The 55,473-nt window shown below is 61.4% G+C and carries 57 protein-coding genes and 1 tRNA gene (1 of these 58 only partly in view); 20 read left to right on the top strand and 38 right to left on the bottom strand.

Going from position 1 to position 55,473, the window contains the following annotated elements:
* Together tssM and WCA85_RS09075 are read left to right on the top strand one after the other, a co-directional pair.
* Positions 1–2,697 carry the 3' portion of a type VI secretion system membrane subunit TssM gene (gene tssM / locus WCA85_RS09080; RefSeq protein WP_424063033.1) on the top strand. Its footprint begins 1,305 nt before the window's first position, so 2,697 of the gene's 4,002 nt are visible here — the last part of the coding sequence; its start codon lies beyond the left edge, outside the window; it ends in the stop codon at positions 2,695–2,697.
* A 139-nt stretch (positions 2,698–2,836) separates the two neighbouring features.
* Positions 2,837–3,730, top strand: a complete 894-nt coding sequence (locus WCA85_RS09075; RefSeq protein WP_424063032.1) for an NAD-dependent epimerase/dehydratase family protein — start codon at positions 2,837–2,839, stop codon at positions 3,728–3,730.
* 125 nt (positions 3,731–3,855) lie between these two features.
* Here the strand turns inward: WCA85_RS09075 and WCA85_RS09070 are convergent, their stop codons facing one another.
* Positions 3,856–4,827, bottom strand: coding sequence for a glycerophosphodiester phosphodiesterase family protein (locus WCA85_RS09070; RefSeq protein ID WP_424063031.1), 972 nt, complete (start codon positions 4,825–4,827; stop codon positions 3,856–3,858).
* 292 nt (positions 4,828–5,119) lie between these two features.
* Here WCA85_RS09070 and ettA point away from each other — a divergent pair, with 292 nt between their 5' ends.
* The 3 genes from ettA to WCA85_RS09055 all read left to right on the top strand — a co-directional run bounded on the left by ettA (position 5,120) and on the right by WCA85_RS09055 (position 9,493).
* Positions 5,120–6,784 (top strand): energy-dependent translational throttle protein EttA, encoded by a 1,665-nt coding sequence (gene ettA, locus WCA85_RS09065; protein ID WP_424063029.1) that lies wholly within the window; start codon positions 5,120–5,122, stop codon positions 6,782–6,784.
* A gap of 132 nt (positions 6,785–6,916) precedes the next feature.
* Positions 6,917–8,038, top strand: a complete 1,122-nt coding sequence (locus WCA85_RS09060) for a DUF748 domain-containing protein (RefSeq protein ID WP_424063027.1) — start codon at positions 6,917–6,919, stop codon at positions 8,036–8,038.
* Between the two features lie 153 nt (positions 8,039–8,191).
* Positions 8,192–9,493 (top strand): MFS transporter, encoded by a 1,302-nt coding sequence (locus WCA85_RS09055; RefSeq protein ID WP_424063025.1) that lies wholly within the window; start codon positions 8,192–8,194, stop codon positions 9,491–9,493.
* Between the two features lie 116 nt (positions 9,494–9,609).
* On the opposite strand, the gene WCA85_RS09050 is transcribed toward WCA85_RS09055, so the two are convergent.
* From WCA85_RS09050 to WCA85_RS09035, 4 genes are all read right to left on the bottom strand, one after another.
* Positions 9,610–10,233, bottom strand: coding sequence for an HAD family hydrolase (locus tag WCA85_RS09050; RefSeq protein ID WP_424063023.1), 624 nt, complete (start codon positions 10,231–10,233; stop codon positions 9,610–9,612).
* On the bottom strand, positions 10,230–10,781 hold the full coding sequence (locus WCA85_RS09045) for a cysteine hydrolase family protein (protein WP_424063021.1): 552 nt from the start codon (positions 10,779–10,781) through the stop codon (positions 10,230–10,232). The genes WCA85_RS09050 and WCA85_RS09045 overlap by 4 nt, the downstream gene beginning before the upstream one ends.
* Positions 10,782–10,949: 168 nt before the next feature.
* A complete protein-coding gene (locus WCA85_RS09040) occupies positions 10,950–12,764 on the bottom strand; it encodes an aminopeptidase P family protein (protein ID WP_424063020.1) in 1,815 nt (604 codons plus the stop codon).
* 20 nt (positions 12,765–12,784) lie between these two features.
* Positions 12,785–13,039 carry a hypothetical protein gene (locus WCA85_RS09035; protein WP_424063018.1) on the bottom strand — a complete coding sequence of 85 codons (255 nt, stop codon included), beginning with the start codon at positions 13,037–13,039 and terminating at the stop codon, positions 12,785–12,787.
* 192 nt (positions 13,040–13,231) lie between these two features.
* On the opposite strand from WCA85_RS09035, the gene WCA85_RS09030 reads away from it, so the two are divergent.
* The 7 genes from WCA85_RS09030 to WCA85_RS09000 all read left to right on the top strand — a co-directional run bounded on the left by WCA85_RS09030 (position 13,232) and on the right by WCA85_RS09000 (position 19,332).
* Complete coding sequence (locus WCA85_RS09030; RefSeq protein ID WP_424063016.1) at positions 13,232–13,939, top strand: response regulator transcription factor; 708 nt, start codon at positions 13,232–13,234, stop codon at positions 13,937–13,939.
* Positions 13,940–14,013: 74 nt separating this feature from the next.
* Positions 14,014–15,300, top strand: a complete 1,287-nt coding sequence (gene hemA, locus WCA85_RS09025) for a glutamyl-tRNA reductase (protein WP_424063014.1) — start codon at positions 14,014–14,016, stop codon at positions 15,298–15,300.
* A 120-nt stretch (positions 15,301–15,420) separates the two neighbouring features.
* Entirely contained in the window at positions 15,421–16,503 is a 1,083-nt protein-coding gene (gene prfA / locus WCA85_RS09020; RefSeq protein WP_424063012.1) for a peptide chain release factor 1, read from the top strand.
* 30 nt (positions 16,504–16,533) lie between these two features.
* Entirely contained in the window at positions 16,534–17,379 is an 846-nt protein-coding gene (gene prmC / locus WCA85_RS09015; protein ID WP_424063010.1) for a peptide chain release factor N(5)-glutamine methyltransferase, read from the top strand.
* 85 nt (positions 17,380–17,464) lie between these two features.
* Complete coding sequence (gene grxD / locus WCA85_RS09010) at positions 17,465–17,776, top strand: Grx4 family monothiol glutaredoxin (protein WP_424063009.1); 312 nt, start codon at positions 17,465–17,467, stop codon at positions 17,774–17,776.
* Between the two features lie 33 nt (positions 17,777–17,809).
* Positions 17,810–18,412, top strand: a complete 603-nt coding sequence (locus WCA85_RS09005) for a UbiX family flavin prenyltransferase (protein ID WP_424063007.1) — start codon at positions 17,810–17,812, stop codon at positions 18,410–18,412.
* A gap of 134 nt (positions 18,413–18,546) precedes the next feature.
* The gene (locus WCA85_RS09000; protein WP_424063005.1) at positions 18,547–19,332 is read left to right on the top strand and encodes a DODA-type extradiol aromatic ring-opening family dioxygenase; all 786 of its coding nucleotides are present in this window, start codon (positions 18,547–18,549) and stop codon (positions 19,330–19,332) included.
* Positions 19,333–19,480: 148 nt separating this feature from the next.
* Here WCA85_RS09000 and WCA85_RS08995 read toward each other — a convergent pair whose 3' ends face one another.
* The gene (locus WCA85_RS08995) at positions 19,481–21,076 is read right to left on the bottom strand and encodes an APC family permease (protein WP_424063003.1); all 1,596 of its coding nucleotides are present in this window, start codon (positions 21,074–21,076) and stop codon (positions 19,481–19,483) included.
* Positions 21,077–21,553: 477 nt separating this feature from the next.
* Between WCA85_RS08995 and WCA85_RS08990 the strand changes: the two genes are divergently transcribed.
* A complete protein-coding gene (locus tag WCA85_RS08990) occupies positions 21,554–21,757 on the top strand; it encodes a cold-shock protein (RefSeq protein ID WP_007180251.1) in 204 nt (67 codons plus the stop codon).
* A gap of 99 nt (positions 21,758–21,856) precedes the next feature.
* On the opposite strand, the gene WCA85_RS08985 is transcribed toward WCA85_RS08990, so the two are convergent.
* Entirely contained in the window at positions 21,857–23,107 is a 1,251-nt protein-coding gene (locus WCA85_RS08985) for an Hsp70 family protein (protein ID WP_424063001.1), read from the bottom strand.
* Positions 23,108–23,395: 288 nt separating this feature from the next.
* On the opposite strand from WCA85_RS08985, the gene WCA85_RS08980 reads away from it, so the two are divergent.
* Positions 23,396–24,868: an MFS transporter gene (locus WCA85_RS08980; RefSeq protein WP_424062999.1), complete on the top strand. Its 1,473-nt coding sequence runs from the start codon at positions 23,396–23,398 to the stop codon at positions 24,866–24,868.
* A gap of 158 nt (positions 24,869–25,026) precedes the next feature.
* Here the strand turns inward: WCA85_RS08980 and WCA85_RS08975 are convergent, their stop codons facing one another.
* Together WCA85_RS08975 and WCA85_RS08970 are read right to left on the bottom strand one after the other, a co-directional pair.
* Positions 25,027–25,620 (bottom strand): nitroreductase family protein, encoded by a 594-nt coding sequence (locus WCA85_RS08975; RefSeq protein WP_424062997.1) that lies wholly within the window; start codon positions 25,618–25,620, stop codon positions 25,027–25,029.
* 180 nt (positions 25,621–25,800) lie between these two features.
* Positions 25,801–27,084, bottom strand: a complete 1,284-nt coding sequence (locus WCA85_RS08970) for an MFS transporter (RefSeq protein WP_424062995.1) — start codon at positions 27,082–27,084, stop codon at positions 25,801–25,803.
* 158 nt (positions 27,085–27,242) lie between these two features.
* Between WCA85_RS08970 and WCA85_RS08965 the strand changes: the two genes are divergently transcribed.
* A complete protein-coding gene (locus WCA85_RS08965) occupies positions 27,243–27,884 on the top strand; it encodes a TetR/AcrR family transcriptional regulator (protein ID WP_424062993.1) in 642 nt (213 codons plus the stop codon).
* 42 nt (positions 27,885–27,926) lie between these two features.
* A complete protein-coding gene (locus tag WCA85_RS08960; RefSeq protein ID WP_424062991.1) occupies positions 27,927–28,493 on the top strand; it encodes a DUF1415 domain-containing protein in 567 nt (188 codons plus the stop codon).
* A gap of 42 nt (positions 28,494–28,535) precedes the next feature.
* Here WCA85_RS08960 and WCA85_RS08955 read toward each other — a convergent pair whose 3' ends face one another.
* Positions 28,536–29,366: a class I SAM-dependent methyltransferase gene (locus tag WCA85_RS08955; RefSeq protein WP_424062989.1), complete on the bottom strand. Its 831-nt coding sequence runs from the start codon at positions 29,364–29,366 to the stop codon at positions 28,536–28,538.
* A 381-nt stretch (positions 29,367–29,747) separates the two neighbouring features.
* Here WCA85_RS08955 and WCA85_RS08950 point away from each other — a divergent pair, with 381 nt between their 5' ends.
* Together WCA85_RS08950 and WCA85_RS08945 are read left to right on the top strand one after the other, a co-directional pair.
* Positions 29,748–30,068 carry a DNA-binding protein gene (locus WCA85_RS08950; protein ID WP_424062987.1) on the top strand — a complete coding sequence of 107 codons (321 nt, stop codon included), beginning with the start codon at positions 29,748–29,750 and terminating at the stop codon, positions 30,066–30,068.
* Positions 30,069–30,377: 309 nt separating this feature from the next.
* Complete coding sequence (locus tag WCA85_RS08945; RefSeq protein WP_424062985.1) at positions 30,378–31,640, top strand: TIGR03862 family flavoprotein; 1,263 nt, start codon at positions 30,378–30,380, stop codon at positions 31,638–31,640.
* Between the two features lie 7 nt (positions 31,641–31,647).
* Here the strand turns inward: WCA85_RS08945 and WCA85_RS08940 are convergent, their stop codons facing one another.
* Positions 31,648–32,796, bottom strand: coding sequence for a methyltransferase (locus WCA85_RS08940; protein WP_424062984.1), 1,149 nt, complete (start codon positions 32,794–32,796; stop codon positions 31,648–31,650).
* A 127-nt stretch (positions 32,797–32,923) separates the two neighbouring features.
* Between WCA85_RS08940 and WCA85_RS08935 the strand changes: the two genes are divergently transcribed.
* Positions 32,924–32,999: transfer RNA gene (locus WCA85_RS08935), tRNA-Thr, on the top strand.
* A 243-nt stretch (positions 33,000–33,242) separates the two neighbouring features.
* Here the strand turns inward: WCA85_RS08935 and WCA85_RS08930 are convergent.
* The 6 genes from WCA85_RS08930 to WCA85_RS08905 all read right to left on the bottom strand — a co-directional run bounded on the left by WCA85_RS08930 (position 33,243) and on the right by WCA85_RS08905 (position 38,320).
* The gene (locus WCA85_RS08930) at positions 33,243–33,764 is read right to left on the bottom strand and encodes a ClpXP protease specificity-enhancing factor (RefSeq protein ID WP_424062983.1); all 522 of its coding nucleotides are present in this window, start codon (positions 33,762–33,764) and stop codon (positions 33,243–33,245) included.
* A 105-nt stretch (positions 33,765–33,869) separates the two neighbouring features.
* Positions 33,870–34,481 carry a glutathione S-transferase N-terminal domain-containing protein gene (locus WCA85_RS08925; RefSeq protein WP_006052302.1) on the bottom strand — a complete coding sequence of 204 codons (612 nt, stop codon included), beginning with the start codon at positions 34,479–34,481 and terminating at the stop codon, positions 33,870–33,872.
* Between the two features lie 94 nt (positions 34,482–34,575).
* Positions 34,576–35,343, bottom strand: coding sequence for a cytochrome c1 (locus tag WCA85_RS08920; protein WP_424062978.1), 768 nt, complete (start codon positions 35,341–35,343; stop codon positions 34,576–34,578).
* Between the two features lie 23 nt (positions 35,344–35,366).
* Positions 35,367–36,746, bottom strand: coding sequence for a cytochrome b (locus WCA85_RS08915; protein ID WP_424062976.1), 1,380 nt, complete (start codon positions 36,744–36,746; stop codon positions 35,367–35,369).
* The gene (petA, locus tag WCA85_RS08910) at positions 36,746–37,366 is read right to left on the bottom strand and encodes a ubiquinol-cytochrome c reductase iron-sulfur subunit (RefSeq protein WP_424063104.1); all 621 of its coding nucleotides are present in this window, start codon (positions 37,364–37,366) and stop codon (positions 36,746–36,748) included. Before petA ends, WCA85_RS08915 begins: the two co-directional genes overlap by 1 nt.
* 207 nt (positions 37,367–37,573) lie before the next feature.
* Complete coding sequence (locus WCA85_RS08905) at positions 37,574–38,320, bottom strand: Nif3-like dinuclear metal center hexameric protein (RefSeq protein WP_424062975.1); 747 nt, start codon at positions 38,318–38,320, stop codon at positions 37,574–37,576.
* A gap of 19 nt (positions 38,321–38,339) precedes the next feature.
* Between WCA85_RS08905 and WCA85_RS08900 the strand changes: the two genes are divergently transcribed.
* The gene (locus WCA85_RS08900) at positions 38,340–39,575 is read left to right on the top strand and encodes a Do family serine endopeptidase (RefSeq protein ID WP_424062973.1); all 1,236 of its coding nucleotides are present in this window, start codon (positions 38,340–38,342) and stop codon (positions 39,573–39,575) included.
* A gap of 186 nt (positions 39,576–39,761) precedes the next feature.
* Here the strand turns inward: WCA85_RS08900 and tatC are convergent, their stop codons facing one another.
* From tatC to WCA85_RS08795, 21 genes are all read right to left on the bottom strand, one after another.
* Entirely contained in the window at positions 39,762–40,544 is a 783-nt protein-coding gene (gene tatC / locus WCA85_RS08895) for a twin-arginine translocase subunit TatC (protein ID WP_424062971.1), read from the bottom strand.
* Between the two features lie 34 nt (positions 40,545–40,578).
* Positions 40,579–41,136 carry a Sec-independent protein translocase protein TatB gene (tatB, locus tag WCA85_RS08890; RefSeq protein WP_424062969.1) on the bottom strand — a complete coding sequence of 186 codons (558 nt, stop codon included), beginning with the start codon at positions 41,134–41,136 and terminating at the stop codon, positions 40,579–40,581.
* 38 nt (positions 41,137–41,174) lie between these two features.
* Positions 41,175–41,414, bottom strand: coding sequence for a Sec-independent protein translocase subunit TatA (gene tatA / locus WCA85_RS08885; RefSeq protein WP_117338069.1), 240 nt, complete (start codon positions 41,412–41,414; stop codon positions 41,175–41,177).
* Positions 41,415–41,689: 275 nt separating this feature from the next.
* Complete coding sequence (locus WCA85_RS08880; RefSeq protein WP_424062968.1) at positions 41,690–42,055, bottom strand: histidine triad nucleotide-binding protein; 366 nt, start codon at positions 42,053–42,055, stop codon at positions 41,690–41,692.
* 45 nt (positions 42,056–42,100) lie between these two features.
* Positions 42,101–42,496: a DUF4870 family protein gene (locus WCA85_RS08875; protein ID WP_424062966.1), complete on the bottom strand. Its 396-nt coding sequence runs from the start codon at positions 42,494–42,496 to the stop codon at positions 42,101–42,103.
* A gap of 134 nt (positions 42,497–42,630) precedes the next feature.
* Positions 42,631–42,996 (bottom strand): phosphoribosyl-ATP diphosphatase, encoded by a 366-nt coding sequence (locus tag WCA85_RS08870; protein ID WP_424063103.1) that lies wholly within the window; start codon positions 42,994–42,996, stop codon positions 42,631–42,633.
* Positions 42,997–43,001: 5 nt separating this feature from the next.
* On the bottom strand, positions 43,002–43,412 hold the full coding sequence (gene hisI, locus WCA85_RS08865) for a phosphoribosyl-AMP cyclohydrolase (protein ID WP_424062964.1): 411 nt from the start codon (positions 43,410–43,412) through the stop codon (positions 43,002–43,004).
* Between the two features lies 1 nt (position 43,413).
* Positions 43,414–44,187 carry an imidazole glycerol phosphate synthase subunit HisF gene (gene hisF, locus WCA85_RS08860; protein ID WP_424062963.1) on the bottom strand — a complete coding sequence of 258 codons (774 nt, stop codon included), beginning with the start codon at positions 44,185–44,187 and terminating at the stop codon, positions 43,414–43,416.
* A gap of 193 nt (positions 44,188–44,380) precedes the next feature.
* Positions 44,381–45,133: a 1-(5-phosphoribosyl)-5-[(5-phosphoribosylamino)methylideneamino]imidazole-4-carboxamide isomerase gene (hisA, locus tag WCA85_RS08855; RefSeq protein WP_424062961.1), complete on the bottom strand. Its 753-nt coding sequence runs from the start codon at positions 45,131–45,133 to the stop codon at positions 44,381–44,383.
* A gap of 220 nt (positions 45,134–45,353) precedes the next feature.
* On the bottom strand, positions 45,354–45,995 hold the full coding sequence (gene hisH / locus WCA85_RS08850; RefSeq protein WP_424062959.1) for an imidazole glycerol phosphate synthase subunit HisH: 642 nt from the start codon (positions 45,993–45,995) through the stop codon (positions 45,354–45,356).
* A complete protein-coding gene (locus WCA85_RS08845) occupies positions 45,992–46,612 on the bottom strand; it encodes a YchE family NAAT transporter (protein WP_424063101.1) in 621 nt (206 codons plus the stop codon). The genes hisH and WCA85_RS08845 overlap by 4 nt, the downstream gene beginning before the upstream one ends.
* A gap of 56 nt (positions 46,613–46,668) precedes the next feature.
* A complete protein-coding gene (hisB, locus tag WCA85_RS08840; protein ID WP_424062957.1) occupies positions 46,669–47,256 on the bottom strand; it encodes an imidazoleglycerol-phosphate dehydratase HisB in 588 nt (195 codons plus the stop codon).
* 93 nt (positions 47,257–47,349) lie between these two features.
* On the bottom strand, positions 47,350–48,420 hold the full coding sequence (gene hisC / locus WCA85_RS08835; protein ID WP_424062956.1) for a histidinol-phosphate transaminase: 1,071 nt from the start codon (positions 48,418–48,420) through the stop codon (positions 47,350–47,352).
* 119 nt (positions 48,421–48,539) lie between these two features.
* On the bottom strand, positions 48,540–49,862 hold the full coding sequence (gene hisD, locus WCA85_RS08830) for a histidinol dehydrogenase (protein ID WP_424062954.1): 1,323 nt from the start codon (positions 49,860–49,862) through the stop codon (positions 48,540–48,542).
* Positions 49,863–50,071: 209 nt separating this feature from the next.
* Complete coding sequence (gene hisG, locus WCA85_RS08825) at positions 50,072–50,770, bottom strand: ATP phosphoribosyltransferase (RefSeq protein ID WP_424062952.1); 699 nt, start codon at positions 50,768–50,770, stop codon at positions 50,072–50,074.
* Entirely contained in the window at positions 50,767–52,029 is a 1,263-nt protein-coding gene (murA, locus tag WCA85_RS08820; RefSeq protein ID WP_424062950.1) for a UDP-N-acetylglucosamine 1-carboxyvinyltransferase, read from the bottom strand. Before murA ends, hisG begins: the two co-directional genes overlap by 4 nt.
* A gap of 111 nt (positions 52,030–52,140) precedes the next feature.
* Positions 52,141–52,380: a BolA family protein gene (locus WCA85_RS08815; protein ID WP_424062948.1), complete on the bottom strand. Its 240-nt coding sequence runs from the start codon at positions 52,378–52,380 to the stop codon at positions 52,141–52,143.
* Between the two features lie 14 nt (positions 52,381–52,394).
* Positions 52,395–53,159, bottom strand: a complete 765-nt coding sequence (locus WCA85_RS08810; RefSeq protein WP_424062946.1) for an ABC transporter permease — start codon at positions 53,157–53,159, stop codon at positions 52,395–52,397.
* Positions 53,156–54,088: an ABC transporter ATP-binding protein gene (locus WCA85_RS08805; RefSeq protein WP_424062945.1), complete on the bottom strand. Its 933-nt coding sequence runs from the start codon at positions 54,086–54,088 to the stop codon at positions 53,156–53,158. The genes WCA85_RS08810 and WCA85_RS08805 overlap by 4 nt, the downstream gene beginning before the upstream one ends.
* A 158-nt stretch (positions 54,089–54,246) precedes the next feature.
* Positions 54,247–54,561, bottom strand: coding sequence for an STAS domain-containing protein (locus WCA85_RS08800; protein ID WP_424062943.1), 315 nt, complete (start codon positions 54,559–54,561; stop codon positions 54,247–54,249).
* Positions 54,558–55,187, bottom strand: a complete 630-nt coding sequence (locus WCA85_RS08795) for an MlaC/ttg2D family ABC transporter substrate-binding protein (protein WP_424062941.1) — start codon at positions 55,185–55,187, stop codon at positions 54,558–54,560. Before WCA85_RS08795 ends, WCA85_RS08800 begins: the two co-directional genes overlap by 4 nt.
* Positions 55,188–55,473 lie beyond the last annotated feature (286 nt).

The following is a 55,473-nucleotide window of genomic DNA, read 5'->3' as shown; positions in this document are numbered from 1 at the left end:
CTGGCGGCATTGCCCGATGCGTTCGCCGCGCTCGTCGCACCGCTTGCCGAACTGCTCGCGCAATTGTTCCTCGATTCGCGCTACGACGACACGCAGCAACACACGTCACTGCGCGGCGTGTATTTCACCAGCGCCACGCAAGGCGGCATCCCGCTCGTAGCCGAGCCGCTTACCGTCGTGGAGCGGCTTGCTTCAGGACTCAAACGCCCGCTCATGGCCAACGTCGTGCCTGCGTCCAGCATGCAAAGTTATTTCTTGCGCGACGTTTTCACGAAGGTGATCTTGCCGGAAGCGCATCTGGTGCGCCCCAACCTGCGTTGGGAATATCGCTCCCGAATGCTGCGGCTGGTCGGGCACACGCTCGCAGTCCTCCTCTTCCTGTGGCTCGCGTTTTCGCTTCGTGTGAGCTTCGGCAACAACAGCGACTACCTGCAGGCCATCGTACGCAAGACCCAACTGCTTTCCGCAAAAGTCGCGCAGCTTTATCGCGAGCCCAAACCCGAAGCCATTCCCGATACGCTCACCGAAGCTCGCTATCTGCCCACCTGGACGGGACTCGATCTCGCCAATCCGGCTGCGAGTTTTCTCTATGGACTGTACGCTGCCCCGGGCGTGATCGATGTCAGCCGCGAAACCTACCATGCGCTCGAAGTCAATCTGCTGCTGCCGCAAATCGTGCGCCGAATGGAAGCGGTGATCACACAATCCGTCGCCGACGGGGACGCGAAGACGACCTATGCCTCCCTGCGCGTCTACCTGATGCTCTACGACCGTTCGAAATTCAACGCGGACGAGATCAAGACATGGGTGTTCGAGGATGGGTCCCGGACCAACAACGAGTCGGTCTTTGGCGAGCGCGCCTCGATGCCGGGTCATGTGGAGCAACTCTTCTCCGGCGAGCGCGTCGTGCAGTCGCCGCTCATTCGCAACGATGGGTTGATCGAGCGTGCGCGCGCCTTACTCGATAGCCGCGACGGCACGCAACGTCTATACGAACGCGCGAAAGCCGCGATGCAGCAAGACGCGCCCGCTGACTTTACGCTGCTGCGCGCGGTCGGCCCGCAAGCCGGAACGGTATTCACGCGCGCCAGCGGCGAACCGCTTTCGCGCGGCGTACCGGGGCTTTTTACGTTCGACGGCTATCGGAACCTGTTCGACAAACGTTTGACCGAATTCGTGCAAGCCGCCCGTGAAGACGATGCGTGGGTCATGGGTCGCGCGTATCTCGCAAGCTGGACCGAAGCAGAGCCTAAAAAAAAAGCGCTTGAATTTGCGCTCGCTGCAACGGGCGCGGACGATGCTTTAACGAATGCGATCCGCCGGCTGTATTTGACGGAATACGCACAGCGGTGGGATATTTTTCTCGCGGACATTCGGCCCGTCACGGGCTCGAGTCTTGCGTTCAATCTGCAGATTCTGCGTCAGTTCGCAGCGCCCGACTCACCACTTGCACGTCTTGCGCGCGCTGCCACGCGCGAGACCACGCTCACGCAAACGGTCACGGATCCGGACAGCACGCTGGTCGAGAAGGCAAGCAATCAGCTTGCCGAGAAAGCCACGCTCCTTGGCGTCCGTGCACAGGAACGCGTCGAACGGGAACTCGTGGATAGCCGCTTTGCCCCGTTGCGCGAAATGGTGACGGGTAACGCACAAACGCAGCCCGCAAATCTCGCAGCGGGCGGGGAGACAGGCAAGACTGGGCTTGACGGTGTAATGGCGCTACTCAATGAGACCTACACGGCACTCACGATTGCAGAGAACGCGCTTGCCGACAATGGCCTGCCACCCACGAGTGATGCCTCTGCCAAGCTGAAGATGGCCGCCAGCACCATGCCCGCGCCGTTTCAGGAAGTGCTGCTGGGGCTGACCGCGAACGGTTCGCAGGAGGTGAGTCGTGGCATCGGTCAGCTGCTCTCGCGTCAGATGCAGGCTGTCGTTGGCGATACGTGCCGCCTGGCGATCGAAGGCAACTATCCCTTCGCACCCGAAAGCAGTCGGGACATCGGCATAGACGACTTCACACGCGTGTTTGCGCAAGGCGGCGTAATTGACGACTTCTTCACGAAAAGTCTGGCTCCCTTCGTCGATACCTCGTCGCAACCGTGGCGCTACAAAACCTTGCCCGGCGCGACCGAACCCGTGCAGGGACCGGATCTTGAACCGTTCCAACATGCGCAGGCCATTCGCGACGTCTTCTTCCGGGATCAGGGCAAGCAACTCGCGTGGAAGGGCGAGTTGCGCGTGCCGGACCTTGATGGAACCATCCTGAGCCTTGCAATCGATATTGACGGTCAGAGCGCGTTGTATCAGCACGGACCGGTCACGCCGCTAAAGTTCACCTGGCCAGGTCCACGTGGGGGAGCGCATGTCGAGATCACGGCGAGTCCTCGTATTCGCGCGGAAACTTCGACCATCGTCAGTGATGGGCCGTGGGCGCTGCTGCGTTTGCTGGGCCAAGGACAGGTCGTGCAGACTGCAACCTCAGGACGTACCCGGGTGGTATTCGATTTCGATGGCCGCGAAGCCGCGCTGGACATCACGAGTGCGGGCAGCGTCGCGAATCCGCTCACTAGCGACGTGCTCACAACGTTTCGCTGCCCGAGCGCCATGCCGATGTTCGATCTCACAGATAGCGGACTGTCGCCGGAGTTGCCCCCAGCATCGAGCGCACCGCACTTGCCGGGTCTGACGTATTGAGCGTGGCGTCGGGACTGAAAGGCGACACTGGGGCAGCGGACCGCCAGCGGCCTCGCAAGACGATGTGTAGAATGATTTGCACGACATAAAGGGATGCCACGTTGGGCGATGCACCTGAACGCGACAAGGAGCAAGGCAGATGACGAAGCGAGTGATAGTCACCGGCGGTAGCGGACTGGCCGGCAAGTGGGTGGTCGAAGATCTGGTTGCGCACGGATACGAAGTTCTGAACCTCGACCGCGTGCCGATGGCCAAGCAAACCGCCCGCACCCTGATTACGGACCTGACGGACGCGGGACAGGTATTCAACGCGCTGGCATCCTGCACGACCGGCAGGGAGTTCGACGACGATATCGAGCCGAAGCCGATCGACGCAATCGTGCACTTTGCCGCCATACCGCGCATTCTCATCACCACCGACAACGAGGTGTTTCGGATTAACGTAATGGGAACGTATAACGTACTGGACGCGGCGTCGAAGTACGGCATCAAGAAGGTGATCCTCGCCTCGAGCGAGACGACCTACGGCGTGGTGTTCGCGCACCGGCATCGCGATCCGGCCTATTTCCCGCTCGATGAAACGTATCCGGTCGATCCGATGGACAGCTACGCGACCTCAAAGGTGATCAACGAGGTCACTGGCAAGGCGTTTCACGCGCGCACCGGGGCGGACATTTACTGCTTCCGGATCGGTAATGTGCTGGAACCGTCCGACTACGCAAAATTCCCGGGCTGGCTGAAAGATCCGGCGCTGCGCAAACGCATTGCGTGGAGCTATATCGACGGCCGCGATCTGGCGACGGCGTGCCGTCTCGGCATCGAAAAAGATGGCTTGGGCTTCGAGGTGATGAACGTCGCCGCCGACGATGTCTCCTCTGATCTGCCGACCGCGGAGCTGCTCAAGCGCTTCTATCCGGATGTGCCGGTGAAGAAGCGGCTCGGCGAGTTCGAAACGCTCTTGAGCAATGAAAAGCTGAAGCGTTTGCTCGGGTGGCAGCAACAGTACCGTTGGCGGGAGCAGGTCGCCAAATAAACTGGTTGCGCGTTGGCGGGATTGGCCACAGTGGGAGTATGACGCCGGGTCGTGTGCCCTCCCGCTTTGGCTGCGGGGTGAGCACGACGACGCCAGTCATACGCTCCTGAGCGTCCCGCGCACGATCATTTCTCCACACCACACCGCAACGGCAGACTCAAAGCCGCGCGAACCGGCACCATCTTCGCCGGTGAATCCGCCAGCACTGCGTCCACTCCAAGGCAAGCCGCTGTGCGATAGTCGTCTGCGTTGTTCACGGCAATCGCAACGATGCGCACGCCCGGATTGCGCCGGAAGCAGGCAATCGTCGCGGGTGTCCACGGTGTTGAGTGCACCTCCGAGCGACCTTCGCCTAACGTGAATTTCTCGACCACGGTCATATCGCGATGCAACTCGAACGCCGCTAATGCGTTGCTTGCCGGCGCATCAATACAACCCTCACCAAGCAACACTCGCACGAGCCGGTTTCGTGTCGCATCACGTGATTCGAAGATTTTCGCTTGAGGATACGCGGCAAAGGTGCGCTGATAGTCGGCCTCGGTTGAATAAATCATCACGCGCGACCAGGCGTTTTCTTCGCTCAATACCTGCGCGACGGCCTGCGTTTGCGGCGCGGCGGGTAACGCCTTCATATCGAGAATCACCGGGATCGAAGCCGGAATTTCGCGCATGGCTTCGCGCAGTGTAGGAACGCCCACCGGTTGATGACGATACGGATAATCGTCAACGCCTTGCGCGCCGACTTGAACGAAGGTCCAGCCGGCATTGACGCGCGCCAACTGCGATGCCGAATACGCCGATACCGGTCCGATGACATTGGTCAAAGCTGACAGATCCGCCGGGCGATACAGAACCGGCACGCCATCCTTGCTCAATTGCACGGTTAGCCAGATCGCATCGGCATGATGCGTGAGCGCGAGCCGGATCGCTTCCAAGGTGTTTTCAGGCGCGTCCCCCGTGCCTCCGCGATGCGCGATGATGCGCGGCAATGCCGTAACCGTTGCTGCATGGGGAACCTCAGAGTGAGTCGCACAACCACCCAGCAACGCAAACAAGACCGTCGTCACAATCGAACCCAACCACATCGAACCACGCATCTGGACTCCTGACCTTACGCCCGCAAGCGGAGCATCCATGTTACGGTTCGCCGGTCTCAAAACAAGCCTGCCCGCGCAATGACTCCTGCGGCATGCCATCCGCCCTCGCGCCCGACTGACTGCGCCGCCGCGGCCCGAAGTACAATGACACCTCTTCCCGCCCCGCGCGCTGCCACGCCGGCATTATCGGCATCACGCCCGCACCGGCCGGGAACCGGCAACACCAGATTCCCATCCACCCACGACCGCCCGCCCCCACGCGGCCGGCGGCGTCAACGTCTATTGCAAGCAAATGGCCCAATACGTCTTCACCATGAACCGGGTCGGCAAAATCGTGCCGCCCAAGCGTCAAATCCTGAAAGACATCTCCCTGTCATTCTTCCCCGGCGCCAAGATTGGTCTGCTCGGTCTGAATGGCTCGGGCAAGTCCACGCTGATCCGCATCATGGCGGGCGTCGACAAGGACATCGAGGGCGAAGCCACGCCGATGCCGAACCTCAACATCGGCTATCTGCCGCAGGAACCTCAACTTGATCCGCAAAAGACGGTGCGCGAAGCGGTCGAAGAGGGCCTGGGCGAAGTGTTCGGCGCGCAAAAGAAGCTCGACGAAATCTACGCGGCCTACGCGGAACCGGACGCCGACTTCGACAAGCTCGCCGCCGACCAGGCCAGGTACGAAGCCATTCTCGCCACCGCCGACGGCAGCGCCGAACAGCAGATCGAAATCGCCGCCGACGCGCTGCGTCTGCCGGCATGGGATGCGAAGATCGAGCATCTGTCGGGCGGTGAAAAGCGCCGCGTCGCGCTGTGCAAGCTGCTGCTCGAAAAACCGGACATGCTGTTGCTCGACGAGCCGACCAACCACCTGGACGCCGAATCGGTCGACTGGCTGGAGCAGTTCCTCACGCGTTTCCCGGGCACCGTCGTCGCGGTTACTCACGATCGCTACTTCCTCGACAACGCCGCCGAATGGATTCTCGAACTCGACCGTGGCCACGGCATTCCATGGAAGGGCAACTACAGTAGTTGGCTCGACCAGAAGGAAGAGCGCCTGAAGCAGGAAGAATCGTCGGAATCGGCGCGTCAGAAGGCGATCAAGAAGGAACTGGAATGGGTGCGCCAGAATCCGAAGGGCCGTCAGGCGAAATCGAAGGCGCGTATTGCCCGCTTCGAGGAACTGAACAGCCAGGACTACCAGAAGCGCAACGAAACGTCGGAAATCTTCATTCCGGTCGGCGACCGTCTGGGCAATGAAGTGATCGAGTTCAAGAACGTCAGCAAGGCCTATGGCGATCGCCTGTTGCTCGACAACGTCAGCTTCAAGATTCCGGCCGGCGCCATTGTCGGCATCATCGGGCCAAACGGCGCGGGCAAGTCGACGCTGTTCCGCATGCTGACCGGCCGCGAACAGCCGGATTCGGGCGAAATCGTTCAAGGCCCGACGGTCAAGCTCGCTTACGTGGACCAGAGCCGCGACGCGCTCGACGGTTCGAAGACCGTGTTCGAAGAAATCTCCGGCGGCGCGGACGTGCTGACGGTGGGCAAGTACGAGACGCCGTCGCGCGCCTACATTGGCCGCTTCAACTTCAAGGGTGGCGATCAGCAGAAGAACGTCGCCAATCTGTCGGGTGGTGAGCGCGGCCGTCTGCACCTCGCCAAGACGCTGATCGCGGGCGGCAACGTGCTGCTGCTTGACGAACCGTCGAACGACCTTGACGTCGAAACGCTGCGCGCGCTCGAAGACGCCCTGCTGGAATTCGCCGGCTCGGTGATGGTGATCTCGCACGATCGCTGGTTCCTCGATCGCATCGCGACGCACATCCTCGCATTCGAGGGCGACTCGCAAGTGACGTTCTTCGACGGCAACTACCAGGAATACGAAGCGGACAAGCGCAACCGCCTCGGTGAAGAGGCGGCACGTCCGAAGCGTCTGCGCTACAAGCCGATCGCACGCTAATTCGCAGTAGGCACACTCACGCACGCTCAGGAACGTTTAGTGCGTAGCGAGGGTGGGCGGGTATCGCCTTACCCGCCCACATGACCGATAGCCGGCACGCTGCGCGGCCCGCGCAGTTACGAGGAGGCATGCATGTCGATGTCGATTCCCAGACGCGCGGCGATTGTCGTCGGTATCGTCGTGCTGGTGGTGCTGGTCGCCGCCGTGGGCGGCCTCTATCTCGTGCAATACGAGGTCAAACAGCGAGTTACCGCCGCCTTGGGGCCACTTGGCAGCGCCGAGAGCATTGACGTCGGCCTCACCTCCGTGCGCCTCACCCACGTTCTCCTCAAACCGCCGCCCGGCTGGCCGGCGCCCGACGTGCTGCGCGCCGACCAGATCACCATCGTTCCCGACATTCATGACCTGATCGCGAGACGCATGCATGTGCGCTCGGTCATCGTGAGCGGCTTTGACCTTTCAGTGGTGCGGACCGCGGGTGGATCCATCGACATCCTGCCGAATCTGAAAGAATCGCTGAACCGTTCGGACACCGGCTCAAACGCCGGCGGGCCGTCGATTCCGCAAGAGAAGATCGTCGACCATGTCGGCTTAGAGAAAGGCACGTTCGAGTTCTACGATTTCACGGTGAGCAAACCGCCTTACAAGGTGGCGGTCACTCAGGCCAGCGCGAGCGTCGATAACCTGCACTTGCCGGCCCTCACCGATCCGACGACGGTCGCGGTCAACGGTTCGATTGCCGGTCCAGCGCACACGGGCACGGCATCCTTCGACGGCTGGATCAAGATTGCCAGCAAGGACTCGCAGACCACCAGCACGCTGAAAGGCGTCGACGTGGTGATGCTCGACCCGTATCTGCTGAAGAAGGCGGGGACCAAAGCACAGATTGCCGGCGGCACGGTCGACATGACGGTGCAGTCGACGGTCAATAACTACCAGTTGCATGCGCCGGGAACGCTGACCCTGCATCATCTGCAACTGGCCGACACCGGCAGCCCGCTCGATACCTTCCTGTCCATTCCGACCAAGGCAGCCATCGCGGCGCTGAAATCACGGAGCGGCGACATTACGGTTCACTTCGTCCTTGAAGGCAACCTGCGCGACCCGAAGTTTTCCGTGAACGACAACCTGCTGATGAAGCTCGGCACCGGCTTCGCGCAGGCAACGGGAGTGAGCGTGGAAGGCGTGGCCAAGGGCGCCGGCGAGACCGTGAAGGGTCTCGGTAACGCGCTGAAGAATCTGCTGGGGCAGTAGCTCTGGTAGTTCCTGGGCGGTTCCCAGGCAATTCACAAGCAACCATCAGGCATACACAATGACGACTCGCGAAGTAGCCTTGAATCCAGGCTGATCCGACAGCCACTCGCAGCATCCATCCACAGACTCAAACGAGCAACGGAGGAGACAAACATGCAGGCAAAAACACCGCGCCTTAAGCGCATCCAGTGGGTCGCAGTGATGTTCCTGATGCTGGCCGGCATCGTCAACTATCTGGACCGCAGCACGCTGTCCATTGCGAATCACTCGGTGAGCGGCGAACTCGGGCTCTCGGCATCGCAGATGGGTCTGCTGTTATCGGCGTTCTCGTTTTCCTACGCGTTCTCGCAATTGCCGATGGGCGCCCTGCTCGACCGCTTCGGCGCGCGTCTGATGCTCGGCGTCGGCATGCTGGTGTGGTCGGTCGCACAACTGTTCGGCGGCTTCGTGCAGACCTTGCAGCAGTTCCTGGTCGCGCGGATCTTCCTCGGGATCGGTGAAGCGCCGCAGTTTCCGGCCGGAGCGAAGGTTGTCAGCGAATGGTATTCGCTGCGCGAACGCGGCCGGCCTACCGGCATTTTCACGACCTCGTCGACCATCGGGCCAGCCCTCGCTCCGCCGATTCTCACCGGCCTGTTGCTCGCGTTTGGGTGGCGCTGGATGTTCATCGTGATGGGCGTCATGGGGATTGCCGTGGCAGTCGCCTGGTACCTCGTCTATCGCAACCGCAGTGAAATCACCCTTGAATCCGAAGAAACCATCCATCTGACCGAGGAAGAGCCGCATGCGCGCGCCGAGCGTCGCATGACCGCTGCCGAGTGGCGCGGCCTGTTCGCCTCGCGGACCACGTGGGGCATGATCTTCGGCTTCATGGGCGTGATCTATATGGTCTGGCTGTATCTGACCTGGCTGCCCGCGTATCTGGAGCACGAACGGCATCTGTCCATTGCGAGGACCGGGTGGATCGTGTCGATCCCGTACCTGTTCGGCACGCTTGGCATGCTGTCGAGCGGCTTTGTCGCCGACGGCCTGATGGCGCAAGGCATTTCGCCAATCCGCAGCCGCAAGTGGCCAATCTGCACCGGTCTGATATTCGCCGCGGTATTCACGGTGCCGGCCGCGTATACGCCGAATACCACGCTGGCAATCGTGTATCTGTCTCTAGCGATGTATTTCATCAATATGGCGAGCGGCGGCGCGTGGGCACTGGTCAGCGTGGCCGCGCCGCGACACCTGGTAGCCTCGCTCGGGAGCATCCAGAACTTCGGTGGTTACTTTGGCGGCTCGTTCGCGCCATTCATCACCGGCGTGGTGGTGGACCAGACTCATTCGTTCGTGGATGCGTTTCTGATCAGCGCGGGTGTGTCGTTCGCGGCGGCGCTCGTGTACATGTTCGTGGTGCGCGCGCCGATCGCCGAGCGCGAGGAGACGAGCGCTGCGGCTACGTTGGCTTGATTGACCGGGCTGCCGGGACTGCCTGCCGGCTCGGCCGACCGGCGGGTTGGTGCTAGCTCCGCGTTGATCGGAACGTAGACCGGGAGTGGTATAACACGCGGCTCACGCCACCCCGCTCAGACCGGCAGACCCAGTTCGCGCAGCCTCGCTTCGGTCTGGGCCGCCGACGTGTGATGCACGCCATGCCAGCCGAGCGCGCTAGCGGCCTGGGCGTTCTTGAGATTGTCGTCGATAAAGACGAGTTCATCCGCTTCGATGCCAGGCAATTGAGCGTCAATCCGCTGGCGCATTTCGGCGAAAATCGCCGGGTCCGGTTTGATGAGCTGCACCCGTCCGGACACGACGATGTCCCTGAAACGGCGTAGCACCGGAAAGTTGTCCCACGCATACGGGAAGGTCTCGGCCGACCAGTTGGTCAAGCCAAAGAGAGGGACGCCGGCTGCGTCGAGCTTGTCGAGCGTCGCCACGCCGTCCTCGAGCACGCCGCCGATCATCTCGTGCCAGCGCTCATAGAACGCGCGAATCAGCGGCTCGTGGTCGGGAAACTTTGCGATCAGTTCGTCCGTGCCCTCGGCGATCGTCTGACCGCCATCCTGCCGCACGACCCAATCCATCGAACAGACATGCGTAAGAAACCAGCGCCGCTCGGTTTCGTCGGGGATTAGCTGGCGAAAGAGGTATTCGGGACTCCAGTCGATCAGCACGCCGCCGAAATCGAATACGACCGCCTTGATGGTCATGCGAACTCCGTCGCGAGAACTTCGGCGAGCGGCCGAACCGCAAGCCGATTGCCTTGCAGCGAGGAGCTGGCCCACACCCGGTTGTGATGCTCGACAATCTGCGCCGGCGTGAGATCCGGGCCCTGCTGCGTGGTATGCAGGTCGGAGACGACGGTCGTCTCGTAGCCCAGCAACGCGGCGCTGCGAACGCCAGTGTTGATGCAGTACTCGGTGGCATAGCCGCATACCACCAGTCGATCGACGCCGAGCTGTTCGAGTTGCTCCTTCAGCCCGGTGCCGTGAAACGAATCGCCGACGGACTTGCGCACCATCCGGTCGTCGTCTGTACGCACCAGCGAATCAGGCAACTGCCAGCCCTCGCTGCCGAACTCGACCTCTTCGTCATCCGCCTTTTCGTGCTGCACGATGAACACCGGCGTGCCTGCAGCGCGCGCCGCCTCGGTCAACCGGTTGATACCGTCGATGACGGCATCGCCGCGATAGGCGGCGTTGGGGCCGGAAAAGAACGCATGCTGAACGTCGATCACAATTACCGCCACGCCTGCCATGTGTCGCCCTCCCTTAAGCACGATTCCCTTATGCAGGATTGAATCACGACGACGCACGCAGCGTCGCGCCTTGAAAATCGCTAATCGTCCTTCCGGCTACGGGGTCCCGCTGCTGAACCCTCTGACGCAACGACGGCGATTCTTCAGCGCGCGCCTGTTGCCGCAGCCTCAAATCGCCTGCGTCCGGGTTTCCAGCCAGGCCTTTGCATCACCCGACACGTGCGGCGCAATGCGCTTACGCACCATCTCGTGATATCCGTTCAGCCACGCACGCTCGTCCTCGTTGAGCATCGAAAGTTCGAAACAGCGCGTGTCGATCGGGCACAGCGTCAGCGTCTCGAACTTGAGGAAGTCGCCAAACTCGGTCTTTTCGGCCGCGCGGTTCAGCACGAGGTTTTCGATCCGCACACCCCATTTGCCCGGCCGGTAAATGCCAGGCTCGACCGAGGTAATCATGCCCTCTTCCATGGCCGTCCACGGTTCAGCAGGTGCGTAGTGCGAGATGACCTGCGGTCCTTCGTGCACGTTCAGGAAATAACCGACGCCGTGGCCGGTGCCGTGGCCATAGTCCGCTCCGGCTTCCCAGATCGGCGCGCGGGCGATCGCGTCCAGCATCGGCGAGCGGATGCCGCGGGGAAACTGAGCGCGCGAGAGCGCCATCATGCCCTTGAGTACCACTGTGCAATCACGCCGCTGCGCGTCGCTCAAGGTTCCAACCGGCAACACGCGAGTGATGTCGGTCGTCCCGCTCAGGTACTGGGCGCCCGAATCGACCAGCAGCAAGCCATTGCCTTCGATCGTGGAGTGCGACGCTGGGGTAGCCCGATAGTGCGGCATCGCACCGTTCGCATTGAAGCCGGCGATCGTCGCGAAACTCAGCGAAACGAAATCCGGACGCCGCTTGCGCGCGGCAGTCAGGCGCTCGTCAATCGTCAATTCGGTAATCGTCTCGCGGCCCAGAGCGCCTTCGAACCACGCGAAAAACTCGGCCAATGCCGCGCCGTCCTGCTCCATCGTGGCGCGCACGTGTTCCGCATCCGCTTCCGTCTTGCGCGATTTCAGGAACGTTGACGGATTCACGGCCTCGACGATCCTCACCGTCGACGGTACCGATTGCAGCAAGCCAAACGTGATCCGCCGCGGGTCGATCAGCAGGGTCGCGCCGCCTGGCAATGCTGCGAGCGCAGGCGCAGCCTTCGCGTACGGTTCCACGTGGATGCCATCACGCGCGAGCGCCTCGGCCAGTTCGCGTGAGACCTTGCCCTCGGCAACGAACAGCGACACCCGCTCGAGCCCGATCAGCGCATGAGCGACGAACACCGGGTTATAGCTGACATCCGCACCACGCAGATTCAGCAACCACGCGAGATCGTCGAGCGTGGAGACGAAGTGCCACTGCGCGTCTTTGTCCTGCATGGCACGGCGAATCTGGGCGAGCTTCTCCGCCCGCGCGACCGTCGCATGCGGCGCCGCGTGCTCGAATACCGTGTCTGTGGGCAGCGTCGGCCGCTGAGGCCAGACGGTGTCGAACAGATCCACGTCAGTGCGCAGCTTCACGCCATGCGAGCTCAACGTTTGGGTCAAGGCGCGCGCTGCCGCGACGCCCAGTACCGCGCCGTCGACGCCAACCGTCCCGCCTACCGCCACGTTCTGCGCGAGCCATTCGAAGTGCGGCAGCGACTGCTGGCCCGCCATCATTTTCATCAGTTGCACGCCGGTGCCGGCGAGTTGCGCCTCGGCTTGTTCCCAATAGCGGCTGTCCGTCCATAGACCCGCGAAGTTATCGGTCACGACCAGGGTGCCGGCCGAGCCGGTAAAGCCTGACAGCCATTGCCGTCCCTGCCAGCGTCCGGGCAGGTACTCGGAGAGATGGGGATCGGCGGACGGTACCAGGTAGGCCGCAAGGCCCTCACGCGTCATCGCGCTACGCAGGTGAGCGATACGCTCAGGTATGGAAGAAGTTTCGGGAAGTCGGGCATTCATCAGATTCACCTGCAAATTGTTCAGCGACGGGACAGCAAGCCGACCGTCACGGCAACAGCAATCAGCGCAACAGCCATACACACGGGCCATTCGAGCGTATCACCATCATGGAATAAGCCGACCACATTGCCAGCCATACGGGCTAAGGCGGCGCCCAGCACGCCGACCAGCAGTGCCACCCAGAAGCGCGCGCGGCTCGCGCGCCGCAGCGGGTGCAGCCACCAGCCCGCCAGTCCGACCACCGCGCCCAGCAAAACGACCCCAGGCCAACCCATCAGGGCCGGCCCTCGCCAATTTTCAGACTCGTCTCATGGGTGCGAAGCTTTCGGAAAGCTAGCATTTTTATCTCGTTAACTATATAGGTCAGCACGGCGCTTTCCGCGTAGCGGTTGAGTTTAGGGGCCGGGGTCACATTTAGGCAAGCTGTAAGCTTTGCCGCCCTCGCCCGTCCGGCTGAAAGCGTGTCCATGCGAATTGCTCTGATCGAGCCAGACCTGCGCCACGCAGAACTCGTCGGCAAGCTTATTTTTGCCGGCGGCCATGCCTGCCGGCATTTCACCGCGAGTGCGCCATTCCTCGCAAGCGCCGCGGAAGAGTTCTTCGATCTTCTGCTGACCGACCGCTGGGCCGGCGACCGCGCGGCGGAAGACGTCATCCAACACGCACGCAGCATCCTGCCGAGCCTTCCTGTGATCATGCTCATGTCGGCGCCGCGCGAAAGCGAAGTGGTCGCCGCGCTACACGCCGGCGCCGACGATTGTCTGACGAAACCGGTACGTGGCCCGGAGATGCTGGCGCGGGTCGACGCCTTGTTGCGTCGCGCCGGCATCCGCCGGCCGCCCAATCGTCGGCGGGACACCTTTGGCGGCTACATATTCGACGCCGCGCAGTTCACCGTGACTTTCAACGGTCAGACTGTTGCGTTGACGCCAAAAGAATTCCGTTTTGCACTGCTGCTGTTCAACAATGTCTCGCGTCCAGTTTCGCGCGCTCTAATCCTCGAAACAATCTGGACGCGGCGGCGCGACGTCAGGTCGCGCACGCTCGACACGCACGCCTCGCGCGTGCGCACCAAATTGCAGTTACGCCCCGAGCATGGCTATTGCCTGACGCCGCTTTACGGCTACGGCTACCAGCTCGACGCAATCCCCCCCGACGCTGTTGCGGGAGCCTGATTCGCCGGATACGGCGTCCCGAATGAACAAATCGGGAAAACGCTATAATATTTGGCGAAACCATAGCCCCGCATATGCAGCTTCTAACGATCGGAATTAATCACCACACCGCGCCCGTCGCCTTGCGCGAACGCGTGGCGTTTCCGCTCGAACAGATCAAACCTGCGCTGGCGACCTTCAAGGACATCTGGCTCGGCCCGGCCGCGCTTAGCGCGCCTGAAGCGGCCATCCTTTCCACCTGCAACCGCACCGAGCTGTACTGCGCGACTGACGACCATGCGGTCCGCGAAGCGGCCATCCAGTGGTTCTCCCAGTACCACAAGCTGCCGGTCGACCAACTCGCGCCGCACGTCTACGCGCTGCCGCAGTCGGAGGCGGTGCGCCACGCTTTCCGTGTCGCATCGGGGCTGGATTCGATGGTGCTCGGCGAGACGCAAATCGTCGGACAAATGAAGGATGCGGTGCGCACGGCCTCCGAGGCCGGCGCGCTGGGCACTTATCTGAACCAGTTGTTTCAGCGCACCTTTGCGGTCGCGAAGGAAGTTCGCAGCACCACGGAGATCGGGGCGCAATCTGTTTCGATGGCAGCCGCGGCCGTGCGGCTCGCGCAGCGCATCTTCGACAAGGTGGCGAATCAGCGCGTGCTGTTCATCGGCGCGGGCGAAATGATCGAACTGTGCGCCACGCACTTCGCCGCCCAGCAGCCGCGCGAACTGGTCGTCGCGAATCGCACCGCCGAACGGGGCACGCGGCTTGCCGAACGCTTCAATGGCCGCGCCATTCCGCTGTCCGACTTGCCGGCGCGGATGCACGAATTCGACATCATCGTCTCGTGTACCGCGTCCACGTTGCCGATCATTGGCCTCGGCGCCGTCGAGCGGGCAGTGAAAGCGCGCCGGCACCGGCCTATTTTCATGGTCGACCTTGCCGTGCCGCGCGATATCGAACCCGAAGTCGGCAAGCTCGAAGACGTCTTTCTGTACACCGTCGACGATCTCGGCGCCATCGTGCGTGAAGGCAACGCCTCGCGCCAGGCAGCGGTCGCGCAGGCCGAAGCCATCATCGAAACGCGCGTGCAGAATTTCATGCAGTGGCTCGACGCACGCAGCATCGTGCCGGTTATCCGTCACATGCACACTCAGGCCGACACGCTGCGCCGTGCCGAAGTCGAACGCGCGCAAAAGATGTTGGCGCGTGGCGAAGATCCCGCTGCGGTCATTGAGGCGCTCTCGCAAGCGCTGACCAACAAGCTGATTCATGGCCCGACGCACGCACTGAATCGCGCCAGCAGCGAGAACCGCGATAAGCTCATCGAACTGATGGGCGGTTTCTACAAACATTCCGATTCTTCGGAACGTTAGCGGCGCTGCCGCCGCGCCGCCTGGCCAGCTTGTTGGGTCAGGTTTGCGCCTTTCAGCAAGGGCACGCGCCCGCCTCCTTCAGTTACACCGTCCTTTCCGGAGTCCGCTCCGCACCGTCCGATGAAAACGAGCATGCAAAGCAAGCTCGACCAGCTCACAACCCGGCTGGCCGAACTAAATGACCTGTTGAGCCGCGAGGACATCACCGCGAATCTCGACCAATATCGCAAGCTCACGCGTGAACACGCGGAGCTCGGGCCATTGGTCGAGCATTACGCGCTGTGGCGCCAGGCGAGCAACGACGCGCTCACCGCGCAGGAACTGCTGACGGACACGTCGATGCGTGATTTCGCTGAAGAAGAAATCCGCGCAGCGCGGGATCGGATGGAAAAGCTCGGCGCCGAGTTGCAGAAAATGCTGCTGCCGAAAGACCCCAACGACGATCGCAACATCTTCCTCGAAATCCGCGCGGGGACGGGCGGCGACGAATCGGCGCTGTTTGCGGGCGACCTGCTGCGCATGTACCTGCGCTTTGCCGAACGTAGCCGCTGGCAGGTGGAGATGATGTCGGCCAGTGAATCGGACCTGGGCGGCTACAAGGAAGTGATCGTGCGGATCGCGGGCGAAGCCGCGTATTCGAAGCTCAAGTTCGAATCAGGCGGCCATCGGGTGCAGCGCGTGCCGGCTACTGAAACGCAGGGACGTATTCATACGTCGGCATGCACAGTGGCTGTGATGCCGGAAGCGGACGAAATCGGCGAAGTGGAAATCAATCCCGCCGACTTGCGCATCGATACATTCCGCGCCTCAGGCGCAGGCGGCCAGCACATCAACAAGACCGATTCGGCCGTGCGTGTGACGCACCTTCCGACTGGCATCGTCGTCGAATGTCAGGACGACCGCTCGCAGCACAAGAACAAGGATCGCGCGCTGAAGGTGCTGGCCGCGCGCATCAAGGACAAGCAGTATCACGAGCAGCACGCCAAGGAAGCCGCCACCCGCAAGAGCCTGATTGGGTCGGGCGACCGTTCGGAGCGCATCCGCACCTATAACTTTCCGCAAGGGCGGCTGACGGATCACCGCATCAACCTCACGCTGTACCGCCTTGAATCGATCATGGACGGTGATCTCGATGAGCTGATCGCCGCTTTGGTCAGTGAGCATCAGGCCGAGTTGCTTGCCTCGCTCGGTGACGCAGACTAGGCGCGCACTCATCACAAGCCCTGACAGACCATGGACAACGCCGCCGGCCTGCTACGCGCCACGTCTTTGCCGCCTCTTGAAGCGCGCATTTTGCTTGGGCACGTGCTCGGCTGGCGACGCACCGAACTGATCACGCGCAGCGATGAGCCACTCGAGGGCGAGCAGGTCGCGCGCTATCAGGCGCTTGAAGCCCGGCGTCTCGCTGGCGAGCCGGTGGCGCAACTGGTCGGCGTGCGTGAGTTTTTCGGGCTCGACTTCGAAGTCACACCGGACGTGCTGATCCCGCGCCCGGAGACAGAGTTGCTGGTCGAGACCGCGCTTGCCGCGCTTGAAGGCCTAGCCCGGCCTTGCGTCCTGGACCTTGGCACCGGTACTGGCGCCATCGCGGTGGCGATCGCTTCGATGCGCCCGGACGCGCAGGTCTGGGCGGTCGACCGGTCCGCTGAAGCGCTCACAGTCGCCACCCGCAACGCGGCCCGGTTACTTGACCCGGCTCGCCCTGGCGGCCGTCTGCGGTTCTCGCGCGGCGACTGGTACGACGCCCTGGACCCCGCGCTGCGCTTCGACGTGATCGTCAGCAATCCACCGTATATCGCGAGCGGCGATCCGCATTTGACTGAAGGCGATCTGCGCTTCGAACCGCGCGGCGCGTTGACCGACGAGTCCGATGGCCTTTGCGCAATCCGCGCGATCATCGCGGGGGCGCCGTCGCACTTCGCTACACGCGGCGGCGTGCTCTGGCTTGAACACGGCTACGATCAGGCCGCCGCAGTACGCGCGTTGCTCACGGCCCAAGGTTATTCAGCGGTACGCTCGGAGCAGGATCTTGCCGGTATCGAACGCATCAGCGGCGGCGCCTGGCAGCCGGGCGCATGATGCTGGGCCGCCGTCAGCCCATCGCAGCGAAATCCGCTATCATTTGAAACTATCTCCACCACATTCCGGAACCGCAAGGTCAGTCATGGATACGCAACAACGCATCAAGCAAATCGTCGACGACAACGCCGTCGTACTCTTCATGAAGGGCACGGCACAGTTTCCGATGTGCGGCTTTTCTGGCCGCGCCATCCAGATTCTGAAGGCATGCGGCGTCGACGCGCCCAAGACCGTCAACGTGCTCGAAGACGAAGAAGTCCGTCAGGGCATCAAGGCCTTCTCCAACTGGCCGACCATTCCTCAGCTCTACGTGAAGGGCGAATTCATTGGCGGCTCGGACATCATGATGGAGATGTACGAGAACGGCGAACTGCAGCAGCTGTTTGCCGCCGCCTGACCTGGCCAAGCCAGGCAACAGGTGCCGCTAGCCATGGAAACACGCGCTGCGGCGCCGCGCCGGCTGATCATCGCGATCACCGGCGCAACTGGCGCTATCTACGGCGTCCGGTTGCTTGAAACGTTACGTCGGCTTGGCGGCGTCGAGAGCCATCTGCTGATCTCCAGCGCGGGCTGGCTCAACATCCAGCACGAGCTTCAGTTAAGCAAAGAAAACGTGCATGCGCTCGCGGATGTCGTCCATTCGGTGCGCGACGTGGGCGCAACCATCGCGTCCGGCTCCTTTGCGACCGATGGCATGATTGTCGCCCCCTGCTCGATGAAAACCTTGGCGAGTGTCGCGCACGGTCTCTCCGACAATCTGATCAGCCGCGCGGCCGACGTCACCCTGAAAGAACGCCGCCGTCTCGTGCTGATGGTGCGCGAAACCCCATTTAACCTCGCGCATCTGCGCAATATGACGGCCGTGACCGAAATGGGCGGCATCATCTTCCCGCCGCTGCCGGCCTTCTACAGCCAGCCCGCCTCGATCAGCGAGATGGTCGACCACACGGTCTTGCGCGTACTCGACCTGTTCGCCCTCGGCCCGGCGCTTGCGCCCGCATGGCCTGGACTGCGCACCACGCCTTCTGAGTGAGCGCCGGCAGCGCATTAGCCATTCACAACGCACGCGACGCAATCAAATCCGGTTTGGGCCGTTTATCAAACCACGGTACGCCCCTATATTGGTAGCAACAAAACTTCCGTGTCGCATTTGTGCGACCTGCTGCCATGTCCCGCTTGCCGTCGCTTTTCCTGTCTCACGGCGCCCCCACGCTGCCGATCGACCCTTCCATGCCGCGCGCCGAGTTTGGCGTGCTTTCGAGCCAATTACCGCGTCCCGAAGCCATCCTGATGCTGTCGGCTCATTGGGGCAGTACTCAGCCGCTTGCCAGCACGGCTGAAATGCCCGAGACGATCCACGACTTCTACGGCTTTCCGCGTCAGTTGTACGAGATCCAGTATCCGGCTGCCGGCGCGCCCGACGCCGCAAGGAGAGCCGCCGCGCAGCTCAACGAACACGGCCTGCTCGCCGATACCCAGTCGCATGGCCTCGATCACGGCGCATGGGTGCCGATGCTGCTGATGTTCCCGAATGCCGATGTACCGGTCGCGCAGTTGTCCATCCAGCCTCACATGGATGCCGCGCATCACTTCCGTGTGGGCCGCGCATTACGGGCGCTTAAGGATGAAGGAGTGATGGTGATCGGCTCAGGCCAGATCACGCACAATCTGCGTGCGGCAGATTTCTCCGCCCGACCTGAAGACGCTGACCCGCGCGTGACCGAGTTCACGGACTGGTTTGAGGAAAAGCTGGCCGCGCACGAGATCGACGCGTTGCTCGACTATCGCCGTCAGGCACCCTACGCGGTGCTGATGCACCCGACTGACGAGCACCTGCTGCCCATGTTCGCCGCACTCGGCGCGGCTGACGACGACTACACGCTGGGGATCCAGTCACTTGGGACGTATCAGAAGTCTCTGGCGATGACGAACTACGTGTTCGGAACCGCTTGAAGCGGCTGGGGGCGAATAAGCGAGGGCAGTTCGCTCGTTCGCTCACGGCAATAAAAAAAGCCTGTCTGATTAACTCAGACAGGCTTTTTTGCGTCCCGGTCCGCTGCAAAATGCAGCAGCACACCAGGTTATTCACCAGCGCAGACGCCTAGTGCGCGCCCATGCCCTCGAGCACTTCGTCGTGCTCGTCGCGCTCATCCAGATACTCGCTGCGATAACCGGTGTGCACACCCCAGTAATAGAAAATCAGCGAGAAGATAATCACTACCAGCATGTCCCAGCCATACGGCAGAACGCCGCGGCCGCCAAACTGCTTGCTGCCGATCAGCGACAGGATGGCCATCACCGGCAGATATGCCACCAGCCACCACGCTGCCTTCAGATCGCGCCCCCAGCCGCTGAAGCCTGACTTGGCCTGAAAGTAGAAGTACACCGGCAGCGCGACGATCATCAGCAGGATGATCTCGCCCGTCAGCGGCCACTTGGCCCAGTACAACACCAGCGAGGCACACACGAACGCAAATGGTGCAACGATCTTCATGCCAGGGATATGCAGCGGACGATTGAGATCCGTCGCCGCACGGCGCAGCGCCATCAGGCTAATCGGCCCCGTCAGATACGAAATCACGGTGGCAACCGAAATCACGGCCGCCAGCGAACTCCAGCCGCGGAAGAAGAACAGGAAGATGAACGAAACCAGCAGGTTGAACCACATTGCCTGGCGTGGCACACCGTAGATCGGGTGCACGTTGCCGAACATCTTCGGCATCGTGTTGTTGCGCTCCATCGCGTAAATCATGCGGCTCGTCGTCGCCATGTAGGTCGTACCCGTGCCGCTCGGGCTGATGAATGCGTCGACATACAGCAGGAATGCCAGCCAGTTCAGGTTCAGCGCCAGCGCCAGTTCCGCAAAAGGCGACGCAAAGTTGAAATGGCTCCAGCCCTTGACCACGTCAGCCGGGTTCACCGCACCGATATATGCAACCTGCAGCAGCACGTAGATCACCAGCGCCAGCAGGATCGAGCCGATCACGGCAAACGGCACGCTCTTCGCCGGGTTACGCGCTTCGCCCGCGAGGTTGATCGGGCTCTGAAAGCCGTTAAATGCAAACACGATCCCGCTCGTCGCCACTGCGGTCAGCACAGCCGACCAGCCATAAGGCGCAAACGTGCTCGCGTCACCGAAGTTCTCATGGTGAAAACCGCTGGACATCAAACCGGCAATCGTCGCCCCGGGAATCACAAACTTGAAGATAGTGATGGCCGTATTGGCGCGTGCAAACAACTTCACGCCCCAGTAGTTCAGCATGAAATAGATAATCACCAGCACTGCCGACAGTAATAACCCATTCGTAGTTAATGAGCCGCCGACAAACAACGCGTGAGCCCATGGATATGGCCAGGTGCTCATGTACTGAATGGACGCTTCTGCCTCGATCGGAATCACCGATACGATTGCGATCCAATTGGCCCACGCGCTGATGAAACCGACCAGCGCGCCGTGCGAGTAGCGCGCGTAACGCACCATGCCGCCCGACTCGGGGAACATCGCGCCTAGTTCCGCGTAAGTGAGCGCAATGGCGAGAATCACCACGGCGCCAATGATCCACGCACACATGGCCGCGGGCCCAGCAATTTTTGCCGCCTTCCACGCGCCGAATAACCAGCCGGATCCGATGATGGACCCAAGGCCCGTCAGCATCAGCGGGAACGGGCCGATATTCCGTTGAATAGAACTTTTCACGTCTTCTCCTGTGTCGACCCGAGTTGGCGCCCTAGCGTACTCCGGTCCCATGCAAGTTGCAGTCATAAACATGTCGGCACCGCGTGGCATTGCTGTGACGCTGGAGACGGGTGACGGTCATGAAAGCGAAGGTTCAAACCCGGTAGGTGCAACCCTCATGTGCGGCGCGTAGTTTAACGGTTGCACCGTCAGATTGCAGTGAATCTAGGGTTATCCCTAGCAAGTTTCTGAAGAGGCTGCAAGCTTCGTCGGCATACATCACGCTAGCCGGTAAAAACCTTGTAAAGAAGTGCGGATACTGTTGACCTTCTCTCGAAATCGCCGTATAACGTTCGGGCAGGATTTCAAGCGGCGAGTGAATTGGTCTTTCGTAGTTCGCCCATCAACGGTACTCCGGTTGGTCCCATTACCCCCTTCCTTGATTTTCATGCACCCATTGGGCTTCGGCCTTATTTACCATCTTTAGGAACAAGTAATATGGAAACCGGTACCGTCAAGTGGTTCAATGACGCTAAGGGCTTTGGCTTCATCACGCCGGACGGCGGCGGCGAAGATCTGTTCGCGCATTTCTCGGAAATCCGTACAGAAGGCTTCAAGACGCTGCAAGAAAACCAAAAGGTTACGTTTGAAGTGAAGACGGGCCCGAAGGGCAAGCAAGCAGCTAACATCAAGCCGGTGTAAGCGCACGCTTCCTTCTGGACGCAAAAAACCCCGCCTCGGCGGGGTTTTTTTATGTCCGGTTGAAATACGTCTTACCGGATTCTTTAAAGCGCGCCTTGGTTAGCCAAACAAGCGCCGCGCGTGAATTCCCAAACCCGTCGCCACGCTGGCAAGACGGTCGCCAAACACCGGCTGCGCATCCGGGAAAGCCGCCGACAACGCACCTGACAGAAACGCGAGGCCGGTCGAGCCGCCTGTGAAGTAAATCGCACCCACGTCGCGGGGTGCCACGCCCGCCGCCTGCACGGTGTCGCGGGCGGCCTGCACGATACGCAAGGTTTCGTCGCGGCCGGCTTTGATCAATTGCGCCTCGTCGAAGGCAAGACGCAGGTCTTCTTCCACCAGTTCGAGATCGATCATCGTCTCGCCACCCGCCGCGACGCCAATCTTCGCCTCTTCCGCGTGTGCAGCCAGAGCGTGTCCCAGGCGCCGCTCGACCACACGCATCAGCCGGTCGTGCTGCTTCACGCTGATGAACAGATGGCGCATCAGCGCGAGTTCGCTGACGCGCTTGGGTGCGTACACCGTGTTGATCAGGTGCCAGGTGGCGAGGTCGAAGTAAATCCGGCTCGGCAATTCTCGTCCTTCCGGGTCGAGTGACTGATAGCCCACTTCGCGCAGAATCGTGGCCAATTCAACCCGACGGTCGAAATCTGTGCCGGCCACGTGCACGCCGTGGTGCGCCAGCACATCATCCTTGCGCTCGACCCGTTTCATCCGTTCAGGTCCCACCCGCACCAACGAAAAGTCCGAGGTACCCCCGCCGATGTCGGCCACCAGCACCAGTCCCTCTTCGGTCAGATGTGACTCGTAATCGAAGGCTGCGGCGATCGGCTCATACTGGAAGTGAATCTCGTGCAGGCCCACCGAGCGCGCCGCCGCCTCCAGTTGCTGTTGCGCGAGCTGGTCGGCGCGCGGATCATCGTCGACGAAGAACACCGGACGGCCGAGCACGGCACGGCTGATCGCGCTACCTGCGCTCGCTTCGGCGGACCGTTTCAGGTGATCGACAAAAATCGCGATCACGTCGGTGTATTTGATGGCCGAGCCGTCACCGAGGTCGGTGGAGTTTTCCGCGAGCGCCGAGCCGAGAATGCTCTTCATCGAGCGCATCAGGCGCCCGTCGAAGCCGTCGATATACGCCTCTAGCGCCGCTCGCCCGTAGTCACGGGTGTTCTCGTCGGTGTTGAAGAAAACCGCGGTCGGCAGCGTCGTGTAGGCACCTTCGACTGGCGCGAGCCGCAGCGCGGCACCGTCGGGCACAGCAACGGCCGAATTAGATGTACCGAAGTCAATCGCGCAATAGGTCATGGCAGGAAATGGCCGCTCACGGCTGGCGCGCACAGAAGGGGGACGGGCTTTGTATCACGAAAGCGCGACGAGTATCAACTAAAGGCCTCTCGCGCGCTCGCCGCGTGTCGGGTCCGTCAGGGGAAACCAGCACGGTGTGCGGTGGCGCCGCGTTTTCTCGCAAGCCTTGGAGACAGGCTCGCAACAGATCAGGGGAACGGAAATTGCTCATTTGCATAGGATACGCTGACCAATTTTCCCGACATTAGCAACCAGGTGGATGGGACCGTAGTAAGGAGACACACAGCAATGATCGAGCCGCCTACCGCAGCGGTACAGGAAAATCAGCAGGCCGTGATTGAAACCGATCTGCCGTCGCGCCTCGACCGTCTGCCTTGGGGCCCGTTTCATTCGCTGATCGTGGTCGCGCTCGGCGTCACATGGCTGCTCGACGGACTGGAAGTCACGCTGGCGGGTGCGGTGGCCAGCGCGCTCAAGAGCAGCGCCACCCTGCACTTCTCGAACACCGACATCGGTTTGACGGGCAGCGCCTATATCGCAGGCGCCGTGCTCGGCGCGCTCGGCTTCGGCTGGCTCACCGACCGACTCGGACGCCGCAAGCTGTTCTTTATCACGCTGACACTTTATCTGGCCGCGACCGCTGCCACCGCGCTGTCGTGGAATCTGGCGAGTTTCCTTCTGTTTCGCTTTCTGACCGGAGCAGGGATTGGGGGCGAGTATACGGCGATCAACTCGACCATTCAGGAGTTCACACCCGCACGCGTGCGCGGCTGGACCGACCTCGGCATCAACGGCACGTTCTGGGTCGGCGCGGGGATTGGCGCCGCCGGTTCGCTGGTGCTGCTCGATCCGCATTTGCTGCCGGGTGACTGGGGCTGGCGCGCGTGCTTCTTTATCGGCGCGGTGCTGGCGCTCGCGATTCTGCCCATGCGCATCTGGGTGCCGGAAAGCCCGCGCTGGCTGCTCACGCATGGCGAAAAACAGGAGGCAACCTCCATTGTCGAGGGTATTGAGACACGCTTTCGCCATGCCGGACACCGGTTGGGTGACGAGTCCCTGACCCGCCTGCGTCTGCGCACTCGCAACCACACGCCCCTCGCGGAAGTCTTCCACGCGATCTTCACGGTGCATCGGCGGCGCGCCATGGTGGGGTTGTCGTTGATGACAGCGCAAGCGTTTTTCTATAACGCGATTTTCTTCACGTACGCGTTGGTCCTCACTGACTTCTATCACGTGCCGGGAGATCACGTTGGCTGGTATCTGCTGCCGTTTGCGCTCGGCAACTTTCTTGGCCCGCTCGTACTAGGCCGTCTGTTCGACGTGATTGGCCGGCGCAAGATGATCGCGGCAACGTACGCGTTATCCGGCATTTTGCTGACAGTGAGTGGCTACCTGTTCGAGCAGCAATGGCTGACCGTCACGACCCAGACCGTGGCGTGGATGGTGATTTTCTTCTTCGCGTCGGCGGCGGCGAGTTCGGCCTATCTGACAGTCAGTGAATCGTTCCCGCTGGAGATTCGCGCCCTTGCAATCGCGGTGTTTTACGCCTTCGGCACGGCGCTCGGCGGCATCGCCGGGCCCGCATTCTTCGGACGGCTGATCGATACTCATCAGCGCAGCGAAGTGTTCACGGGCTATCTGGTCGGCTCGGCGCTGATGGTGGGGGCGGCGATCGTCGCCGGCATCTGGGGCGTGGATGCGGAGCGGAAATCGCTTGAAACCGTGGCGACGCCCCTCTCCGCGCTCACCGACGCTGAATAGTGCTGGTCAACGCGGCAACCCTATTTACGACGCGAGCTCATGCGCCTGGCATGACCCGCACAATAGACCCGCACAATAAAAAAGCGCAGCCCACCGGGCCGCGCTTTTTCTAACCGAACTGCCTACGTCTGCACACAAACGCACTCAGACCAGCAAGGTCAAAACGCTTTCTTCCACGCACCACTAAAGGCAATCTCGCCCAGCGGCAAACGCGTACGCACTGACTTTTCACGCTCGCGCAGCACCGGATCGAGCTTGTCGACTTCGCCGTAATGCCCAAGCGAAATCATCGCGATCACGTCGACGTCGTCGGGGATCTTGAACTCCTTGCGGAACGCATTGACGTCAAAACCGCTCATCTGATGCGCCGCGAGCCCCAAAGCATGAGCTTGCAGCACCAGCGCCATGGCGGCAGCGCCTGCGTCGTACGGGGCGCAGCGGTTCACTTCACCTTTGTTCGTCAGCGTCAGCGTCGTGACGGCGATCAGCACCGGCGCCGGCCCGTTCCAGCCCTGGTTGAACGGCACCAGTGTGGCGAAGGCCCGCTTGAACGACACTTCGTCGGTGCTGCGGTCGAACACGACGAAACGCCACGGCTGGCCGTTGTACGACGAAGGCGCCCAACGCGCCGCTTCAAGAACCGCATGCAGATGCGCGCGGCTGACCGGCTCGCTCGAATAGGCACGCGCGCTCCAGCGCCCGGCGATCAGTTCGTGGATGGGAACGGCGGTAGGGGCGGGTTTGTTGGCCATGCGCTTCTCTCGGTCGAAATTCATGATCGACGGGCGACTGCGCAGCCACCCGGGGCACATAGCATAACCGGGGTTTGCGACGCGCGGTTTAAATGCAGTGGGGAAAGCTCACTCGGACGGACGACATGTGAGCGGCCACCTCACGCTTACGCAGGGCAGCCAATTTGGCCACCCCGCTGATCACACCGGCTGGGGCGCGACCGCGCGCTCACCGCGGTTGATACGCAACACGATCACCGACGCCACCAGGCACAAGCCGCCCGAGATCATCGACGCCACCGTGTATGTGCCCAGGCTCGCGCGCAACATACCCGCGCCAAGCGCAGCGAACGCCGCGCCGAGTTGATGGCCGGCCACCACCCAGCCGAACACGACCGGGGCGGCTTCCTTGCCGAAGACGTCAGTGGCGAGCCGCACAGTAGGCGGCACGGTAGCAATCCAGTCGAGGCCATAAAACACCGCGAACAGGGGCAGACCAAAGAAATCGATGCCGAAAGCATGCGGCAGATACATCAGCGACAGCCCGCGCAAGCCGTAATAGAAAAACAGCAGCACGCGTGCATTGAAACGGTCCGACAGCCAGCCCGACAGTGTCGTGCCGAACAGGTCGAAAATACCCATCGCCGCGAGCAATGACGCGCCCTGCACTTCACTAAGCCCGTAATCACCGCACATCGCGATCAGGTGCGTGCCGATATAGCCATTGGTGCTCGCACCGCAGATAAAGAAACTAAAAAACAGCAGCCAGAAATCGCGCGTCTTGCTTGCCATCGCGAGCGCGCCGAACGCGATCGCCAGCGGATTCTGTTTGCTGACGGCGCTGCTAATCGGTGTATCGGCGGGCTCGCCGAACGGGCGCAGCGTCAGATCGGCCGGACGTTCGGGCAGCAGGAAGGCGACGAGCGGCAACACGATCGCCGCCGCGCCCGCCACCACCCAGACCACCGGGCGCCAGCCGTGGTGTTCGGCGATGGCAGCGAGCAGCGGCAGGAACACTAGCTGGCCGGTGGCCGAACTGGCGGTGAGGATGCCCATTACCAGTCCGCGGTGCGTGGTAAACCAGCGGTTCACCACCGTCGCCGACAGCGACAACGCAGCCACCCCGGTCGCGCCGCCTACCATCACGCCCCAGATCAGGATCATCTGCCACGGATGGCTCATCAACGATGACAATGCCACGCCTGCGGCCATCGTACCCATCGCGACAAGCACGGTCGGGCGCACGCCAAAGCGCTGCATTGCAGCCGCCGCGAAGGGCCCCATCAGACCGTACAGCGCGATATTGACGGAGATGGCAAGCGAGATCGTCGCCCGGCTCCAGCCGAACTGGTGTTCGAGCGGCACCATCATCACGCTCGGCGTCGCTCGCGTTCCTGCCGACGCCAGCAGCACCAGAAACACCACCGCCACGGTCAACCAGCCGTAGTGGAAGCGTCCGCCAATCATTTTCGCTGCCCAGTTCATCGGATCTCCAGCCGGCGCACATGGCGGCTGATGGTGCCGCGTTGCATTGTTACGGTTAACGTAAAGGACTTGTGACAGATCAGTCACAATGTTGTTGCGATAGTAGTTACCGGTCAGTAACATGTCAAGACATCAGCAACGAAAGTGTGGGGCCGACCATGTCACAGAGCGAAACCGCAAAACCGGCCGCGGCGGTGCGCCGCCCTCGTCCCCAGACCGCCGGTCCGCAAGCGCAGGAACACCTGCTGCGCGCGGCTAGTGACCTGTTCTACCGGGAAGGCGTGCGTGCGGTCGGGGTCGATGCGGTGGTCGAGCGGGCAGGCGTCAACAAGATGAGCCTGTACCGCCAGTTTTCGTCGAAAGACGAACTGGTGCTTGCGTATCTGGAGAGTAAGGACAGGCAATTTTTTGATTATGTGGAAAAGAGCTTCGCCATGCATCCCGGCGAGCCGGCCAAACAGCTCCAGCAATATTTTGACGATCTGGCGGTGCGTGCCTCGGCCGAGGACTATCGCGGCTGCCCGTTCGTCAACGTCGCCGTGGAGTTCCCGGACCCATCGCATGCGGCACGGCAGTTCGTCGCCGGCAACAAGACGCGTCTGATGGCGCGGCTCACCGAACTCGCTGCGCAGGCGGGCGCGGATGATGCCGTCGCGCTCGCGCAGGCGCTCGGGCTTTTGATTGAAGGCGTGTATGCCGCTAGCCAAACCTACGGCCCCGGCTGCGGGCCGATTCTGGCCGCGCCGCGTGTGGCCGCGCAATTGATTGCCACCGCTTGCCCGTCCGCAAAGGCAGACTGATCATGCGCCGGTAAAATAGCGTTTTCTGCCGCGCTCCCAGTTATGCCGCCGTCCACCGATTCCCCCGACACCATCCTCTCCACCACCCGCCATTGGCTGACGCGCGCGGTCATTGGCCTGAACCTGTGCCCATTTGCCAAGGCCGTGCATGTGAAGAACCAGATTCGCTACGCAATTAGCGAAGCGACGGATCTGGAAGGTGTCCTGACGGACCTCGAAACAGAACTGAAAACGCTGGCCGACACAGACGCCGCGCAAATCGACACCACGCTGCTGATCATCCCGCACGCGTTGGCAGAATTCCTCGATTACAACGACTGTCTCTTCTTCGCGGACCGGATGCTCAAGCAATTGCGTCTGGAGGGTGAACTGCAGATCGCGAGTTTTCACCCGGCATATCAGTTCGAAGGCAGCGACGCGGACGATATTGAGAACTACACGAACCGCGCGCCGTATCCAATCCTGCATCTGCTACGCGAAGCGAGTATCGAACGCGCAGTGGATGCCTTTCCCGACGCGGCGCAAATTTACGAGCGCAATCAGGAAACGCTGCGCCGTATGGGGCAAGCGGGATGGCAAGCGTGGATGAGCACGCCGGCTGACGAATGACCGACGCACGGCCTACACCGAACAAGCTCCCCGCCGCGTAACTCAAGCCGCTACGAAAAACCGCTCGCGCAATTCATCGAGGCCCAACGTCTCCATCACCTCATTGAGGCGTTCCGTCGGGCGGCGGCGCGGCAAATCCTTGTACTGGGCGATGATGAGTTCGTTCTTCATCGAATGTTCCCAGCCCACCAGTTCCGTCACGCTGACCTGATAACCGTGCGCCTCGAGTTGCAGACAGCGCAATACGTTGGTGATCTGGCTACCAAATTCGCGCGTGTGCAGCGGATGCCGCCAGATCTCCGTCAACGCATTGCCTAACGACTTGCTCTTGTTCTGCCGCAACACGCCCGCCACTTCGGCCTGACAGCACGGCACCACCACGATGTATTTCGCATGCTTTTGCAACGCGAAGCGAAGCGCATCGTCGGTTGCCGTGTTGCAGGCGTGCAGAGCCGTGACGATATCGATGGTCTGCGGCAAACGGTCGGACGTAATCGAGTCCGCCACCGACAGATTCAGGAACGACATCCCCTTGAAACCCAGCCGTGCCGCCAGCGCCTCAGAGCTGGTCACGAGCTCTTCGCGCGTCTCGATGCCATAGATGTGCGAATTACCCTGAAGCTCCTTGAAAAACAGGTCATACAGGATAAAACCTAGGTATGACTTGCCCGCGCCGTGATCGACGAGTGTCAGGTCGCCCTGGGTTTCTTTCAGATCTTTCAGTAACGGCTCGATGAACTGGAACAGGTGATAGACCTGCTTCAGCTTGCGTCGGCTGTCCTGATTCATCTTGCCGTCGCGCGTCAGGATGTGGAGTTCCTTCAGCAATTCGACAGATTGATTGGGGCGGATTTCGTGAGTTTTGATCGACATCGCACAGACCGACATCCTTTACACGGCGAACGTGCGAAAGGCGACGGATAAATGGAAAAGTTACTGCCAGTTTACCCAAAGCGCGGCACGACAACCGAAACACCGTCGCGCGATGGGCGCGTATCGAGCTTTTCCTGGAACACTTCCTGCTCTCGAGGAGCGCGCGAAGCGAACCTGGAGGCGCGCTGCAAACGCAGTACGCGGCCACGCCTTACCGCGGGCTGCACGGATAACAACAACGCACTGCCGGCTGCTGTTTTGACAAGGCGAACCGCGTGCGTGCGGGGGAGGTCGGACCCGGAACATGGGAACGAACGTTACGTAACTTGCAGTGCGCCGTGATGATAACTGGAAGCGCGCTCAGAAGAACATGAGGCGGCAATGGATACGATACCCAACGGCAACGCCGAACAGAAGTTTCAGGAACTGCTTTCCAAACTCTTGGCTACGCCCGCGTGGACCGAGAAGCAGCAGCTCGAACTGGAAATGGCACGCGACATCTCCGTGGAGATGCTGCGCCTCGCAGAAATGATGCGCGATGGCAGCGTCGATCTGGAGACCTGTCTGACGATGCTCAAGTACGCAAAGGTGCTCGATTTCGTCATGACTACGCTCGCGTCGCGACGCGATATCAAGCCGCAAACGCTGCGCGTCATTTTCAAGCTGGCCGGCCTGAAGGTCGACGAGGAGTACCCGGGCTGAGGTCCGGCGTCTATATTTGCCGCGCGGCCCGCGCACGGCGAACAGCAATCATGGCCGCTCATGCAGCAGCGGGAGAGCGGCTGTGTCCATCACCCGGCGGGCACATCCAGCGCTCCCTTCGCATACTTCTGTAACGCTGCAATGCAGCAAGCGAATCTACCGCATCTTCGAAACTCAAGCCCCCTCGTTTGCCCCGCGTCGACCGCAGTGTGAAAATAGCGGCCTTCGCGCCGTTAGCCGTGTTGCGCTGGCTGCAAGAACCCGGCGTGCCGCAAGCCTGCGCCCTTCCCCCTCACTTGAGTCCACCGCATGTCGACTTTGCCCGATTCTGCCCGCGTCGTTGTGATCGGCGGCGGCCCCGCCGGTCTGATGGCCGCCGAGGCGCTGGCCGAACACGGCGCGCGCGTGGATGTCTACGACGCAATGCCTTCGGTCGGACGCAAATTTCTGATGGCAGGCAAAGGCGGCATGAACATCACCCATTCGGAACCGCTCGAGCCGTTTCTAGGGCGCTATGGCTCGCGGCGGGCGCAGATCGCCCCGCTGCTGAACGCTTTCGGCCCTGATGCACTGCGGGGCTGGTTGCACGACCTGGGCGTGGAGACGTTCGTCGGCAGTTCAGGACGCGTCTTCCCGACCGATATGAAAGCGGCGCCGATGCTGCGTGCGTGGCTGCATCGGCTGAAGGAAGCGGGGGTCCGGTTTCACATGCGCCACAAGTGGATCGGGTGGGACAGCACGCAGGCTTCTCAGCACGCGTTGCGCTTCACGACGCCCGATGGCGAACAAACCGTGAACGCCGATGCCGTGATATTCGCGCTCGGTGGCGCAAGCTGGCCGCGGCTCGGTTCGGATGCGGCGTGGGTGCCGCTGCTTGGCGCACGCGGCGTGGCCGTCGCACCGCTACGGCCAGCGAATTGCGGGTTCGACGCGAACTGGAGCGACTACTTTCGCGAGCGCTTTGCCGGGCAGCCGGTGAAACCGGTGGCAATCCGCTTGATCGATGTAGACAAAAATGTCCAGAATAGACAAGGTGAGTTCATTGTGACCGAAACCGGCATCGAGGGCAGCCTGGTCTATGCGTTATCTGCGGCAATCCGCGAGCGGGTGCTGGCCGACGCAGGCGCCACGATCGAACTCGATCTGGCGCCGGACCTGCCGCTGCAGCGTGTGCTGAACGAAGTCACCCGGCCGCGTGGATCGCGCTCGATGTCGAGCCATCTGCAAAGCCGTATCGGCCTCGGCGGCGTGAAACTCGGTTTGCTGCACGAAGCGTTGCCCAAGGAAGCATTCGCCGACGCAGCCCGGGTCGCCCATACGATCAAGGCGCTGCCGTTGCCGCTGACACGGCCGAGGCCGATCGACGAGGCGATTAGTAGCGCCGGCGGAGTACCGTTCGAAGCACTGGATGCCCAGTTGATGATCGAGCAACTGCCTGGCGTGTTCTGCGCAGGTGAGATGCTCGATTGGGAAGCGCCGACCGGTGGATATCTGCTGACCGCGTGCTTTGCGAGCGGACTGATCGCAGGGCGCGGGGCACTGGCTTATCTCGCAGGCAAGGCATCGGCTTAGCGCGAAGTCAGCTCGGCTTCAAACGCCACAGCGACGTCACTTCAGCGACCCGTGCGGCATGCAGAGGATCGGTCTCATCGGACGACTTCGGATGTCTGGGCCGGATATCCTCGCGTCCAACCACTGTCAGCCCCGCCTTCTGAATGGCCTCCAGCAGGAATTCACGGGTACGCAGACCGAGGTGCTCGGCAAAGTCCGACAGGATCAGCCATCCCTCCCCACCGGGCGACAGGTGCTCCGCCAGCCCGTTCAGAAAGCCGAGCAACATGCGGCTATCCATATCGTAGACGGCGTATTCGATCGGGGACGCGGGCCGCGCCGGCACCCACGGCGGATTGCAGATCACGAGCGGCGCACGGCCTTCAGGGAACAGATCGGCGTCGATGACCTCGACCTGCTGGGCGTAGCCAAGTCGCTGGAGGTTCTCGCGCGCGCAGACGAGCGCCCGCGGGTCATGATCCGTAGCAACGATCTTCTTGACGCCGCGTTTGGCCAGCAGTGCGGCAAGCACGCCCGTGCCCGTACCAATATCGAAAGCCTTGTTCAGCGACGGCAGCGGGGTGCGCGCAACCAGATCGACGTACTCGCCACGCACCGGTGAAAACACGCCGTAGTGCGGGTGAATACGGTCACCCAGCACAGGAATCTCCACGCCCTTCTTGCGCCACTCGTGCGCGCCGATCAGACCAAGCAATTCGCGCAGCGATACGACCGACGCCTCGTCGGTGGACGGCCCGTAAGTCTCGATACAGGCCTCCTGCACCTCGGGCGCGCGGCGCAGCGGGATCGTATAGGTCGCGTCAAGCGGGATCAGCAGCATGCCAAGCGTGCGTGCGCGTTGCGATTGCGCCTGACGATGAAAGTTGAACGCGTCGATGAGGGTCTCAGCCTGCTTGCGCGGCTTGCGTTCCAGACGTCGGGTGACGGCTTGCAAAAGCTGGCGGGCATTCTGAAAATCGCCTTGCCAGAGCAGCGCCGTGCCTTCGCAGGCAAGGCGGTAGGCCGTGTCGGCGGTGGTGCGGTCGTCCGCGATCACGACACGTTTGGGCGGCGGGACTGCTGCTTCGGAGCGCCAGCGCGCCGTGCGGGGGCCTTCGGCTTCGGGCCAGGTGATGGTCGGATGCGGCGTCGGATGTTGCGTGGGGTGTTGGGTCATTGAGTGCGGTGGGGATTCGATATGTCAGGGATATCGAATTGAGGTACATGGTAGCTTACGAACGAACTTAAGCCACCCTCCGGGTAGCAGTATGGACTGTCTTGTCATATAATGACGCCCTGCTTTCGCCCCCTTAGCTCATTTGGTAGAGCACTTGACTTGTAATCATGAGGTGGTCTGTTCGAATCAGACAGGGGGCACCAGAATGACGACGGGCTACGTGATGTTTGCGTAGCCCGTTTTGTTTTTGCGGTTTCGATCTGGCAGTTGAGTTTCCCGCGCCCGAAGGGCGTGCGCGGCATGCTCAAAAGAAAACGGGTTACGCGAAACTCGCGTAACCCGTCTATCTCACTGATGCCGGCTGTGACGCAACCTGCGCTCAGAACGCGCAGCTTCCGCATTGCGCGGTCACGCTGGCAAGCGCGGCCGCCCAGCCACACCTCACATCACTTCACAACCTTAAGGTGCCCGCGTCCGCCGCCCTTCGACCCATCGTCGTCAGGCTTAGGCCCGTCGTCATCCGCTTCGTCCGACTTCGCCTGCGCCGCAGGCTCAGTCTCAACTGCACGCGGTCCCGGACCCGCTGCTTTCACCGGCGGCTCCAGCTCTTCCGTCGCTTCCGCGTCCGCACCGGAGTCGGTCGCTTCGCCGCCCGCTGAATCTACCGGGAACGCCATGCCCTGGCCATTCTCGCGAGCGTAGATTGCCAGCACGTTCGCCACCGGCACTTCGATCTTGTGCGACTTGCCCGAAAACCGCGCGCTGAACTCGACCCACTCGTTGCCCATCTGTAACTGGCTGGTCGCCTCGAAACTGATGTTCAACACGATTTCATTGTCGCGTACGAACTGTCGCGGCACGCGGGTCTGATTGTCGACCCGAACTGCGATATGCGGCGTATAGCCGTTATCCGTACACCACTCGTAGAGCGCACGCAGCAGATAAGGCTTGGTGGAAATCTCTTGCATCAACAGTCCTCTTACCGGGCGTGGCGTCGCGCCCCAGTCAAACCGGTCGCTCCCGGCGCACGAATGCGACGGTCAGCGCGCGACGCCCTCACCTTCAAGCCAAACTCAACGACGCATCACCTTTTCCGACGGCGTCAGCGCTTCGATATAAGCCGGGCGGCTGAAAATACGCTCGGCATACTTCATCAGCGGTGCGGCGTTCTTCGACAGTTCGATGCCGTAGTGATCCAGACGCCACAAGAGCGGTGCGATCGCCACGTCGAGCATCGAGAACTCTTCGCCGAGCATGTACTTGTTCTTCAGGAAGATCGGCGCGAGCTGGGTCAGGCGGTCGCGAATCGCGAGACGTGCTTTCTCGTGATTCTTTTCGGCGGCCTTGCCCTTCTCGTTTTCCAGCGTGCCGACGTGCACGAACAGTTCCTTCTCGAAATTGAGCAGGAACAGGCGCGCGCGCGCACGTTGCACCGGGTCGGCCGGCATCAGTTGCGGATGCGGGAAGCGTTCGTCGATGTACTCGTTGATGATGTTCGATTCGTACAGAATCAGGTCCCGTTCGACGAGGATCGGCACTTGACCATACGGATTCATCACAGCGATGTCTTCCGGTTTGTTGAACAGGTCGACGTCGCGGATCTCGAAGTCCATGCCTTTCTCAAACAACACCAGCCGGCAGCGCTGGGAGAATGGGCAAGTTGTGCCGGAATACAGAACCATCATGTTTACGTTTCCTCAAAAAGCTGAAGGGCCAGCACGCAGAAAAACCGTCCAGCAGGTCTCTCCTTGCGCCGGCCCCACGCCAGTCATGGCGTGATTATTTGATATCTTTCCAGTACGCGGCGTTCAATCGCCAGGCGAAAAAGCTCAGGATACCGAGGAACAGCAGCACCCAGACACCCAGCCGGTGACGGGTTTGCTGCGTCGGTTCGGACATCCAGGACAGGTACGACACGAGGTCGGCCACATCCGAATCATAATCCACCGGCGAGAGTGTCCCCGGCGTGATCTGCTGGTAGCCGACGAATTTACGGACTTTTTCCCCGGTCCTTTCGTCGACATCGTCTTCGAACTTCGCCGTACGTTGCCCCTGAAGCTGCCACAACACGTGAGGCATGCTCACGTTTTCATACACCAGATTGTTCCAGCCCGTAGGCCGCGTATCGTCGCGATAAAAACTGCGCAGATACGTATACAGCCAGTCACGGCTGCGGGCCCGCGCCTCCACCGACAAATCCGGCGGCGTCGTGCCGAACCACGCTTTCGCGTCATCCGGCTTCATTGCGATCGACATGGTGTTGCCGATCTTATCGGTGGTGAACAGCAGATTTGTTTGAATTTCCTGCGGTGAAATGCCCAAACTGGTCAATGCGCTGTAACGCATCAGATTCGCGCTGTGGCAATTCAGGCAGTAGTTTACAAACAATTTGGCGCCGTGCTGCAAAGAAGCGAAATTGTCCGCGTTATCGGGCGCGCGGTCGAGCGGGAAATTGTCGTCCGCGTAAGCCGGCGCCGCCAGCAGCGCGAGCGCCAAAGTCAGCGATGCGGCCCCGATCACCGCTAGCCTCGAAAGGATTTTTCTCATCGTCATGTCTCCTTGGCCTGCGATTAGTGAGGCTTGAACCGCACCCGTTCGGGTGGCTGCTTGAACTTGCCAAGCGGCGTCCAGAACGGCATACCAAGGAAAAACGCGAAGTAGACCAGCGCGCAGATCTGCGCAATCAAGGTCGCAGCGGGCGACACGGGCCTCGTCCCAAGAAACGCCAGCGTCAGAAAAATCAGCACGAAGATCGCGTAGAACACCTTGTGAAAAAACGGCCGGTAGCGGATCGATTTCACGGGTGAACGATCGAGCCACGGCAGGAAAAACAGCGAGATGACCGCGCTGCCCATCACCACCACGCCCCAGAACTTCGACTGTGTGAAATACATGGCCAGAATCACCAGCACCGCCAGAATCGGCAAGCCGCCTCTCCACTTGCCTCGCGCTCGCAGCAGCGCCAGTAACCCCAGCAAGGCGATCACGATCATCAGCACGATCTTGAACGGATCGGTGGTGGCGCGCAGCATTGCATAGAACGCGGTGAAGTACCACACCGGCGCGATTTCCGGCGGCGTCTGCAGCGGGTTGGCCGGAATGAAGTTGTTCGCCTCCAGGAAGTAGCCGCCCATCTCCGGTGCGAAGAAGATGATCGCCGCGAAGATCAGCAGGAACACGCTCACACCCATGAAGTCATGCACTGAGTAATACGGGTGAAACGGGATGCCGTCGAGCGGAATGCCGTTTGCATCCTTTTTCGCCTTGATCTCCACGCCGTCCGGGTTGTTCGAGCCCACTTCGTGCAGCGCCACCAGGTGCGCCACCACCAGCCCGATCAGCACGAGCGGAATCGCGATCACGTGAAACGCGAAAAAGCGGTTCAGCGTGACGTCCGATACGACATAGTCGCCACGAATCCACAGCGACAGGTCCGGGCCAATGAACGGGATCGCGGAGAACAGATTCACGATCACCTGTGCGCCCCAGAACGACATCTGGCCCCACGGCAGCAGGTAGCCAAAGAACGCCTCGGCCATCAGGCACAGGAAGATCGCGCAGCCGAAGATCCACACAAGTTCACGCGGCTTACGGTACGAACCGTACAGCAGGCCGCGAAACATGTGCAGATACACCACGACAAAGAACATCGACGCGCCCGTCGAGTGCATGTAGCGGATCAGCCAGCCCCACGGCACTTCGCGCATGATGTACTCGACCGAAGCGAACGCGAGCGTCGCATCGGGCTTGTAGTTCATCGTGAGGAAAATGCCGGTGACGATCTGGTTCACCAGCACCAGCATCGCCAGCGAGCCGAAGAAGTACCAGAAGTTGAAGTTCTTCGGCGCGTAGTACTCGGAAACGTGCTTTTTCCACGTTGCCGTCATCGGAAAACGGCGGTCGATCCAGCCGACCAGTCCGGTGGTCTCTGCCTCGTGTTCGATCGCCATTACGCTTCTCCTTTCTCGTCCTTACCGATCACGAGCTGGGTCGCCGACGTGAACATGTAACGAGGGATATCCAGGTTCTGCGGCGCAGGTTTGTTCTTGAAGACGCGGCCGGCCAGGTCGTAGGTCGAGCCATGGCACGGGCACAGGAAGCCGCCCGGCCAGTCGTCTGGAAGATTGGGCTGCGCGCCCTCCTGGAAGCGTGGCGTCGGCGTGCAGCCCAGATGCGTGCACACGGCGACGGTGACGAGAAGGTTCTTGTGATCCGGCCGTGAACGGAATTCGTTGTTGCAATACGCCGGTAACGGCATCGAGAAAGGATGTTCGGTATGGGGATCGGCTACTTCGTTATCGGCTTTCTGAACATCGGCGAGCATGCGGTCGGTACGGTTGAGAATCCATACCGGCTTGCCACGCCAGGCGACAGTCATCATGTCGCCGGGCTTCAGGTTGCTAATATCGGCTTCGACCGGCGCGCCGGCGGCCTTGGCCTTTTCAGATGGTGCAAACGAACCAACAAAGGGTACGACAGTGGCAACGCCTCCTATGCCACCTGCTACGGTCGTCGCGATCAGCCAGGTACGCCGGCCACCATCGACGAGCTCATCTTCTTTGTCTCGCATCACACGCCCCACTTCTGAGTTGGATTTTTCCTTCACGTCGCTTCTACCGACGCTAGTTTGCTCGAATGGAGTCGCCATTTACAAGGCCCGAATACCAAAAAGCGTGCGAAGTCTTTGATATCCAAGGGTTTCCCCGGACCAATCAGAAACTTTTTTGCGTCTCCTTTTAAGTGGACCCTGTAGATTTCGTGCTTTTTTGTTCAGTAATCAGACAGGATTGTGAATATCGATAAAGAGGTGTTCGATATCAAAGGATTCTGACAAATGGGCCCCCACCGCCTGCACGCCAAAACGCTCGGTGGCGTGATGGCCGGCGGCGAGAAACGCGACGCCGCTTTCCATCGCAGCGTGCATGTTCGGCTCCGACACCTCCCCAGTCAGATAGACATCGGCGCCGGCCTCGATCGCCGCGTCGAAATAGCCTTGCGCGGCGCCGGTGCACCAGGCGACACGCCGCAACTCGCGGTCCTGGTCGCCGAACACGAGCGGCGTGCGGCCGAGCGTCTCTTCGACCTCAGCCGTGAAGTGCGCGAGCGAAACCGGCATGGGCAGCGTAGCCATCCAGCCGATGTCGTTCTCACCGAAGCGCGTGTCGCCGATCCAACCCATCTTCGCGCCTAGCTGCGCGTTATTGCCGAGTTCGGGATGGTCGTCGAGCGGCAGATGGTAGGCGAACAGGCTGAGATCGTTGGCGAGCAGCAGCTTCAGGCGTTCATACTTGCGACCGGTGATCTGCGGCGCCTCGTTGCGCCAGAAGTAGCCGTGATGAACCAGCACGGCGTCCGCGCCCCAGTCCAGCGCCGCCTCCAGAAAGGCCCGCGACGCGGTCACGCCCGTGGCGAGTTTATTGACCTTGCGGCGCCCTTCCACCTGTAGGCCGTTTGGGCAGTAGTCCTTGAAGCGCGCGGTTTCAAGAACTTTGTTCAAGTACAATTCAAGTTCGATCCGATCCATATAAACCTCTAGTCTTCAGATGCTTAGACGCTTTTGGCTGTTCTTTGCCCAAGCGGTGACCGTGCTGTTGGCGCTGATGTTCATCATTGCGACCCTCAAACCGCAATGGCTGCAGCGACAAGGGCAATTCGGCAAGCAGCTCGCCGAGCCGATCGTCGCCCTCAGGGAGGTAGCGCCTGGCATCGTCAGCAGCGGCCCCGCGCAGGCCTCCTATGCAGACGCCGCGCAAAAGGCCTCGCCTGCGGTGGTCAACGTCTTCTCAAGCAAGGACGGATCGTTGCCGCCCGACCCTCGGGCGAAAGACCCGCTGTTTCGTTACTTCTTCGGCGATAAGAACAATAACCGCAGACAACAGGAGCAGCCCGCCTCGAATCTGGGCTCAGGCGTTATCGTGAGTTCGGAAGGTTACATTCTAACGAACCAGCACGTTGTCGAAGGCGCCGATCAGATCGAAATCGCCCTCGCGGACGGCCGCACCACCACCGCCAAGGTGATCGGCGTCGATCCGGAGACCGATCTGGCGGTGCTCAAGGTGAACCTTACCAATCTGCCTACCATCACGCTCGGTCGCATGGACCAGACGCGGGTGGGCGACGTGGTGCTGGCCATCGGCAACCCGTTCGGGGTCGGCCAAACGGTGACCATGGGCATTGTCAGCGCCCTCGGGCGCAATCACCTTGGCATCAATACCTTCGAAAACTTCATCCAGACTGACGCGGCCATCAACCCGGGCAATTCGGGCGGCGCACTGGTGGATGTGCACGGCAATCTGCTTGGCATCAATACCGCCATTTATTCACGCTCGGGAGGCTCGCTTGGCATCGGCTTCGCTATTCCGGTTTCGACGGCGCGCAGCGTACTGGAGAGCATCATCACTACGGGCTCTGTGACGCGCGGCTGGATTGGCGTCGAGCCTCAGGACGTGACGCCGGAGATTGCTGAGTCCTTTGGCCTGGATCAGAAGACCGGGGCGATTGTCGCGGGCGTGCTGAAGAACGGTCCCGCGGACCGCGCTGGCGTCAAGCCGGGCGATATTCTGGTGAGCGTGGACGGCCAGGACATCACCGATACAACGCGCCTCTTGAACCTCATCGCGCAGATCAAGCCGGGCTCCACCGCGAAGATTCATCTGGTGCGCAAGAATCGCGAGATGGATCTCGACGTGATGATCGGCAAACGCCCGCCGCCGCCCAAACAACCTGCGGGAGGCGATGACAACAACAACAACGACGATCAGGATGATGGCGGCGGTTGACGACGGTGGGCCGGCCAAGGGCACCAAGCAAAAAGGGCAGTCCCGATGGGGACTGCCCTTTTTGCTTGGTGCCTTTCAAGTGCCTGCCGAAGCTCGCTTCGCATGCGCCGCGATGTGCAGACTGAGTACGAACCCGTGCGCATCTGAGGCGCCCTGACAACCGGGCACAACCCACCTGCCATACCCTCAACTCGCCGCGTGCTCTTCCTCGTCTGCCACTTCAACCTGTTTGCCGACAATCAACCGCGCCGCAATGATGCCCGCCTCGTACAACACGATCAGCGGGAGCGCCAGAATCAGCTGTGAAAACACGTCAGGCGGGGTGACGACTGCAGACACCACGAACGCGCCAACGACCACATACGGACGGATCTGCCGCAGTTTCTTGATCGTCAGAATGTTCATCCGCACCAGTATCACGACGACAATCGGCACTTCGAATGTCACCCCGAATGCCAGGAACATCGTCAGGACGAAACTCAGGTAATTGTCGATATCGGTGTTCATCGCCGCGCCGAGCGGCGCGTTGTAGTGCGCCATCACGCGAAAGATGGTCGGAAACACCACAAAGTAGGCGAAGGCCATGCCGCACAAAAACAGCGTGTAGCTGCTGCCCACCAGCGGCCCGACCAGTTTCTTCTCATGCTGGTAAAGGCCTGGCGCCACGAAGGCCCAGATCTGGTACAGCACGATGGGCAGCGCAATCACAAACGCCACCATCATCGTGACCTTCATCGGCACGAAGAAAGAGCCGGTGACGTCGGTGACGATCAGCTTGCCGTCTTTCGGCAGATTCATCATCAACGGCCGCGCGAGCAGCTTGAAGATGTCCGGGGCCCAATAAACGAGCCCGAGAAACACCACGATGACGGCTATGCCAGCGCGAATAATGCGGTCGCGTAGTTCGACGAGATGCGAGATGAAGGTCTCTTCAGTGCCTTCGCCCTGGGTTTGCTGGGGGTCGCTCACACCGGCCCTCGGTAGGAGATTAACGCTAGGGTCATCAGAAGAAGCGCGTCGGCCGGCGCAAACTAACCGGCGTATGACGCGCCACGCGTGCCGCGCCCGACTGTACGCGCGTACGACGCGTAGTGGCGCGTTTGTACCACGTCGGCATGGCGCTCTGTTTGACGCGCCAGTTCTTGCGCCTGGACGCCGCAGCCGGCGTGCTGTGCCACGTGGTTGTGGAAATGGGTGAACCACCGCTCGCCGCGCCTTCCAGCGCGCCACCCGCAATGCTCGGGCTCACGGTCGAGCCCGAATTCCACGCATCGTTCAGCTCGCTTTCGTGCTGGCGCAGATTGTCGTGGATGGTGTTCTGGACGTTGCTCGCCGCTTTTTGCACGTTGCTCGCAGCCGATTCGAACTCGGTCTTCATGCGACGCAATTCGTCGAGTTCGATTTCACGCGTGACTTCGGCCTTCACGTCGTTGATATAGCGCTGCGCCCGCCCAAACAGGGCGCCCGCCGTGCGTGCCACACGCGGCAGCCGCTCCGGCCCGAGCACAACCAGCGCGACGACGCCGATCAGCGCCATCTTGGTTAGACCGAGGTCCAGCATGAATTGTCGTCCCCGTCAGTAAGCGGTTTGAACGCCGCTTAGCGGTAATCGCCCGAACGCGGCGTCTTTTCTTTTGCGTCGACGTCAACCGTGTCGGTACGCGGCAGTTCACGCTGTTGTGCCTCGCTTCCCGGTGTGTCCGCCTCTTTCATGCCTTCCTTGAAGCCCTTGACCGCGCCACCCAGATCAGTGCCGATGTTGCGCAGCTTCTTCGTACCAAACACCAGTGCGACGATCAACAAAACAATCAGCCAGTGCCAAATACTCAACGAACCCATGACTACTCTCCAATAAACCCCGCCGTCGCGTATCTACGCGGCGAATATCTGCGCCTTACGGCCCGAATCGAGGCGCTTACGCCTCATCTATATGTTGCCGCCGCTGTTTCAGACTCCTGCCAACGGCTCAGCGCATGATTGTGTCCTGGTTACCGCGACGGCGTCGTTACATTCAACCGAAAACGCCTTCGCCGAACCGCCTGCCATGACGCACAGCCCGACACGCCCGGAACGCACCTGATCGGTGCATCAACCGTGTCGTGCGGACGCGGCGCTCACCCCATGCGTTGCCACGGGCGCGGCCCCGCCAGAATATGCGCATGCAGGTGATATACCTCTTGTCCCCCGCCCGGCCCGGTATTGATTACTGTGCGGAAACCCGTCTCGCCGCCCGTGTAGGCAACGCCGAGCTGGTCGGCCAGCCGCGCCACCAATACCAGCATTCTACCAAGCAGCGGCGCATCGCCTTCGTTGCAGTTTGACAGCGTCTCAATGTGCTTGCGCGGAATCACCAGCACATGCGTTTCGGCCGCCGGACGGATATCGCGGAAAGCGACGAACTCATCGTCCTCGTGGACTTTGGTGGACGGAATCTCGCCTGAGGCGATCCTGCAAAAAAGACAGTTCGAGTCGTGGCTCATGGTAGTCCTGAAGCGCAAGCGGGCAAGGCCGTCAGATCAAAGTGGTCAGAACCACGCCCTTGGAGTCTGCAGCGGCTTGTTATCGTACAGATACAGCCAGCCTTTGATAATACGGTACAACATCCAGATGCCGACGGCCCAAAGGATCGGAATGCCAATCACGACGAAAAACAGCAGGCCGCCGATCAGGTAGCCGAGCATGCACCACCAGAACGTGCGCATCTGCCACTGGAAATGCGCCTCATAGGGTGTACCTACGACATCGGCGCGCTTCACGTAGTTGATGATGATCGCGATCAGCACCGAGATCCCGCCCGTCAGCCAGTACACTGCATACAGCGCGTACAGCACATGCGTCAACGTGCGCAGGCTGCGTTCCCGGTCGGATTCGAGCGCATTGCGGTAAGACGGCGGCGGATATCCGCCTTGCGACTGTTCCATGCTTGCTAGCTCCTGGTGATTCGGGGTGCGGCTTCGGGGTACGGCTTAAGGTGAGGATTTGGGTTATATCTGGGTCGCCTTGCGGCCGACGCTTACGGCACAACGGACGCAGCGTTGCGCCCGGCGCGTCGGCTTCAATCGCCGTTTTCCTCACGTTCGCGGCTCTTGCGCAACGCTTTCTCTTCGATGCCAGAGGTGCCTTCGCGGCGCTCAAGTTCGGCCAGCACGTCAGCTGGGTTCAGATCGAAATGCGACAGCATCACGAGGCAATGAAACCAGAGGTCAGCCACTTCGCCAACCAGCGCTCCGGGCGCGCCACCCTGGCGCACGTCCTTGGCGGCAAGCACGACTTCCGTCGCTTCTTCGCCGATCTTCTTGAGGACCGCGTCGTCACCCTTGTGAAACAGCCGCGACACATACGATACGTCGGGGTCTCCGCCCTTGCGGCCGTCAATGATCGCGGCAAGGCGCAGCAGCGTGTCGGTGGTCGATTGCGAGATTTGCGTCATTTGTAGATCTGTTCGGGGTCTTTCAGCACGGGCTCGACCGCAATCCAGTTGCCGTCTTCCACGGTGCCTTCGAATTTCTGGAAAAAACATGAGTGACGGCCGGTGTGACAGGCGATGCCCGACACCTGCTCTACTTTCAGCAGTACGACGTCTTCGTCGCAATCGAGCCGCACTTCATGCACCTGCTGCACGTGGCCGGATTCTTCGCCCTTGAACCACAGGCGCTGGCGCGAACGCGAGAAATACACCGCGCGACCGGTCTCGATGGTCTTCGACAATGCTTCGCGGTTCATCCACGCAAACATCAGCACGTCGTTGGTCGACGCTTCCTGCGCGATGACCGGCACAAGACCGTTCGCGTCCCACTTCACCTTGTCGAGCCAGTCGACGGCTGTTGGATTCACCACGTCACAACCTCACCGAAATGCCTTGCCCGGCCATGAAGCGCTTGGCTTCGCCGACCGTGTGTTCGCCGTAGTGGAAGATGCTCGCGGCCAGTACTGCGTCCGCGTGGCCGCTCGTGATGCCGTCTGCTAGATGCTGCAGCGAGCCGACACCGCCCGAGGCGATCACCGGAATCGAGACAGCGTCCGATACCGCACGGGTCAGCGCCAGATCGAAGCCGCTCTTGGTGCCGTCGCGATCCATGCTGGTCAGCAGGATTTCACCGGCGCCGAGTTCCGCCATTTTGCGCGCCCATTCAACCGTATCCAGCCCGGTGGCCTTGCGCCCGCCGTGCGTAAACACTTCCCAGCGCGGCGTCTCGCCTTCGGCAGAGACGCGCTTGGCATCGATGGCCACCACGATGCATTGCGAGCCGTACTTATCCGTCGCGTCTCGTACCAGTTGCGGATTCGCCACCGCCGACGAGTTCATGCTGATCTTGTCCGCGCCCGCGTTGAGCAGGCGCCGCACATCTTCGACCGCGCGTACGCCACCGCCCACCGTCAGCGGAATGAATACCTGCGAGGCGACCGCTTCGATGATCGGAAGGATCAGGTCGCGTTGATCGGAGGTTGCGGTGATGTCGAGGAACGTGAGTTCGTCGGCACCCTGTTCGTCGTAGCGACGAGCAATTTCCACCGGATCGCCGGCGTCACGCAGTTCGACGAAATTGACGCCTTTGACCACGCGTCCAGCCGTGACGTCGAGACAGGGAATAATGCGTTTAGCTAGAGCCATGATGTTGCAAATTCTTGCCAATACCGCTGATGAGGCCGCTCAGAGGCGAGCGGCACAGTGCCGACGCACGCTGTTGTGCCGGGCTGGCTCGGGCAGATCTACAAGCCCGACCCGCTGGAGTCGCTTCACGCATGCGCCGCGTTGAGCCGCGCGTCACGAAGCGCACGCCTGCGGTTCGCTCGCGCCGCCGTTTTCAGGCGTCGTCCGACTCGCGCAGCTTGTCCGCATGCGTTTGCGCCGCCGCGAAATCCAGATCACCTGAATAAATCGCGCGCCCGCAGATCACGCCTTCGATGCCTTCGACTTCCACTTCGCACAATGCGTCGATATCAGCCATGTTCGACAGGCCGCCGCTCGCGATCACTGGAATCTTCACCGCGCGCGCCAGACGCACCGTGGCGTCGATGTTGATGCCTTGCAACATGCCGTCGCGGCCGATGTCGGTATAAATGATCGATTCGCAGCCGTAGTCCTCGAACTTGCGCGCGAGGTCCACGACTTCGTGGCCGGTCAGCTTGCTCCAGCCGTCGGTAGCAACCTTGCCGTCTTTCGCATCGAGGCCGACGATGATGTGGCCGCCGAATGCCGTGCACGCGTCCTGCAGAAAGCCAGGATTTTTCACCGCCGCCGTGCCGATGATCACGTACGACAGACCGTCGTCCAGATAGCGCTCAATCGTGTTCAGGTCGCGGATGCCCCCGCCCAACTGGACGGGAATCTCACCACCGACTTCTTCGATGATCGCGCGGATCGCGTCTTCGTTCTTCGGCTTACCGGCAAAAGCTCCATTGAGGTCGACGAGATGCAGGCGCCGGGCGCCGCGGTCGACCCAATGTCGGGCCATGGCCGCCGGTTCCTCGGAAAAAATCGTCGCCTGGTCCATGTCGCCCTGTTTGAGGCGTACACACTGACCATCTTTCAGGTCGATGGCGGGAATCAGCAGCATAGCAATCGGGTGTTGTCAGGGAAGAAGGTTTAAAGTCGGCCGGCACGCAAAGGCGCATAAGCCCGCTCGCGTATCGTTTCGCTAGTTTAGTACAACTCTTTCAGTACCCCGCCGGACCTGTATCGGCTCGGCGCAGACACGTCCGTCCGCCGCGGCGCAATGGTTCGCGCAGCGTGGGACGAGGTACAACAGTAAGTATCGTGCATGGGACGGCTACAGTTCACGGGTTCCAGTGCACAAAGTTGCGGTACACGCGCAGCCCCGCTTCGGCGCTCTTTTCCGGATGGAATTGAGTCGCGAAAATGTTATCCCGCGCCACCGCCGAGGTAAACGGCGCGCCGTACACGGTCTCGCCCGACGTATGAGCCGCGTTGTCCGGTACGACGTAGTAGCTGTGCACGAAATAGAAAAAGCTGCCATCCGCGACACCGTCCCACAGCGGATGCGGCTGCGCCTGACGCACGCGGTTCCAACCCATTTGCGGCACCTTGAAGCGCGAACCGTCGTCCTGCAACTGGCCGTCGAGTTCGAAACGCAGCACTTTGCCGGGCAGCAACCCAAGGCCCGGCGTATCGCCCTCGGCGCTCCAGTCGAACAGCATCTGCTCGCCCACGCACACACCCATCAGCGGCTTGCTGCGCGACGCTTCGACCACAGCCTCCTGCAAACCGGACTCACCGAGGCTGCGCATGCAGTCGGGCATCGCGCCTTGGCCTGGCAGCACCACGCGGTCGGCTGCACGAATCGCTTCCGGCCGATCGACGATAGCCACCTCGGCCTCAGGCGCAGCTTTGCGCAAAGCCTGGGCGACCGAACGCAGGTTGCCCATTCCGTAATCCACAATCGCAATCGAAGTTTTCATTTCAAGTTAGGCAGTAACGCCTTCAGACCGTCGACGATGAATTCCACCGCCAGCGCCGACAACATCAAACCCATCAACCGCGTGCCGATATTGATACCGGTGCGCCCCACCCAGCGAGCGATCGGCTCGGCCAGCCGCAGCGAAAAAAAGCAGATCGCCGCCAGCACCGCGCCAATAGCGATCAGACTAACCCGGTCGTACCAATGTGGCGAGTCGGCCGAATAGATAATCACCGTGCTGATCGCGCCCGGCCCCGTCAGCAAGGGGATCGCGAGCGGGACCACCGCTATGTTCTCCTTCTGCTCCGCTTCGTGACGCTCTTCCGGCGTTGAGCGGCTGTTGCCGATCTGCGCATTCAGCATGTTGATCGCCATCAGCAGCATGATGATGCCGCCGCCCACCTGGAGCGAGCCGACCGAGATGCCGAAAAAGCTGATGATCTGCTGCCCAAGCAGCGTCGTCACCGCAATCACGCAGAACACCGAAATAGCCGCAATACGAATCGTCCTGCGCCGCTCCGCGTCCGATTGCTGGGCCGTGAGGCTCATAAAGAACGGGATGGCGCCAACCGGATTGATCAGCGCGAGGAGCGAGATAAACGACTTGAGGATATCCATCGCTAGCCGGTCGCGCGCAACGCGCACGTCCGGTCCGGTTCGTCCTGCTTACCTGCCTAGAGACTACCCTTGGTCGACGGAATCTGCCCCGCCGCGCGTTCGTCCAGTTCGACAGCCATGCGCAAGGCGCGTCCGAATGCCTTGAACACCGTTTCCATTTGGTGGTGGGCGTTCAGACCACGAAGGTTGTCGATGTGTAGCGTCACGCCGGCGTGATTCACAAAGCCGCGGAAAAATTCGATGGAGAGATCGACGTCAAACGTACCGATACGCGCACGCGTGAACGGCACGTGGAATTCGAGGCCCGGGCGACCGGAAAAATCGATCACGACGCGCGATAGCGCTTCGTCGAGCGGCACGTAGGAATGGCCGTAGCGCCGAATGCCCTTCTTGTCGCCGACGGCCTTCGCGACCGCCTGCCCCAGCGTGATGCCGACGTCTTCGACCGTGTGATGGTCGTCGATCTGCGTGTCGCCATGCGCCTCGATGTCCAGATCGATCAATCCATGCCGCGCGATCTGGTCGAGCATGTGGTCAAGGAACGGCACACCGGTGGCGAGCTTCTGCTTGCCGGTGCCGTCCAGATTGATCTTGATACGGATCTGCGTTTCGCTAGTGTCGCGAACGACTTCCGCCTGGCGCATGGTAATTCCTCGAATCTGACTATGAAAGAAAGGGGGTGGGGGAACGCCGTGCGCCACGCCCGCGGTGCGGGACGCGGCGCGACAGCACGCCGTTTAATGCAGGACCAGCTTTAATGCCGCCAGCAGTTGCGCGTTTTCTTCAGGGGAACCGACCGTCAGACGCACGCAATTCGCCAGCAATGGATGCATTTTACTCACGTTTTTGATCAAAACCCGTGCAGTCAGCAGGGTTTCGAAGGTAACGGATGCGTCCGGGACCCGCACCAGCAGGAAGTTGCCCGCGCTTGGAAACACTTCGGCGCCCGGCAGCGCGCTCACCGCATGCGCGAGTTTCGTACGCTCTTCGCGTAGTTGTGCGGCCTGCGCATCGAGTACGTCGAGGTGGTCGAGCAGGAAATCGGCGGTGGCCTGGGTCAGCACATTGACGTTGTACGGCGGGCGCACCTTGTCAAACTCGTTCAGCCACGTCGAGCGTCCAGCCAGGTAGCCTAAGCGGATGCCGGCGAGTCCCAGCTTGGAGACCGTACGCATGACGACCACGTTGTCGAACGCGTCGGCGCGAGGCAGCCAGCTTTGCTGCGCAAACGGCTGATAGGCCTCGTCGATCACCACGAGGCTCTTGTTGGCGGCGGCGATGATCCGCTCCATGTCCTCGTCGTCGTACAGCGTGCCGGTCGGATTATTCGGGTAGGCCAGGTAAATGATCGCCGGTTCATGCTCGGCAATGGCCGCGAGCATGGCTTCGGCGTCGAGCGTGAAATCCACCTTCAGCGGCACGCCGACGAACTCCAGATTCGCCAGTTTTGCCGACAACTGGTACATCACGAAGCCAGGCACCGGTGCCACCACCTTGGCGCCTGGCTTTGCGCACGCCATCGACACCATGCTGATGATTTCGTCCGAGCCGTTACCCAGCAGCACCTCGCAACTGGCCGGCACGTTCATCACCCGCTTGATCTTTTCGAGCAGCGCTTCGGGCCGCGGCGCCGGATAGCGGTTCAGCGCGACACCCGCGAGACGCTCGCCGAGTTGCGCCGCCAGCGGCGCTGGCAGCGAAAACGGATTCTCCATGGCGTCGAGCTTCACGAAGCCCGAGGCGTCGGGAACCGGATAGCTCGTCATCGCGAGCACGTCGCGGCGAATAATGTCTTGTGGTGTCGTCATGGGTAGGCGAACCGGTCCACAGAGGACCGGTCAGGCAGGGGCGGCGCGAGAACCGCCCCGGTTGGTCAATGTTCTGGTTTTGCGACGGCTGGCTTGCGTTTGCGGGAAACGCGCTCAGCTCAGCCGTTCTGCTTCATGCGGTACTCGGCGCTGCGGGCATGTGCCGGCAGACCTTCACCGTACGCGAGTTCGGCAGCGATCTCGCCCAAGGTTTGCGCACCTTCGGCGCTGACCTCAATCACGCTCGAGCGCTTGAAGAAATCATAGACGCCAAGTGGCGACGAGAAACGTGCGGTACGAGACGTAGGCAGCACATGGTTCGGCCCTGCGCAGTAGTCGCCGAGGCTTTCACTGGTGTAGCGGCCAAGGAAGATCGCACCGGCATGGCGAATCAGCTTGCCCCATTGATGCGGTTCGAGCGCGGAGATTTCGAGGTGTTCCGGGGCGATGTCGTTGGCAATCGCGCAGGCTTCCGCCATATCGCGCACCTTGACCAGTGCACCTCGGCCCTCCAGCGACGCGCGGATCACATCCCGGCGCGGCATGGTCGGCAGTAGTTCGTTAATGGCCTCTTGCACGCGATGGATGAACGCGTCGTCCGGGCACAGCAGAATGGATTGCGCGAGTTCGTCGTGCTCGGCCTGCGAGAACAGGTCCATCGCGATCCAGCGCGGGTCCGTGGTTCCGTCGCACAGGACCAGAATCTCCGACGGACCCGCAATCATGTCGATGCCAACCGTGCCAAACACGCGGCGTTTGGCCGATGCGACATACGCGTTGCCGGGACCGCAGATCTTGTCGACGGCCGGCACGGTAGCCGTGCCGTACGCCAGCGCGCCAACGGCCTGCGCGCCGCCAATGGTGAACACACGATCCACGCCACCCAGTAACGCTGCGGCCAACACCAGCGGATTCTTTACACCGTCCGGCGTCGGCACGACCATAACGATTTCGCGCACACCGGCCACGCGTGCCGGAATCGAGTTCATCAGCACCGACGACGGATAGGCAGCCTTGCCGCCCGGCACATAAATACCCGCGCGATCCAGCGGCGTGACCTTCTGGCCCAGCACCGTGCCATCCGATTCGGTGTACTGCCAGCTATGGCTGCCACATTCGATCTTCTGCTTCTCGTGGTATCCGCGCACCCGTGCGGCGGCGGCCTCGAGCGCCGCGCGACGACGCGGGTCCAGTCCTTCCAGCGCGGCTTCGAGTTCGGACATTGGCAATTCGAGCGCGGCGACGCTGGTAGCCTCAAGGCGATCGAAGCGGTTGGTGTATTCGAGCACTGCAGCGTCGCCACGTGCCTTCACGTCGGCCAGAATCTGCGCGACCGAGCGCTCGATCGCTTCGTCTTCGCTCGCCTCGAACGCGAGCACCGCGTGCAGCGCCTTGCGGAAGTCGGGAGCGCTGGAATCGAGTTTGCGAATGTTGATAGACATGCTGGTATCCGTTTCGGTAAGGCAAGCCTGAAACGTCTCAGGCAACAACTACTGGCAAACAATTCTGGCTAGAACTTCTGGCGACTTTGAGGCAAGCTCTGGACAACCGCGGGCCGCCTCCCGTGACCGGGGCGCCTCCTCGTAATCGCAGGGACACCACGTGGTAATCGCCGGGGCGCCCCGTGACAACTTCGAACGCCCCCGCTTCCTTACGCCGCCGCGTGGCCGTGATGCGACGCGCGTTCGAACGCCTCAAGGAACGGCCGCAGCGCGGCGCGCTTCAGTTTGAGCGCAGCCTGGTTCACCACGAGACGCGATGAGATCTGCATGATCTCTTCCACTTCGACGAGGTTGTTCGCGCGCAATGTGCCGCCCGAACTGACCAGGTCGACGATCGCGTCGGCGAGGCCCACCAGCGGTGCGAGTTCCATCGAGCCATACAGCTTGATCAGATCGACGTGCACGCCCTTCGCGGCAAAATGCTCGCGCGCCGTTTCCACATATTTGGTTGCCACGCGCAGACGTGCGCCTTGGCGCACCGCGTTCGCGTAGTCAAACCCCGCCTTGACCGCAACCGACATCCGGCACCGCGCGATATCCAGATCAACCGGTTGATACAGTCCGCTGCCGCCGTGTTCGAGCAATACGTCCTTGCCCGCGACGCCAAAATCAGCCGCGCCGTATTCAACGTAGGTGGGCACATCCGTAGCCCGCACGATGATGACGCGCAGGTTAGCGTCCGTCGTCGGCAGAATCAGCTTGCGCGACGTTTCCGGATCTTCGGCCACGTGGACACCGGCTGCGGCGAGCAACGGCAGCGTCTCTTCGAAGATACGCCCTTTTGACAATGCGAGCGTGAGCGGCGCGCTCACGGCCGGCGACGACGAGGTTTGCGGCTGCGCGCTCATGCTGCGCTCCCTTTGATGCGATGCACTTTCGCACCAACGGCCGTCAGCTTCGACTCCATCCGGTCGTAGCCGCGATCCAGGTGATAGATGCGGTCGATCAGCGTCTCGCCGTCAGCGCACAGGCCCGCAATCACCAGGCTCGCCGAGGCACGCAGATCAGTCGCCATCACCTTCGCGCCGGACAACTGGTTGACGCCCGTTACGAGGGCGGTATTGCCGTCGATCGTAATGTTCGCGCCCAGCCGGTTCAGTTCCTGCACGTGCATGAAGCGGTTTTCGAAGATCGTCTCGACCACTTGCGACGTGCCGTTTGCGATCGTGTTGAGCGCCATGAACTGCGCTTGCATGTCGGTCGGGAACGCCGGATATTCGGAAGTCCGCACGCCCACGGAATGCGGACGCTGGCTCATGCGCACGCGCATCCAGTCGTCGCCCTCTTCGATCGTGACACCCGCTTCGCGCAGCTTTTCAGTCACGGCTTCGAGGATCAGCGGACGCACGTGGCGCAACACCACATCGCCACCCGCCGCCGCGACCGCGCACAGGAACGTGCCGGCTTCGATACGGTCGGGAATCACCGTGTGCTTCGCGCCGTGCAGCCTGTCGACCCCTTGGATCACCAGACGGTCCGTGCCGATGCCTTCAATGCGCGCACCCATCTGCACCAGCAACTGCGCGAGATCGCCCACTTCCGGCTCGCGCGCGGCGTTCTCGATCACCGTTTCGCCATCGGCGAGCACCGCCGCCATCAGCAGATTTTCCGTGCCGGTGACGGTGATCATGTCGGTCACGATACGCGCGCCCTTCAGGCGCTTCGCACGGGCTTCGATAAAGCCGTGCTCGATCGTGATCTCTGCGCCCATCGCCTGCAGGCCCTTGATGTGCTGGTCAACCGGTCGCGCGCCGATCGCGCAGCCACCCGGCAGCGAGACCTTCGCTTCGCCAAAGCGGGCGAGCAACGGCCCGAGCACAAGGATCGACGCGCGCATCGTCTTCACCAGTTCATACGGTGCGACGAGGTTATCGACCGTCGACGCGTCGAGCGACACGCGGCATTCGCTGGACTCGGTTCGCACGCCCATCTGGTTAAGCAGCTTGAGCGTGGTGCGAACGTCCTGAAGGTCAGGCACGTTTTCGAGATGCACAGGCTCCGCGCTCAGCAACCCCGCGCACAGGATCGGCAACGCAGCATTTTTTGCCCCGGACACGACGACCTCACCGGTCAGCCGTTGGCCACCTTCAATGACGAGTTTGTCCATACCTGTCAGTTCCTGATCTGTCCGGCTCTGCGCCGGGACTGCTTTGCTCGCTGTGGCGGCGCCGCTGCCGGCATCGCGCCTATCTTGTGTAATTCGCACTAACTTTCCAGATTACGCGTTTTGCCATTCGGCGGGCGTCAGCGTCTTCATGCTGAGCGCGTGGATTTCCTGCTTCATACGGTCGCCAAGCGCCGCATAAACCAGTTGATGACGCTGGATCAGCCGCTTGCCCTCGAAGCTCGGTGACACGATGGTCGCAAAGAAATGCTGACCGTCGCCTTCCACTTCGAGATGCTCGCAGGCGAGCCCAACCGCGATGTACTGCTTGACCTGTTCAGGAGTCGGCAACATGGGAATACTCCTCGTCAGTGGCGCAGCTTGAAGCCGGAAGCGAGCATGCGCATCGCCACGGCAGCCAGCACCACGAAGAAACCGGCGACAATGGCCAGGCTTACAAACGGATCGATATCCGACAACCCGAAGAAACCGTAGCGAAAGCCGTCGATCATGTAGAAAAAAGGATTGAGCCGCGATATTTCACACCACACTGGCGGCAGCGTGTGAGTCGAATAGAACACGCCCGACAGGAACGTGAGCGGCATGATCAGAAAATTCTGGAAAGCGGCGAGCTGGTCGAACTTCTCGGCCCAGATACCGGCGATCAGCCCGAGCGTGCCGAGAATCGCCGCGCCCAGCACCGCAAACGCGATGATCAGCAGCGGCGCGTTAAAGCTCACCGGCACAAACCAGATCGTCACGATAAACACGCCGAACCCGACCGCCAGTCCGCGCACCACCGATGCCAGTACATAGGCGAAGTACATCTCATAGTGGGACAGTGGCGGCAGTAGCACGAACACCAGGTTGCCGGTAATTTTCGACTGGATTAGCGACGACGAACTGTTGGCAAATGAGTTCTGCAAAACGCTCATCATCACGAGGCCCGGAATCAGGAAGCTCGTGTATTCGACGCCCGGATAAACCTCGACGTGGCCGCGCAATGCGTGGCCGAAGATCGTCAGATACAGCAGCGCGGTAATGACCGGGGCGAGTACGGTCTGGAACGATACCTTCCAGAAACGCAGGAGCTCCTTGTAAAACAGCGTGCCAAAACCACCATAGCCACTCATGCAAGCCCCTCGATCACTTCCGGACCGTTCATCACCTGAACGAACACATCTTCGAGGTCGGCTTTGCGCACCTCGATTTCTTCGAATGTACAACCCGCATTGCGGCATTGCGCGAGAATCCGTTCAACGTCGTCGTAGCTCGTCAGACGCAGCAGATGTTGGCGCCCGTTGCCGTTGGCCGCGCCGGACTCGACTTCGAGCGGACGTAGTTCAGTAGGCAATGCGCCTTGCGCGAAGCGCAGGAACAGTTGCATGCCGGCAAAGCGCTGCAGCAGTGTGCTAGTGCGATCGAGCGCGACCACTTCGCCGCGCCGCAACATCGCAATCCGGTCGCATAGCGATTCCGCTTCTTCCAGATAGTGCGTGGTCAGGACAATCGTGTGGCCCTCGCGATTCAGGCGCGAGATGAACTTCCACAAGGTCTGACGCAACTCGACGTCGACGCCCGCGGTCGGCTCGTCGAGCACGATCACCGGCGGCCGGTGCACCAACGCCTGCGCGACCAGCACACGGCGTTTCATGCCACCCGAGAGAGCGCGCATATTGACGTCGGCTTTTTCGGTGAGGTCGAGATTGGCCATCACCTCGTCGATCCACGCATCGTTCTTGCGAAGGCCGAAGTAGCCGGATTGGATGCGCAAGGTTTCGCGGACCGTGAAGAACGGGTCGAACACGAGTTCTTGCGGCACGACCCCAAGCGCACGCCGGGCGTCGCGGAAATCATTGACGACGTCGTGACCCCGCACCGCGATGCTGCCTTCGTCGGCGCGCGCGAGACCCGCGAGGATGCTGATGAGCGTCGTCTTGCCCGCGCCGTTCGGACCGAGCAGTCCGAAGAACTCGCCTTCTTCCACCGTGAGGCTGACGCCCTTGAGCGCCTGAAGATCCTTGTAGCGCTTCTTGACGTTACGAATTTCTATGGCTGGCATGACTGTGCGCCGCTTTGGATCACGGCGCCTGATAGGTGCGCAAAGTGCTGGAAGGGACGAAATTGGGGCCCGTTGAAAGCCCCAAAAAACGTTTGATTATAGGGCAAAGTGGGAATGCCCGACTCTGCCCGGGGATTCGGGCAGACGACGCGAGAGCGTCAATGTCGCGTAGAAAGGAGGGTATCGACGCCGTAGGCGTGAGCGAGGCTGGCGAGACCAGCCGGCAGGTTAACAATTTCGAGCGCGGCGCCGCGCGCCTGGGCGGCGCGCTGCCATGCGATTAGCACAGCAAGCGCCGAGGAATCGAACTGCACGAGCGGCGCGCAATCGACGCCTCGCGCGCCGGCCGCGATACGCTGCAGACCGGCCTCGAGCGCAGCTTTCGCGCTCGCATGCGTGAGCGTCGTGCCGGTTTCGAAGCGGCCGGCACTACCCGCAGCGGAACCGGCCTCAACATTCACCGCAGTGCTCACGATTGCTTGCCAGAAGCGAGTTGCTGATTACGCTGCGTGAGGAACTGGATCAGCCCGTCCACGCCATGCTGCTGGATCTGTTCGTTGAACTGCTGTTGATACGCCTGGATCAGCCATGCGCCAAGCACGTTGATGTCATAGACGCGCCATCCCTGCGGCGTCTTGTACAGGCGATAGTCGAGTTCGACCGGCGAGCCGTTGTTCATCACGACCGAGCGCACCACCGTGTCGGTGTCGTCCGGGCTCATGCGAAACGGCTTGTACTGGATCTGCTGATCCTTCACCTGCGCGAGCGCACCCGAATACGTGCGGATCAGCAACATCTTGAACTGCTCGACCACAGCGTTTTGCTGCTCAGGCGTCGCGGCGCGCCAGTTGCGGCCCATGGCCAGTTGCGTCGTGCGACGGAAGTCCGTGTACGGCAGGATCTTTTCGTTGACGAGCTGGGTGATATGCGAAATGTCACCTTGCTGAATGGACTTGTCGCCCTTCACAGCGTCGACCACCTGTTGCGTGACGGTCTTGACCAGGACATCCGGCGAGCTGGAATCAACAGTTTGCGCGAAAGCAGAGCTTCCGAAGGAAACAAACGCTGCGAACAGCGAAACGAGAAAGAATTTTTTCATATCGAGCCTTGCGGAAAAATAATAGTGCAAACCTTGGAGCAGACAACGGTGCGCGAGTTCACTAGCAACCCGTACACAAACTGCGAGAGTCGTTTCCAGGTGTTACGGCCGCACCATCAATGCAACCTGAATGTTGGGAAATTGAGTCGCGGCGGCACGATCTGGTCGCCCGGGACCTGGGTTTCGGGACCACCGTTCAGATCCAACGGCGGTGTGATTTCCGTCCCGGAGGCCGGCTGCGCACCCGCAGCGGTTGCGGCCGAAGCTGCCGTCGGCGCGGACGGCC

The sequence above is a fragment of the Paraburkholderia sp. genome (genome assembly GCF_049581445.1).
GTDB lineage: Bacteria > Pseudomonadota > Gammaproteobacteria > Burkholderiales > Burkholderiaceae > Paraburkholderia.
The sequence above is the reverse complement of the archived record's forward strand: the minus strand, read 5'-3'. Positions and strand labels throughout refer to the sequence as shown.

What these genes read in the sequence shown, in the direction of transcription:
- WCA85_RS09075 (WP_424063032.1), top strand. Translation starts at nt 2,837, where the DNA reads ATGACGAAGCGAGTGATAGTCACCGGCGGTAGCGGACTGGCCGGCAAG.
- WCA85_RS09070 (WP_424063031.1), bottom strand. Translation starts at nt 4,827, where the DNA reads ATGCGTGGTTCGATGTGGTTGGGTTCGATTGTGACGACGGTCTTGTTT.
- ettA (WP_424063029.1), top strand. Translation starts at nt 5,120, where the DNA reads ATGGCCCAATACGTCTTCACCATGAACCGGGTCGGCAAAATCGTGCCG.
- WCA85_RS09060 (WP_424063027.1), top strand. Translation starts at nt 6,917, where the DNA reads ATGTCGATGTCGATTCCCAGACGCGCGGCGATTGTCGTCGGTATCGTC.
- WCA85_RS09055 (WP_424063025.1), top strand. Translation starts at nt 8,192, where the DNA reads ATGCAGGCAAAAACACCGCGCCTTAAGCGCATCCAGTGGGTCGCAGTG.
- WCA85_RS09050 (WP_424063023.1), bottom strand. Translation starts at nt 10,233, where the DNA reads ATGACCATCAAGGCGGTCGTATTCGATTTCGGCGGCGTGCTGATCGAC.
- WCA85_RS09045 (WP_424063021.1), bottom strand. Translation starts at nt 10,781, where the DNA reads ATGGCAGGCGTGGCGGTAATTGTGATCGACGTTCAGCATGCGTTCTTT.
- WCA85_RS09040 (WP_424063020.1), bottom strand. Translation starts at nt 12,764, where the DNA reads ATGAATGCCCGACTTCCCGAAACTTCTTCCATACCTGAGCGTATCGCT.
- WCA85_RS09035 (WP_424063018.1), bottom strand. Translation starts at nt 13,039, where the DNA reads ATGGGTTGGCCTGGGGTCGTTTTGCTGGGCGCGGTGGTCGGACTGGCG.
- WCA85_RS09030 (WP_424063016.1), top strand. Translation starts at nt 13,232, where the DNA reads ATGCGAATTGCTCTGATCGAGCCAGACCTGCGCCACGCAGAACTCGTC.
- hemA (WP_424063014.1), top strand. Translation starts at nt 14,014, where the DNA reads ATGCAGCTTCTAACGATCGGAATTAATCACCACACCGCGCCCGTCGCC.
- prfA (WP_424063012.1), top strand. Translation starts at nt 15,421, where the DNA reads ATGAAAACGAGCATGCAAAGCAAGCTCGACCAGCTCACAACCCGGCTG.
- prmC (WP_424063010.1), top strand. Translation starts at nt 16,534, where the DNA reads ATGGACAACGCCGCCGGCCTGCTACGCGCCACGTCTTTGCCGCCTCTT.
- grxD (WP_424063009.1), top strand. Translation starts at nt 17,465, where the DNA reads ATGGATACGCAACAACGCATCAAGCAAATCGTCGACGACAACGCCGTC.
- WCA85_RS09005 (WP_424063007.1), top strand. Translation starts at nt 17,810, where the DNA reads ATGGAAACACGCGCTGCGGCGCCGCGCCGGCTGATCATCGCGATCACC.
- WCA85_RS09000 (WP_424063005.1), top strand. Translation starts at nt 18,547, where the DNA reads ATGTCCCGCTTGCCGTCGCTTTTCCTGTCTCACGGCGCCCCCACGCTG.
- WCA85_RS08990 (WP_007180251.1), top strand. Translation starts at nt 21,554, where the DNA reads ATGGAAACCGGTACCGTCAAGTGGTTCAATGACGCTAAGGGCTTTGGC.
- WCA85_RS08985 (WP_424063001.1), bottom strand. Translation starts at nt 23,107, where the DNA reads ATGACCTATTGCGCGATTGACTTCGGTACATCTAATTCGGCCGTTGCT.
- WCA85_RS08980 (WP_424062999.1), top strand. Translation starts at nt 23,396, where the DNA reads ATGATCGAGCCGCCTACCGCAGCGGTACAGGAAAATCAGCAGGCCGTG.
- WCA85_RS08975 (WP_424062997.1), bottom strand. Translation starts at nt 25,620, where the DNA reads ATGGCCAACAAACCCGCCCCTACCGCCGTTCCCATCCACGAACTGATC.
- WCA85_RS08970 (WP_424062995.1), bottom strand. Translation starts at nt 27,084, where the DNA reads ATGAACTGGGCAGCGAAAATGATTGGCGGACGCTTCCACTACGGCTGG.
- WCA85_RS08965 (WP_424062993.1), top strand. Translation starts at nt 27,243, where the DNA reads ATGTCACAGAGCGAAACCGCAAAACCGGCCGCGGCGGTGCGCCGCCCT.
- WCA85_RS08960 (WP_424062991.1), top strand. Translation starts at nt 27,927, where the DNA reads ATGCCGCCGTCCACCGATTCCCCCGACACCATCCTCTCCACCACCCGC.
- WCA85_RS08955 (WP_424062989.1), bottom strand. Translation starts at nt 29,366, where the DNA reads ATGTCGATCAAAACTCACGAAATCCGCCCCAATCAATCTGTCGAATTG.
- WCA85_RS08950 (WP_424062987.1), top strand. Translation starts at nt 29,748, where the DNA reads ATGGATACGATACCCAACGGCAACGCCGAACAGAAGTTTCAGGAACTG.
- WCA85_RS08945 (WP_424062985.1), top strand. Translation starts at nt 30,378, where the DNA reads ATGTCGACTTTGCCCGATTCTGCCCGCGTCGTTGTGATCGGCGGCGGC.
- WCA85_RS08940 (WP_424062984.1), bottom strand. Translation starts at nt 32,796, where the DNA reads ATGACCCAACACCCCACGCAACATCCGACGCCGCATCCGACCATCACC.
- WCA85_RS08930 (WP_424062983.1), bottom strand. Translation starts at nt 33,764, where the DNA reads ATGCAAGAGATTTCCACCAAGCCTTATCTGCTGCGTGCGCTCTACGAG.
- WCA85_RS08925 (WP_006052302.1), bottom strand. Translation starts at nt 34,481, where the DNA reads ATGATGGTTCTGTATTCCGGCACAACTTGCCCATTCTCCCAGCGCTGC.
- WCA85_RS08920 (WP_424062978.1), bottom strand. Translation starts at nt 35,343, where the DNA reads ATGAGAAAAATCCTTTCGAGGCTAGCGGTGATCGGGGCCGCATCGCTG.
- WCA85_RS08915 (WP_424062976.1), bottom strand. Translation starts at nt 36,746, where the DNA reads ATGGCGATCGAACACGAGGCAGAGACCACCGGACTGGTCGGCTGGATC.
- petA (WP_424063104.1), bottom strand. Translation starts at nt 37,366, where the DNA reads ATGCGAGACAAAGAAGATGAGCTCGTCGATGGTGGCCGGCGTACCTGG.
- WCA85_RS08905 (WP_424062975.1), bottom strand. Translation starts at nt 38,320, where the DNA reads ATGGATCGGATCGAACTTGAATTGTACTTGAACAAAGTTCTTGAAACC.
- WCA85_RS08900 (WP_424062973.1), top strand. Translation starts at nt 38,340, where the DNA reads ATGCTTAGACGCTTTTGGCTGTTCTTTGCCCAAGCGGTGACCGTGCTG.
- tatB (WP_424062969.1), bottom strand. Translation starts at nt 41,136, where the DNA reads ATGCTGGACCTCGGTCTAACCAAGATGGCGCTGATCGGCGTCGTCGCG.
- tatA (WP_117338069.1), bottom strand. Translation starts at nt 41,414, where the DNA reads ATGGGTTCGTTGAGTATTTGGCACTGGCTGATTGTTTTGTTGATCGTC.
- WCA85_RS08880 (WP_424062968.1), bottom strand. Translation starts at nt 42,055, where the DNA reads ATGAGCCACGACTCGAACTGTCTTTTTTGCAGGATCGCCTCAGGCGAG.
- WCA85_RS08875 (WP_424062966.1), bottom strand. Translation starts at nt 42,496, where the DNA reads ATGGAACAGTCGCAAGGCGGATATCCGCCGCCGTCTTACCGCAATGCG.
- hisF (WP_424062963.1), bottom strand. Translation starts at nt 44,187, where the DNA reads ATGGCTCTAGCTAAACGCATTATTCCCTGTCTCGACGTCACGGCTGGA.
- hisA (WP_424062961.1), bottom strand. Translation starts at nt 45,133, where the DNA reads ATGCTGCTGATTCCCGCCATCGACCTGAAAGATGGTCAGTGTGTACGC.
- hisH (WP_424062959.1), bottom strand. Translation starts at nt 45,995, where the DNA reads ATGAAAACTTCGATTGCGATTGTGGATTACGGAATGGGCAACCTGCGT.
- WCA85_RS08845 (WP_424063101.1), bottom strand. Translation starts at nt 46,612, where the DNA reads ATGGATATCCTCAAGTCGTTTATCTCGCTCCTCGCGCTGATCAATCCG.
- hisB (WP_424062957.1), bottom strand. Translation starts at nt 47,256, where the DNA reads ATGCGCCAGGCGGAAGTCGTTCGCGACACTAGCGAAACGCAGATCCGT.
- hisC (WP_424062956.1), bottom strand. Translation starts at nt 48,420, where the DNA reads ATGACGACACCACAAGACATTATTCGCCGCGACGTGCTCGCGATGACG.
- hisD (WP_424062954.1), bottom strand. Translation starts at nt 49,862, where the DNA reads ATGTCTATCAACATTCGCAAACTCGATTCCAGCGCTCCCGACTTCCGC.
- hisG (WP_424062952.1), bottom strand. Translation starts at nt 50,770, where the DNA reads ATGAGCGCGCAGCCGCAAACCTCGTCGTCGCCGGCCGTGAGCGCGCCG.
- murA (WP_424062950.1), bottom strand. Translation starts at nt 52,029, where the DNA reads ATGGACAAACTCGTCATTGAAGGTGGCCAACGGCTGACCGGTGAGGTC.
- WCA85_RS08815 (WP_424062948.1), bottom strand. Translation starts at nt 52,380, where the DNA reads ATGTTGCCGACTCCTGAACAGGTCAAGCAGTACATCGCGGTTGGGCTC.
- WCA85_RS08810 (WP_424062946.1), bottom strand. Translation starts at nt 53,159, where the DNA reads ATGAGTGGCTATGGTGGTTTTGGCACGCTGTTTTACAAGGAGCTCCTG.
- WCA85_RS08805 (WP_424062945.1), bottom strand. Translation starts at nt 54,088, where the DNA reads ATGCCAGCCATAGAAATTCGTAACGTCAAGAAGCGCTACAAGGATCTT.
- WCA85_RS08795 (WP_424062941.1), bottom strand. Translation starts at nt 55,187, where the DNA reads ATGAAAAAATTCTTTCTCGTTTCGCTGTTCGCAGCGTTTGTTTCCTTC.